At 73.5% G+C, this 57,207-nt stretch carries 51 protein-coding genes and 2 pseudogenes (1 of these 53 only partly in view); 22 read left to right on the forward strand and 31 right to left on the reverse strand.

Features of this window, described 5'->3' with window-relative positions; translation table 11 throughout:
* Window positions 1-73: 73 nt before the first annotated feature.
* The gene (locus I6A81_RS19245) at window positions 74-1,051 is read right to left on the reverse strand and encodes a threonine ammonia-lyase (RefSeq protein WP_407661329.1); all 978 of its coding nucleotides are present in this window, start codon (window positions 1,049-1,051) and stop codon (window positions 74-76) included.
* Window positions 1,052-1,297: 246 nt separating this feature from the next.
* Window positions 1,298-2,197 (reverse strand): TetR/AcrR family transcriptional regulator, encoded by a 900-nt coding sequence (locus tag I6A81_RS19250; RefSeq protein WP_203006643.1) that lies wholly within the window; start codon window positions 2,195-2,197, stop codon window positions 1,298-1,300.
* Between the two features lie 124 nt (window positions 2,198-2,321).
* Between I6A81_RS19250 and I6A81_RS45650 the strand changes: the two genes are divergently transcribed.
* Together I6A81_RS45650 and I6A81_RS19260 are read left to right on the forward strand one after the other, a co-directional pair.
* Window positions 2,322-3,530 carry a DUF418 domain-containing protein gene (locus tag I6A81_RS45650; RefSeq protein WP_203006644.1) on the forward strand — a complete coding sequence of 403 codons (1,209 nt, stop codon included), beginning with the start codon at window positions 2,322-2,324 and terminating at the stop codon, window positions 3,528-3,530.
* A gap of 225 nt (window positions 3,531-3,755) precedes the next feature.
* Window positions 3,756-4,172 carry a DUF5990 family protein gene (locus tag I6A81_RS19260; RefSeq protein ID WP_203006645.1) on the forward strand — a complete coding sequence of 139 codons (417 nt, stop codon included), beginning with the start codon at window positions 3,756-3,758 and terminating at the stop codon, window positions 4,170-4,172.
* A 104-nt stretch (window positions 4,173-4,276) separates the two neighbouring features.
* Here the strand turns inward: I6A81_RS19260 and I6A81_RS19265 are convergent, their stop codons facing one another.
* Window positions 4,277-5,476 (reverse strand): thiolase family protein, encoded by a 1,200-nt coding sequence (locus I6A81_RS19265; protein ID WP_203006646.1) that lies wholly within the window; start codon window positions 5,474-5,476, stop codon window positions 4,277-4,279.
* A 135-nt stretch (window positions 5,477-5,611) separates the two neighbouring features.
* Window positions 5,612-6,007, reverse strand: a complete 396-nt coding sequence (locus I6A81_RS19270) for a Zn-ribbon domain-containing OB-fold protein (protein ID WP_203006647.1) — start codon at window positions 6,005-6,007, stop codon at window positions 5,612-5,614.
* Window positions 6,008-6,353: 346 nt separating this feature from the next.
* Between I6A81_RS19270 and I6A81_RS19275 the strand changes: the two genes are divergently transcribed.
* A complete protein-coding gene (locus tag I6A81_RS19275) occupies window positions 6,354-6,968 on the forward strand; it encodes a class I SAM-dependent methyltransferase (RefSeq protein ID WP_203006648.1) in 615 nt (204 codons plus the stop codon).
* 171 nt (window positions 6,969-7,139) lie between these two features.
* Here the strand turns inward: I6A81_RS19275 and I6A81_RS19280 are convergent, their stop codons facing one another.
* Both I6A81_RS19280 and I6A81_RS19285 read right to left on the reverse strand, forming a co-directional pair.
* The gene (locus I6A81_RS19280) at window positions 7,140-8,516 is read right to left on the reverse strand and encodes a hypothetical protein (RefSeq protein WP_203006649.1); all 1,377 of its coding nucleotides are present in this window, start codon (window positions 8,514-8,516) and stop codon (window positions 7,140-7,142) included.
* Window positions 8,513-9,175, reverse strand: coding sequence for a SigE family RNA polymerase sigma factor (locus I6A81_RS19285; RefSeq protein ID WP_203006650.1), 663 nt, complete (start codon window positions 9,173-9,175; stop codon window positions 8,513-8,515). The genes I6A81_RS19280 and I6A81_RS19285 overlap by 4 nt, the downstream gene beginning before the upstream one ends.
* A 251-nt stretch (window positions 9,176-9,426) precedes the next feature.
* On the opposite strand from I6A81_RS19285, the gene I6A81_RS19290 reads away from it, so the two are divergent.
* Entirely contained in the window at window positions 9,427-9,798 is a 372-nt protein-coding gene (locus tag I6A81_RS19290) for a hypothetical protein (protein WP_203006651.1), read from the forward strand.
* 24 nt (window positions 9,799-9,822) lie between these two features.
* Here I6A81_RS19290 and I6A81_RS19295 read toward each other — a convergent pair whose 3' ends face one another.
* From I6A81_RS19295 to I6A81_RS19305, 3 genes are all read right to left on the reverse strand, one after another.
* Window positions 9,823-10,767, reverse strand: coding sequence for an alpha/beta hydrolase fold domain-containing protein (locus I6A81_RS19295; RefSeq protein ID WP_203006652.1), 945 nt, complete (start codon window positions 10,765-10,767; stop codon window positions 9,823-9,825).
* A 4-nt stretch (window positions 10,768-10,771) separates the two neighbouring features.
* Window positions 10,772-10,918: a DUF1059 domain-containing protein gene (locus tag I6A81_RS19300; protein ID WP_203006653.1), complete on the reverse strand. Its 147-nt coding sequence runs from the start codon at window positions 10,916-10,918 to the stop codon at window positions 10,772-10,774.
* A 534-nt stretch (window positions 10,919-11,452) separates the two neighbouring features.
* Window positions 11,453-12,169, reverse strand: a complete 717-nt coding sequence (locus tag I6A81_RS19305; protein ID WP_203006654.1) for a maleylpyruvate isomerase family mycothiol-dependent enzyme — start codon at window positions 12,167-12,169, stop codon at window positions 11,453-11,455.
* Between the two features lie 194 nt (window positions 12,170-12,363).
* Here I6A81_RS19305 and I6A81_RS19310 point away from each other — a divergent pair, with 194 nt between their 5' ends.
* Complete coding sequence (locus I6A81_RS19310; RefSeq protein ID WP_407661330.1) at window positions 12,364-12,744, forward strand: MarR family winged helix-turn-helix transcriptional regulator; 381 nt, start codon at window positions 12,364-12,366, stop codon at window positions 12,742-12,744.
* A gap of 6 nt (window positions 12,745-12,750) precedes the next feature.
* Here I6A81_RS19310 and mnhG read toward each other — a convergent pair whose 3' ends face one another.
* The 8 genes from mnhG to I6A81_RS19350 form a co-directional block, all read right to left on the reverse strand.
* Complete coding sequence (gene mnhG / locus I6A81_RS19315) at window positions 12,751-13,104, reverse strand: monovalent cation/H(+) antiporter subunit G (RefSeq protein WP_203006657.1); 354 nt, start codon at window positions 13,102-13,104, stop codon at window positions 12,751-12,753.
* Window positions 13,105-13,106: 2 nt separating this feature from the next.
* Entirely contained in the window at window positions 13,107-13,403 is a 297-nt protein-coding gene (locus tag I6A81_RS19320; protein WP_238430663.1) for a monovalent cation/H+ antiporter complex subunit F, read from the reverse strand.
* On the reverse strand, window positions 13,400-14,068 hold the full coding sequence (locus I6A81_RS19325; RefSeq protein ID WP_203006656.1) for a Na+/H+ antiporter subunit E: 669 nt from the start codon (window positions 14,066-14,068) through the stop codon (window positions 13,400-13,402). The genes I6A81_RS19320 and I6A81_RS19325 overlap by 4 nt, the downstream gene beginning before the upstream one ends.
* Window positions 14,065-15,744 (reverse strand): Na+/H+ antiporter subunit D, encoded by a 1,680-nt coding sequence (locus I6A81_RS19330; RefSeq protein WP_203010254.1) that lies wholly within the window; start codon window positions 15,742-15,744, stop codon window positions 14,065-14,067. Before I6A81_RS19330 ends, I6A81_RS19325 begins: the two co-directional genes overlap by 4 nt.
* Window positions 15,741-16,373: a Na(+)/H(+) antiporter subunit C gene (locus I6A81_RS19335; RefSeq protein WP_307874752.1), complete on the reverse strand. Its 633-nt coding sequence runs from the start codon at window positions 16,371-16,373 to the stop codon at window positions 15,741-15,743. Before I6A81_RS19335 ends, I6A81_RS19330 begins: the two co-directional genes overlap by 4 nt.
* Window positions 16,370-19,462, reverse strand: a complete 3,093-nt coding sequence (mbhE, locus tag I6A81_RS19340; RefSeq protein ID WP_203004909.1) for a hydrogen gas-evolving membrane-bound hydrogenase subunit E — start codon at window positions 19,460-19,462, stop codon at window positions 16,370-16,372. Before mbhE ends, I6A81_RS19335 begins: the two co-directional genes overlap by 4 nt.
* Before the next feature lie 218 nt (window positions 19,463-19,680).
* The gene (locus I6A81_RS19345; RefSeq protein WP_203004908.1) at window positions 19,681-21,600 is read right to left on the reverse strand and encodes an alkyl/aryl-sulfatase; all 1,920 of its coding nucleotides are present in this window, start codon (window positions 21,598-21,600) and stop codon (window positions 19,681-19,683) included.
* A gap of 347 nt (window positions 21,601-21,947) precedes the next feature.
* Window positions 21,948-22,130: a hypothetical protein gene (locus I6A81_RS19350; RefSeq protein WP_203004907.1), complete on the reverse strand. Its 183-nt coding sequence runs from the start codon at window positions 22,128-22,130 to the stop codon at window positions 21,948-21,950.
* A 483-nt stretch (window positions 22,131-22,613) separates the two neighbouring features.
* On the opposite strand from I6A81_RS19350, the gene I6A81_RS19355 reads away from it, so the two are divergent.
* Both I6A81_RS19355 and I6A81_RS19360 read left to right on the forward strand, forming a co-directional pair.
* Entirely contained in the window at window positions 22,614-22,841 is a 228-nt protein-coding gene (locus I6A81_RS19355) for a LemA family protein (protein WP_203004906.1), read from the forward strand.
* Window positions 22,841-24,736: a DUF2207 family protein gene (locus I6A81_RS19360; RefSeq protein ID WP_203004905.1), complete on the forward strand. Its 1,896-nt coding sequence runs from the start codon at window positions 22,841-22,843 to the stop codon at window positions 24,734-24,736. Before I6A81_RS19355 ends, I6A81_RS19360 begins: the two co-directional genes overlap by 1 nt.
* A gap of 201 nt (window positions 24,737-24,937) precedes the next feature.
* On the opposite strand, the gene I6A81_RS19365 is transcribed toward I6A81_RS19360, so the two are convergent.
* Window positions 24,938-25,375, reverse strand: coding sequence for an SRPBCC family protein (locus I6A81_RS19365; protein ID WP_203004904.1), 438 nt, complete (start codon window positions 25,373-25,375; stop codon window positions 24,938-24,940).
* An 82-nt stretch (window positions 25,376-25,457) separates the two neighbouring features.
* Between I6A81_RS19365 and I6A81_RS19370 the strand changes: the two genes are divergently transcribed.
* The 4 genes and pseudogenes from I6A81_RS19370 (at window position 25,458) to I6A81_RS19385 (ending at window position 29,280) form a co-directional block, all read left to right on the forward strand.
* Complete coding sequence (locus tag I6A81_RS19370; RefSeq protein ID WP_203004903.1) at window positions 25,458-26,069, forward strand: TetR/AcrR family transcriptional regulator; 612 nt, start codon at window positions 25,458-25,460, stop codon at window positions 26,067-26,069.
* Window positions 26,070-26,267: 198 nt separating this feature from the next.
* Window positions 26,268-27,791, forward strand: a pseudogene (locus tag I6A81_RS46230) (biotin/lipoyl-containing protein); the annotation flags it as partial.
* Between the two features lie 209 nt (window positions 27,792-28,000).
* A complete protein-coding gene (locus I6A81_RS19380) occupies window positions 28,001-28,546 on the forward strand; it encodes a MarR family winged helix-turn-helix transcriptional regulator (RefSeq protein ID WP_203004901.1) in 546 nt (181 codons plus the stop codon).
* Entirely contained in the window at window positions 28,543-29,280 is a 738-nt protein-coding gene (locus I6A81_RS19385) for a hypothetical protein (protein WP_203004900.1), read from the forward strand. The genes I6A81_RS19380 and I6A81_RS19385 overlap by 4 nt, the downstream gene beginning before the upstream one ends.
* Window positions 29,281-29,300: 20 nt before the next feature.
* Here I6A81_RS19385 and I6A81_RS19390 read toward each other — a convergent pair whose 3' ends face one another.
* The 6 genes from I6A81_RS19390 to I6A81_RS19415 all read right to left on the reverse strand — a co-directional run bounded on the left by I6A81_RS19390 (window position 29,301) and on the right by I6A81_RS19415 (window position 37,550).
* Window positions 29,301-30,350, reverse strand: coding sequence for an alpha/beta hydrolase (locus I6A81_RS19390; protein ID WP_203004899.1), 1,050 nt, complete (start codon window positions 30,348-30,350; stop codon window positions 29,301-29,303).
* Window positions 30,351-30,381: 31 nt separating this feature from the next.
* Window positions 30,382-31,164 (reverse strand): ABC transporter ATP-binding protein, encoded by a 783-nt coding sequence (locus tag I6A81_RS19395; protein WP_238429711.1) that lies wholly within the window; start codon window positions 31,162-31,164, stop codon window positions 30,382-30,384.
* Window positions 31,165-31,259: 95 nt separating this feature from the next.
* Window positions 31,260-32,258: an ABC transporter permease gene (locus I6A81_RS19400; RefSeq protein ID WP_307874753.1), complete on the reverse strand. Its 999-nt coding sequence runs from the start codon at window positions 32,256-32,258 to the stop codon at window positions 31,260-31,262.
* Between the two features lie 162 nt (window positions 32,259-32,420).
* Window positions 32,421-33,407, reverse strand: a complete 987-nt coding sequence (locus tag I6A81_RS19405) for an ABC transporter substrate-binding protein (protein ID WP_407661331.1) — start codon at window positions 33,405-33,407, stop codon at window positions 32,421-32,423.
* Window positions 33,408-33,600: 193 nt separating this feature from the next.
* Complete coding sequence (locus I6A81_RS19410) at window positions 33,601-34,794, reverse strand: agmatinase family protein (protein WP_203004896.1); 1,194 nt, start codon at window positions 34,792-34,794, stop codon at window positions 33,601-33,603.
* A 365-nt stretch (window positions 34,795-35,159) separates the two neighbouring features.
* The gene (locus tag I6A81_RS19415; RefSeq protein ID WP_203004911.1) at window positions 35,160-37,550 is read right to left on the reverse strand and encodes a PAS domain-containing protein; all 2,391 of its coding nucleotides are present in this window, start codon (window positions 37,548-37,550) and stop codon (window positions 35,160-35,162) included.
* A gap of 499 nt (window positions 37,551-38,049) precedes the next feature.
* Here I6A81_RS19415 and I6A81_RS19420 point away from each other — a divergent pair, with 499 nt between their 5' ends.
* Window positions 38,050-39,024 carry a DUF5995 family protein gene (locus I6A81_RS19420; RefSeq protein WP_203004895.1) on the forward strand — a complete coding sequence of 325 codons (975 nt, stop codon included), beginning with the start codon at window positions 38,050-38,052 and terminating at the stop codon, window positions 39,022-39,024.
* Window positions 39,025-39,326: 302 nt separating this feature from the next.
* Complete coding sequence (locus I6A81_RS19425) at window positions 39,327-40,331, forward strand: PaaI family thioesterase (protein WP_203004894.1); 1,005 nt, start codon at window positions 39,327-39,329, stop codon at window positions 40,329-40,331.
* 127 nt (window positions 40,332-40,458) lie between these two features.
* Here the strand turns inward: I6A81_RS19425 and I6A81_RS19430 are convergent, their stop codons facing one another.
* Window positions 40,459-41,580, reverse strand: a complete 1,122-nt coding sequence (locus I6A81_RS19430; RefSeq protein WP_307874754.1) for a MarR family winged helix-turn-helix transcriptional regulator — start codon at window positions 41,578-41,580, stop codon at window positions 40,459-40,461.
* A 457-nt stretch (window positions 41,581-42,037) separates the two neighbouring features.
* On the opposite strand from I6A81_RS19430, the gene I6A81_RS19435 reads away from it, so the two are divergent.
* From I6A81_RS19435 to I6A81_RS19450, 4 genes are all read left to right on the forward strand, one after another.
* Window positions 42,038-42,991: an ATP-binding cassette domain-containing protein gene (locus I6A81_RS19435; RefSeq protein ID WP_203007314.1), complete on the forward strand. Its 954-nt coding sequence runs from the start codon at window positions 42,038-42,040 to the stop codon at window positions 42,989-42,991.
* Between the two features lie 390 nt (window positions 42,992-43,381).
* Window positions 43,382-44,146, forward strand: a complete 765-nt coding sequence (locus I6A81_RS19440; RefSeq protein WP_203007313.1) for an ABC transporter permease — start codon at window positions 43,382-43,384, stop codon at window positions 44,144-44,146.
* A gap of 457 nt (window positions 44,147-44,603) precedes the next feature.
* Entirely contained in the window at window positions 44,604-45,674 is a 1,071-nt protein-coding gene (locus I6A81_RS19445) for a type IV toxin-antitoxin system AbiEi family antitoxin domain-containing protein (RefSeq protein ID WP_203007312.1), read from the forward strand.
* 619 nt (window positions 45,675-46,293) lie between these two features.
* Window positions 46,294-47,445, forward strand: a complete 1,152-nt coding sequence (locus I6A81_RS19450; protein WP_407661332.1) for an aromatic ring-hydroxylating oxygenase subunit alpha — start codon at window positions 46,294-46,296, stop codon at window positions 47,443-47,445.
* 26 nt (window positions 47,446-47,471) lie between these two features.
* Here I6A81_RS19450 and I6A81_RS19455 read toward each other — a convergent pair whose 3' ends face one another.
* The 4 genes from I6A81_RS19455 to I6A81_RS19470 all read right to left on the reverse strand — a co-directional run bounded on the left by I6A81_RS19455 (window position 47,472) and on the right by I6A81_RS19470 (window position 51,338).
* Window positions 47,472-48,020, reverse strand: coding sequence for a single stranded DNA-binding domain-containing protein (locus I6A81_RS19455; protein ID WP_203007311.1), 549 nt, complete (start codon window positions 48,018-48,020; stop codon window positions 47,472-47,474).
* Window positions 48,021-48,271: 251 nt separating this feature from the next.
* Window positions 48,272-49,666 (reverse strand): FAD-binding oxidoreductase, encoded by a 1,395-nt coding sequence (locus I6A81_RS19460; RefSeq protein ID WP_307874755.1) that lies wholly within the window; start codon window positions 49,664-49,666, stop codon window positions 48,272-48,274.
* A gap of 15 nt (window positions 49,667-49,681) precedes the next feature.
* The gene (locus I6A81_RS19465; RefSeq protein WP_203010255.1) at window positions 49,682-50,626 is read right to left on the reverse strand and encodes a cytochrome c biogenesis CcdA family protein; all 945 of its coding nucleotides are present in this window, start codon (window positions 50,624-50,626) and stop codon (window positions 49,682-49,684) included.
* Window positions 50,627-50,666: 40 nt separating this feature from the next.
* Entirely contained in the window at window positions 50,667-51,338 is a 672-nt protein-coding gene (locus I6A81_RS19470) for a TlpA family protein disulfide reductase (RefSeq protein ID WP_203007697.1), read from the reverse strand.
* Window positions 51,339-51,487: 149 nt separating this feature from the next.
* Here I6A81_RS19470 and speB point away from each other — a divergent pair, with 149 nt between their 5' ends.
* Window positions 51,488-52,534: an agmatinase gene (speB, locus tag I6A81_RS19475; RefSeq protein ID WP_407661333.1), complete on the forward strand. Its 1,047-nt coding sequence runs from the start codon at window positions 51,488-51,490 to the stop codon at window positions 52,532-52,534.
* 376 nt (window positions 52,535-52,910) lie between these two features.
* Here speB and I6A81_RS19480 read toward each other — a convergent pair whose 3' ends face one another.
* Window positions 52,911-53,540 carry a TetR/AcrR family transcriptional regulator gene (locus I6A81_RS19480; RefSeq protein WP_203007696.1) on the reverse strand — a complete coding sequence of 210 codons (630 nt, stop codon included), beginning with the start codon at window positions 53,538-53,540 and terminating at the stop codon, window positions 52,911-52,913.
* A gap of 216 nt (window positions 53,541-53,756) precedes the next feature.
* Between I6A81_RS19480 and I6A81_RS19485 the strand changes: the two genes are divergently transcribed.
* From I6A81_RS19485 to I6A81_RS46235, 3 genes and pseudogenes are all read left to right on the forward strand, one after another.
* Window positions 53,757-54,326 carry a hypothetical protein gene (locus tag I6A81_RS19485; RefSeq protein ID WP_203007695.1) on the forward strand — a complete coding sequence of 190 codons (570 nt, stop codon included), beginning with the start codon at window positions 53,757-53,759 and terminating at the stop codon, window positions 54,324-54,326.
* A gap of 78 nt (window positions 54,327-54,404) precedes the next feature.
* The gene (locus tag I6A81_RS19490; protein WP_203007694.1) at window positions 54,405-55,667 is read left to right on the forward strand and encodes an SMI1/KNR4 family protein; all 1,263 of its coding nucleotides are present in this window, start codon (window positions 54,405-54,407) and stop codon (window positions 55,665-55,667) included.
* A gap of 47 nt (window positions 55,668-55,714) precedes the next feature.
* Window positions 55,715-55,888, forward strand: a pseudogene (locus I6A81_RS46235) (polyketide cyclase); the annotation flags it as partial.
* 70 nt (window positions 55,889-55,958) lie between these two features.
* Here I6A81_RS46235 and I6A81_RS19495 read toward each other — a convergent pair.
* Entirely contained in the window at window positions 55,959-56,636 is a 678-nt protein-coding gene (locus I6A81_RS19495) for a TetR/AcrR family transcriptional regulator (RefSeq protein WP_203005838.1), read from the reverse strand.
* A gap of 118 nt (window positions 56,637-56,754) precedes the next feature.
* On the opposite strand from I6A81_RS19495, the gene I6A81_RS19500 reads away from it, so the two are divergent.
* Window positions 56,755-57,207 carry the 5' portion of an NAD-dependent epimerase/dehydratase family protein gene (locus I6A81_RS19500; RefSeq protein WP_307874756.1) on the forward strand. 483 nt of this gene lie beyond the right edge of the window, so only the first 453 of its 936 coding nucleotides appear in the window; the start codon lies at window positions 56,755-56,757; its stop codon lies beyond the right edge, outside the window.

A 57,207-nucleotide genomic window follows, 5' to 3' on the forward strand; every position in this document is an offset into this window, starting at 1 on the left:
CCGGACAGACCACCCGAACGAGCCACCCCCAAAATTTCCGCGCTTGCGCGGCCGGCCGAAGGGCCCGGAGGACTCAGGGGGCGAACAGGGCGCCCAGCTGGGCGGGGCTGATGTTGCCACCGCTACAGACGAGGGCGACCCGGCGGCCGGCGAAGCGGGCCGGGTCGGCGAGGACGGCGGCGAGCGGGGCGGCGCCGGCCGGCTCGACCAGGTTGCGAGTCTTCTCGATCATCAGACGGGTGGCGGCGTGGATCGCGTCGTCGGAAACCAGGACGAAGTCGTCGAGCAGGGCGCGCATCATCGCCTGCGGCAGCGCGAACGGGCTGCCCGTCGCGACCCCCTCGACGGCCGTTCCCATCGGCGCGTCGACGAGCGCGCCGGACTGCCAGGACCGGTGGGCGGCGGGCGCTGCGGCCGACTGCACGCCGATCACCTCGATGCCCGGGTCGACCGTCCTGGCCACCAGGCCCGCGGCGACGACGCCGGTTCCGGAGCCGACCGGGACGACGATCGCGTCCAGGTCGGGTTGAGTCTCCAGGATCTCCAGCGTGCAGGTGGCGACCCCGGCGATGAGCAGCGGCTCGTCGCCGGAGTCGACGAACCGCAGCCGTTCGTCGGCCGCGAGCGCGGCGGCGTGCCGCCGGGCGTCGTCGAAGGTCGCGCCGCGCGCCAGCACCTCGGCGCCGAGCGCGCGCATCGACTCGACCTTGACCGGGTTGGCGTTCTCCGGCACCACGATCACGGCCCGGGTGCCGAAGACCCGGGCGGCGTAGGCGACCGACTGGCCGTGGTTGCCAGTCGAGGCGGCGGCGAATCCGCGGGCGCGTTCCTCGTCGGGCAGGGCGGCGGCCAGGTTGACCCCGCCCCGCACCTTGAACGCCCCGACCGGCTGGTGGTTCTCGTGCTTGACCCACAGCGCGGCGCCGCGAACCCCGGCGGCCTCGGCGGCGGCGTCGAGCTGCGGATAGCGGAACAGCGGCGTCTCCCGCAGGTACGGCGCGATTCTCTGTCTCGCCCGCAGGACGTCCACGAACTCCGGTGGGGCGGGCAGTTCGACCGCCGGGCCGCCGGCCAGCTGGCCCACCTCGTCGGCGGGCTGGGTCAGGGACACCCTCCGTGCCTATCACAGCTCGCCACGCATCCACCGGCCGTTTTCGTACCAGCCCGCCGACCCGTGCCCACGAGCTGGCGCCCGCTCGTCCGGGGTTGCGTGAGCCCATCTTGGGGACGAGAGCTGGACCTGTTCGTCCCGCCACCACGAGCGTTACGTCGATCGACCGGGGAGAGGTCGAGATTTTCACACCTCGACAGGGTTCTCGTCCGTCACTGCCCGGCCGGCCGGAAGCAGGCCGTCCAGCAGGCGAGCCAGGCCGAAGTCGAACCATCGGTCCACGACCGCGTCGGCATCCCTGTCCGGCGGGTGGGAGGTGGCCAGCCAGGCGCGACCCTGCGTGCGGCCTGTGCGGGTGAGGCGGACATGGGTGGCCAGCCACCACTTCTCCCAGCCGGTAGCCCCGGCGCGTCGTTCGGTGTGCTCCGCCACGTGGAGAAGCGCCATGCCCTGCACATAGCCACTCAGCGCCAGGTAGGCGGCGAAGGCGTCCTCGGGGGCATAGCCGGCAGTGGTCAACACCGCCACCGCGCGGTCCACCATCGCCAGCACGGCGGGACCGGTCGGCGGCCGGGTCGTCGCCAGCACGGTCACCAGCCACGGGTGTCGGCGGTAGAGCGCCCACTCGTCGCGGGCGAGCCGTTCCAGCTGCTCCCGCGGGTTCGCCGGTTCCGGTGTGGTGGGGCTGTATGCCCGGCTGGCGGCCGGAGCGCGCTCGACCAGGGCGTGCTCGACCATCGCGCCGAGCAACTCGTCACGGCTGCGTGTCCGCCGGAAGACCTGGTCCGCGCTGAGCCCGGCGCGATGCGCCAACGCGCCCATCGACACCGCGCCGATCCCTTCGGCGTCGGCGAGGCGGACCGCGACGTCGATCAGCCGCTCCGGCGCCTGTCGGCTTCGATCCGGCGCCTTCCCGCCCGCCGGGGTGGGGCGGGATGACGCCGCGGGGGCCATCGCCGTGCGGCCGAGGTCGCGGCGGCGACGGTAGGCACGCGCCTGGCAGCGGCGCGAGCAGTAACGCCGGGGCCGGCCGAGGCCAGGACCCGGCAGCGGCTCCCCGCATTCGGCACACGAAGTACCAGGCATTCTCTCCCGCCGTCTTTCGTCCGGCCGTTTCGTCACCACGGTCGCCGTGATGAAAGCACTCCTCCCGGCATACCCGCCGAACCCAGTATCGAGGGTGTCGAACTGTGATCTTGGAGGTGTTTCGGTGCACCCGTATGTCGACTCGCCCAGCGGCGCGCGGAAGGTCCGCCCGGATCCGTCCGCGGGCCGGATCGCCGACGTGGACGCGCTGCGCGGGATGGCGCTGCTGGGGATCCTCGTGGTCAACGTCGCCTTCTTCGCCTCTGGCTACCCGTTTCACCTGGTAGTCGATCCTCAGCACGGCTCCTGGCCCGATCGGACCGTGTCCTGGCTCATCGAGGCCCTCGTCACGATGAAGGCGTACCTGCTGTTCTCCTTCCTGTTCGGCTACAGCTTCACGCTGCAGATCGGGTCCGCCCGCCGACGGGGGGTGGAGTTTGCCCCCAGGTTCCGGCGCCGCCTGGCCGGGCTGTTCATGATCGGAGTCCTGCACGCCGTGCTGCTGTTCCAGGGCGACATCCTGACGACGTACGCGCTGCTGGGCCTGGTTCTGCTCGCGCTGTCGCGGACCAGTACCCGCGTCGCGCTGGTCACCGCGGCCGCGGCGCTCGGCGCGGTGGCCTTCGCCGTGGCGATCGCCGCGGTGGCCGGTGCGCAGCTGGTGCCCGACCAGGCCGCGGCGCTGGCGGCGGGCGCGCGGTCCACCGAGGCGCTGCGCGGTGGCCCCGGCGAGGTCATCGCCGAGCACCTGCGTTCGCTGCCGGCGATGGTCTCGGCCCTCGTCGTGCAGGGACCGCTCGCCTTCTCGGCGTTTCTGGTCGGGCTGGCCGCCGGCGACAGGCAGGTGCTCGTCGACGCCGGCCGCCACGACCATGTGCTGCGGCGCGTGCAGTGGGTGGGCTTTCCCGTGGGGCTGGCGGGCAGTGTGGTGTTCGCCGCGGGCGGTGGCACGAGGAACTTCACCGGACTACTGGTGAGCATCCTCACGGCTCCGCTGCTCACCGCCGCCTACGCCGCTACCGCGCTGAGATTCTTTCGTACCCGTCGAGGCCGCCGTCTGGCGGCGGCGCTGGCGCCAGCCGGACGGATGTCCCTGACCAACTACCTCGGGCAGTCGGTCCTCTGCGTCGTGATCTTCACAGGTGTGGGTCTGCGGCTCGCCGGTACGGTCGGGGCCTCGGCCGTGGTGCTCATCGCGCTCGGAATCTATGCGGCGCAGGTCTTCGCCAGCGCCGTGTGGATGGCCCGGTTCCGATACGGCCCGGTCGAGTGGCTCCTGCGGATGTGGACGGAACGACGCCGTATCCCACTCCGGCCGGCTACCAACCGATGAGGTCCGGATCAACGACGCGCCGCGTCCCGGACAGCGGCTGGTCGTGACCGCCCGCACCCGGGCTTACCAGCGGGCGGTCTTCCCGGCCGGCGCCACGCCGCTGGAGAATGGGGAACGCTGGCGATGAACGTTGGACCGCGCCGGCCGCGCGGCAGCCGGCCCACGCCAGTGGCGGCCAAGGGGCAAGCCGACGGCTCGACGTTCGTATGCGAGGGAGACGCGCGCGTGAGCGAACCAGATTCCCCACCGGAGCTGGTGATCGTTGTTACCGTCCACGACGTCCAGGATCACGGTGGCACGCTCGAGTACGGGCTGCAGTCCAGCAAGGGTCAGCTCGACGCCGGTACGCCGACCGGCGACGGCGGGATTCGCTACGAGTGCCGGGCCAGGGCCCGCTCCAGGCCCGACGGCACCCTGACCTGCAGGGGCGAGTTCCTGCACGGTCCGACCAGCGGGCGGTTTCTCTACATCAGCTTTCGCGCTCCCGGTGGTGCTCAGTGGGTGCGGCGGACCAAGATAATGCTGCCGGACTCGATCTCCGGCGACGCGCGTCGGCTCAGCGCCCGGGTGCTCGACGTTGGCCGGTCGCGGGTGCTGTTCGAGCAGGACTGGCTCGCCGAGCCCGACGCCCAGAGCGCCTAGATCACGATCTCTTCCAGGCCGAGGCCTCCCGGCTGATCCGGCATGACGACGGCCCGCAGTCCGGGAAAAACTCGGATGGCGGGCCGTCGGATGTCGCGGCCTTTCTAGGCGGCGGCCTTCTCCAGGATGTGGACGCCGCAGGCGTTGCCGAGGCCGATGACGTGGGCGAGGCCGACCTTGGCGCCCTCGATCTGGCGGTCTCCGGCCTCGCCGCGCAGGTGGTGGGCGACCTCCCAGACGTTGGCGATGCCGGTCGCCGCGATCGGGTGGCCCTTGGACTCCAGGCCGCCGGAGACGTTGACCGGGGTCTTGCCGTCGCGCCAGGTGGCGCCGGAGTTGAAGAAGTCGACCGCGCCGCCCTCCTCGCACAGCATCAGGTTGTCGTAGTGCACGAGCTCCGCCGTCGCGAAGCAGTCGTGCAGCTCGACCAGGTCCAGGTCGGCCGGGCCGACGCCGGCCTTCTCGTAGGCCTGCGTCGCGGCCTGGCGGGTGAGGGTGTTGACGTTCGGCAGCACCTGGCAGGCATCCTCCCACGGGTCGGTGGTGAGGACGGAGGCGGAGATCTTCACCGCGCGGCGCTGCTGCTCGAGCGAGAGCGTCTTCAGCTTGGCGTCGGAGACGAGGACGGCGGCCGCCGCGCCGTCGCAGTTGGCCGAGCACATCGGCCGGGTGTTCGGGTAGGCGATCATGATGTCGTTCATGATCTGCTCGAGGGTGAACCGCTTCGAGTAGGCGGCGAGCGGGTTCAGCGTCGAGTGGGCGTGGTTCTTCTCGGAGATCTTCGCGAACAGCTCGAAGGTCGTCCCGCCGTACTTGTGCCCGTACTCCAACCCGATCTGGGCGAACACACCCGGCATCGTCTCGGTGCCGATCCGCCCGTCGATCGAGGCCACGGCGCCGAGCCGGCCGGACGGCGTCCAGGTCTTGGAGTCCGCGCCGCGGCTGCCGCCGGCGAGCAGGCCGGCGCCCGACAGCTTCTCCACGCCGACGGCGAGGCCGAAGTCCGCGTCGCCGGCGCGGATCGCCATGTGGCAGACGCGCAGGGCGGTCGCGCCGGTCGCGCAGGCGTTCGACACGTTGTAGACCGGGATGCCGGTCTGGCCGATCTGCTTCTGCAGGTTCTGGCCGGCGACCCGGCCCATCAGGCTGCCGAACGCGAGCAGGCCCATCTCGCGCATGGTGACGCCGGCGTCGGCGAGCGCCGCCATGGTCGCCTCGGCCGCGAGGTCGATGACGTCCTTGTCGGGGTGCTTGCCGAACTTGGTCATGTTGATGCCGAGGATCCAGACGTCGTCGCTGGCCATGTCCGCCGCTCCGCTTCTCGTGGTCGGGTGAGGTCGTCTCGGGTGCCGCAGGCGCCGGCCACCGGGCCGCGGGCGCTGTCACCGCGGCGCGCGGGCGCCCGGGGCCGCGTGCTGGTCACGCGGCCCGCGGCGGGTTCAGCGCTGGGGCTCGAAGCCGAAGTTGATCGCCTCGGTGCCGGCCTCGTCGGTGCCGACGGGCGCGACCGCCAGGCGCACCTTCATCCCGACGTGCACCGCCTCGGGCGTCGGGTCGACGTTGATCAGGTTGGCGCGCACGCTGGTGCCGGCGCAGTCGACGGTCGCCGACACGAACGGCACCGGGATGCCCGGGGCGGCCATCGAGACGATGGTGAACGCCCGGACCTCGCCCTCGGTGGCGACGTCCACCTTGCGGAACTCGGTAGCGAAGCAGGCCGCGCACGCGTTGCGGCGGTCGAAGAAGCGCGCCCCGCAGGCGGTGCACTCGTTGGCGACCAGGTGCGGGGTGTCGCCGAGAACCAGGTAGTCCACGAAAGGTATCGACTGCGGCACGGTCGGCGCTCCTAGGCGGTACGGCCCCGGGTCGGGGCGGACGGCACGGTCGGCCGGACGGTCAGACCTGGTGGTCGGACTGCCAGGCGGGCGCCGGCGCGGCCCGCCCGCGGCCCGCCCGGCGAGAAACCTGGTTCTAAATTCCGGCTTATCACCCGGCCCATCACAGGGCAACCGATCGCGCCCTCGAGGCACGGGTCCGCGACCGAATGCCCGCAAGCCTCCGTAGACGATATATCGCGATAAATCTCAGGGGTCCGGCGCGGCGGCCGGGCCGAGCGCCTCGGCGTTGAGCCATGCCGACGCCCGGCCGAGCACCAGACCACCGTTTTGGCAGGATGATCTCATGGCTGAGCCGGAGAACGGACGGTGGAACCACAACATCCACTACCACCCTCTGGTCCTGCGGGCGGTCCCCGCGGACGCGCGGCGGGCGCTCGACGTCGGCTGCGGCGAGGGCATGCTGGCCCGCGCGCTGCGCCGGACGGTCCCGCGGGTCACCGGCATCGACCTCGACGCGCCGAGCATCGACGAAGCCCGCCGCTATCTCGGCGACCTCGATCCCGGCGACATCGAGTACGTCGTCGGTGACTTCCTCACCCATCCGTTCGAGCCGGCGTCGTTCGACGTCGTCACCTCGGTGGCCGCCCTGCATCACGTCGATGCCGCCACGGGTCTCGCCCGGATGCGCGACCTGCTCAGCCCAGGTGGCCTGCTGGCCGTGATCGGCCTCGCCCGGACGACGCTGCCGAACGATCTGCCCCGCGAGCTCGCCGCGGCGGCTGTCAACCCGTGGTACCGAAGCCGGAAAGGCTGCTGGGAGCATTCGTCACCCGTCGTGTGGCCACCGCCGGTGACCTACCCCCAGATGCGCGCCCTCGCCACCGAACTCCTGCCCGGCAGCGAGTTCCGCCGCCGCCTTCTCTGGCGCTACACCCTCATCTGGCGCAAGCCCCAGTAGCGGCCAGCAGGTAGGCCGTCGGCCGCCTCAAGGTCGACGAAGCCCCCTGCCCCAGGCCCGGGAACATCGTGGCGAAGACCGTGCCGGCCGCGTCTGGTCACCGAACCTGGCGGTTCGCTTCCTCGGACCCTGGGTCCGCGGCCGGCGGCGGCCGATTCCTGACCTTGGTGGTTACCGCGCGCGGCAGTCCAGGTCCGCGGCGATGATGGCGACCCGGCCGCACCAGCTCTCTCTGGATACCTGCCAGCGGCCGTCGTTGCCGCGGACGACCGTGACCTCCAGCGGCACGGCGTCCTTGCCGAACGTCGGCACCGGCTTGGGGTCCTCGAACGTCAGGAACACGAAGGTGTTGACGGTGTCAGGGTCGGGGCGGAGCACCGAGGCGACGATGACCCGCTGGGCGGTGGCCATCGGGGGGAAGCGCTCGCCGGCCCGCCGGCGGACCTCGAGCAGCGCCGGGCCGTTCTGGACGGAGGCCGCCCACAGGTCGTCCGCCGTGCCGGCCGTGAACGCCGCGGTCAGCGCGGCCCGGACCGCGGCGTCGGTCTGTGCGTCGGGGACGGACGAGCGGGCGGGCGGGGTGTAGTTGGGGATCTCGGGCATGGTGTCGAAGACCAGCCCGTCGGCGATCCGGTGCGCCAGTGCCGGGTCGATCGGCTCCGGGCCGACCAGTTCGACGGACGGTATGGACCCGTCGGGCCGGAACCAGATCAGGGTCGTGACGTGTCGGCGGCCGGGGGTGGAGTGCTGGTAGTCGGGGTCGTCGCCGGCGGCCCTGGGACCGTAGTCCTGGCGCAGAAGGACCGCCGGCTGGCCGCCGACCGTGTCAGGGGTGAGCTGGATCTGGAGGTAGCGGGTCGCCTCGGCGTTGTGGGAGTTGACCGTGACGGTGATCTGGTCGACGGTCATCCCCCGCGGGGGCTGCCAGGTCATCGACACCCAGGCGGCGGCGGGCTGGCCGGGAGGTGTCGTCGGCAGGTCGGCGACGGAGGTGGGCCGTGGCCCGAGGGTCGGACACTCGGCGTCAGCGGGGCAGGCGGTGGCTCGAGCGGGCTGGTCGTCGTGGTTGATCGCGTAGGCGGCGTCGTCGGCGGCGGAGGTGAACATGGCGCTGAAGGTCGTCGGGCCGATCAGGCCGCCGACTGTCTCGGTCAGCAGAGGCATCACGTCCGCGGTCGCCGACGGCTCCTCGGGGAAGACCCAGTTGCCGCTGGGGCGGACGTAGGCGGCCAGGTCCTCCCGGTGGGTGAGCCCGTCGGGCAGCCAGGTGACGGTGAAACCGCCGAAGGCGTGCGGGGTCGCCGGCCGCGGGGAGGGGGTGCTGGCGGGAATGACCTCCTGGCCGGAGTCCCTGGTCAGGGCGGCGGGGACGCCGACACCGACGGCGGCGACGAGCGCCACCGCGGCGGCGACGAGGGTGCGTCGGCGGTGGCGGCGGGCGCGGGCCCGGACGGCGTCGGGGAATGCGGGGTCCAGCGGCCGGCGTGGCAGGCCGGCGCCGAGAGCGCGCAGCCGGTCGGCCAGGTCGGGGTCGGTCGGGGTGCTCACGGGGCCGTCTCCTTCCTCTCCTCGGACGCCGCGGTCGTGGCTGTGCGCGAGGGTGGGCCGGTGCCGTCGTGTTCGTTGGTGACGATGTCGGGTGTTCCCGCCGGTGGCGCCGAGACCGGTCGGCCGGTGGGCGGCGCGTGGCCGAGGGCGCGCAGATGATCGCTGTCGCGCAGCCGCGCCAGGCCGCGGGAGGCCTGGCTGCGGACCGAACCGATGGAGCAGCCGAGCGCGGCGGCGACCTCGGCCTCGGGCAGGTCCTCGACGTAGCGCAGGACGACGACCGCCCGCTGCCGCGGTGGCAGTGCGGCGAGCGCCGCGAGCAGGTCGGCGCGGTCGGACATCCGGTCGGCCGGGTCGGTCACCGGGGCGGCGATGTCGACGGTCCAGGCGCCGTCGACGAGCAGGGGCACCTCGGGGACACGGACCTGTAGACGCCTCCACCGGCTGGTCGCGGCGTTGACGAGCACCCGGCGGACGTAGCCCTCCCGGGCGCCGTCGGCGATCTTTCCCCAGTGCCGGTAGGTACGCTCGAACGCTCCCTGCAACAGGTCCTCACCGGCGGCCCAGTCACCTCCGACGAGCAGCGCCGCGCTCAGCAGCAGACGTTCGCCCGATCGGGCCACGAACTCCTCGAAAGCCCGTTCGTCGTCGGCACGCACCCTCGCCTCCCATCACTGGCCGGACATCCCCCTACCAGACGCCCCACGGTGGGCATCACGATGAGAGCAGGCGGCCGGACTCTCTGGCGCTAGTTGGAGGATCCATACAGCCGTTGACGGCAGCGATGATCTAGGCGTCATGTGGTTGAGTTCGTCGGGCTCTGGCCGATCCCCAGGGTCCTGAGGAGACGATCAGTGGCCGGTAACGCCGCGGATGTGGACCGGATTCGGTTGAGCTGGCCGTCAAGCCCGTGCCGACGGGCGACTACGTCACCGTCGAGTACGTCACCGTCGAGCCGTACGTGAACGACGTGCCCCTACTGGAGCTCGCTCGTCCCGTCGAGCAGCCATACGCGGACCTGGAAGGCCACCCTCGACTCGCCGGCGACTACGCGGGACTGCACGCTGGGCCGGACCTCGTCTGGCCCAGCCGGCACTTCCTCGACCAGCCTTGGCTCACCTGGTTCCCGGACAACGCCACGATCCTGCTCGGCTGCAAGGACTGCGGCATGCCAGGATGCTGGCCCCTTACCGCCCGCATCGACGTCGAGGACGACGTCGTCGTCTGGCACCACTTCCATACGGGCCACCCGAACACCCGGCTCTGCCAGTCTCGACCCTGAGAAAACAGCCGGCGGCCTGCCTGGTCAGATGGGCGCGCGCACGGCCGCGGCGAGGGTCGCGCGGGCGCGGCGGGCCTCCGGGATGGGGAAGAGCGGGTAGGCGTGCGGCAGGCCGGGGGCCTCGTGGTAGTCGATCTCGACGCCGGAGGCCGCCGCGCGCTCGGCGAGGCGGCGGCTGTCGGGCAGCAGCAGGTCGTGGGTGCCGCACAGCACCGTCAGCGGGGCGAGGCCTGCGAGCGTCCCGTTCAGCGGGCTCGCGAGCGGGTCGGCCGGGTCGAGGGCACCGGCCCAGCGCCGGCCGGCCTCCACGAGGCCCTCGACGGTGAGCAGCCGGTCCAGGCGGTCGAGCGCCGGCTGGTCGGGGTGGGTCATCGTCACGTCGGCCCACGGCGCGATCAGCGCGATCCGGTCGGGCTGGGAGTCGCCGCGGTCGCGCGCGACCTGCGCGGCGGCGAGCGCCAGCCCGCCGCCGGCCGAGTCGCCCATCAGCACGACCCGACCCGCGGGGGTCGCCCCCGCCCGTGCCCGGGTGACCAGTCTGGTCAGCAGGTCGGCGACGAGCGGGACGACGCGGGCGGCCGCGCCTCGGGGCACCAGCGGATACATCGGGACGACGAGGCGGGCGGGGACGAGACGAGCCAGCCGCGCCATCAGGTACCAGTGCCAGGGCAACGCCTCGCTGATGTAGCCGCCGCCGTGCAGGTAGAGCACCGTGACCTCGGCCGCCGGGTCGCCGACGGCAGCCCTGGCGACCAAAGGCTTCGGGGACAGCTCGTGCACGGGCCAGCCGGCGTGGTCGGTGACGCTGTGCCGGACGGCGCGGGGCAGCCAGCGCGGCGGCCGGGCAACGGTCGGGTGCGTCGCCTCGGCCGCGGTCCGGGCCCGGACCGCCTCGGCCGACCACTCCCGGCCGCCGCCGGCGACCGGGAGGGCGACCGACTCGACGAACCGCGCGGTCAGGCTCGGCACGCCGTCAGAAGGCCATGAACAGGATCGCGTCGCGGTCGTACTCCAGGTGGGGGTGCTTCTCGGCGAGGTGGGCCTGGGCCTTCTCGACCAGGTCGTCCTCGTCGTCACCCACGATCCGCGTGCCGCACGGGCAGTCCAACGTCGTCTTCATCGCCGTCTCCTTGATGCCACCCAAATCGGCCGTGGCCATCGTAATCGGGTGGGTCGAGACCAGGCGCGGAACCTGGCCGAAGGCGGGGCCACCGGCGCATAGGCGACGGCGCGTCGTCGGAACGACACGCGGGTGGCGCCCCGGCGCCCCGATCGGGTTCCGGTCGGGTGTCTGGTGCCGCGACCGCCGGCGTTCTCCCGCGACACATGATCGCCGACAGTGCCCTGAGGAAGCCGCGGACAGTGCCAGGTCACGACCCTTCCTTGGTTCCGAGGTCGGCGTTGACCGGCCGCGTGGGGCGATGAAGATCGCTGGTGGCTGGCCGGTCCTGGGATCGGTCCATGGGCTGTGGTGCCCGACGAGAAGGCTTTCGGCACCACGGCGCCTGGGATCATGGTCGAACACACCACAGGTCATGACCAGCCGCTCACCGGGGCCGCCCCGCTCACCGGTCATGAGGTTTCCGTCAGGGCAGAAACGGCGATCATGCCCAACGTCGAGACGCGGCGGACCTGGGCGGGGCACCAGGGCGCCCTAGGTTCGCGGAGTTCCGCTGCCGCCGGTCGCGCCGCCGAGGCCGTCGCGGGGCGCCGCCGCGGTGGGCGCCAGGTGCCCGAGCCCGCGCAGGAGCGGGACGCCGTCGCCCGTGAGGTGAGGCAGGGCGGCGGGGCGGCCGGTGGCCAGGAGCAGCAGGGCGGCGAGCGGGCCCTGGACGTCGGAGCCCTCGCCCGCCGACCACTCGCCGTCCGTCGCGCGCAGGCGCACGCCGCGCAGGCGGCGGCGCGCCCAGAACGGCCAGCCCATCGTCCACACGCGCTCGAGCGCGGCGGTCGCGGCGGCGGGCGGCATGGGCAGCGGCCGGCCGAGCGGGATGGCGACGTCCTGGCCGTGCACGAGGACGTCGAACAGGATGTTGCGGTAGTTCGTGACGGCGGGCAGGCGGCGCGAGTCCGCGAACCGGCGCAGTTCGGCGACGAGTTGCTCGCCGGTCATGGTGTCGGCGTGGCGCACGGCGAGGTCGTGGTTGAGGCGGTGGAAGCGGCCGCGAGCCCGCAGCCCGGCGACGGCCATCGCGACGGGCGACGGGGGCTGGGGCGCCAGGGCGACGTGGGCCGCGACGTCGCGCACCCGCCACCGGGCGCACAGCGACGGCGCGTCCCAGTCGCCGGGCGGCAGGCCGTCGAGCAGGTCCCCGAGCGCCCGCCGCTGCTCGGCGATCACCTTCCAGGACGTCTCGCTGTCCAGCTCCATGGGCACTCCCCGGTTAGTAAGAGACTCTGACGAGATTAGACAGAGCCTCTTACCAAGGCAAGATGGTGCCGATGAGCAGCGAAGAGACCGGCGCCGGCCAGGGCACGCCGACCAGTCCCCGCGGTCACGCCGGTGAACGGGCCGGGCCGGCGGAGGTCAACGTTGGAGTGCTGCTGTTCGTCGCGTACCGGGCGATGGAGAAGCGCGTCTTCGACACGCTCGCCGCGGCCGGCCACGACCTGACCCCGGCGCAGGCACGGGTGTTCCAGCGCATAGCGCCCGGCGGCTCCCGGCTGACGGACCTCGCCGAACAGGCACAGATCACCAAGCAGTCCGCCGGTTTCCTCGTCAACCAGCTCGAGCGCGCCGGCTACGTCGAGCGCGTGGCGGACCCGGCCGACGCGCGCGCCCGGCTCGTACGGGTCGCCGACCGTGGCGCCCGGCTGATTCCGCTCGCCGCCGGCGTCGTCGCCGAGGTCGAGGCCGAGTGGGCCGCCCACCTTGGCCAGGGGCGCATGGCGGCGCTGCGCGACGCCCTCACCGTCCTGCGCGAGATCGCCGACCCCTACGCGTGAGGACGGTCAGCCCGGCGGCGGCTCGTCGCGGACCCGCGGCGGCCCGTCCGTGAGCTCGTCGACGAGCAGCAGGTCGCGGCGCAGGCAGCCGGTGCGGTAGGCGGCCCGGCCGACCCGCTGGGCCACGACCGGGGCGGTGACCAGCTGCAGCAGGCCGACGAGCGCGAGCCCGGCGGCGTAGCGTCCCTCGACCTGCGCGGCGGCGCCGGCGAGGATCGCGAGCAGCCCGATCGTCTGCGGCTTGGTCGCGGCCTGCAGCCGGCTCGGCACGTCGGGAAACCGCAGCAGGCCCCAGGCTCCGAGGACGCAGAAAACCGCCCCGGCGAGCATCAGCACCGCGGTGGCCACGTCGGCGGCCACCCTCACCGGGGCGCCCCGGGACGCGGCGCGCCGCGGCGGGCGCCGCGCAGCTCGACGAGCCGGGCCGCCGCCACCGAGCCGAGGAAGCCCAGCAGCGCGATCGAGCCGAGCAGCGCGAGGTTCCAGCCCTCGTCGCGCATCGCGATGTCGACCGCCACACCGGCGGCGATCAGGATGACCAGGACCTCGAGCGCGACGACGCGGTCCAGCTCGGACGGGCCGCGCACCGCCCGGGCCAGGGTGAGCAGCCCCGCGAGGCCCAGCAGCCCCAGGGTGACGGCGTAGACGGCACGCATCATCGTCTCCTTTCCGGCCCGGCCGGGCCCTGACCGGCGGAGTCCTGACCGGCCGGGCCGCGGCCGACGGGTTCGTGGCCGAGGGCGCGGATGACCTGTCGTTGCAGGTCGTCCACGCGAGCCCGCACGGCGTCGACGTCCGCCTGGCCACCGGGGGTGAGCGCGTGGACGTAGAAGTAGCCGCGCTCGCGGTCGACGTGGATGACGGCCGCGCCGGGGCCGAGCGAGACCGCGTCGGCTATCAGGGCCGCGACCACCTCGGAGCTGGTGCGCAACGGCACCGCGACGATCGCTGCCGGGGTCGCCCGGCCGTGGCGGAACAACTGGCGGGCGATGGTGACGCTCGCCGGGAGCAGCTCGGCGAGCAGCCGCGCGGCCACCAGGCAGGCCCGCGCCGGCCGCGGCCGTCCGGGCCCGGCCGCGGCCTCGGGCGGCGGCGACGGGAAGGCGGCGAGCACCACGATCGCGACCACCAGCCCGCCCACGGCGGTGAGCACGGACAGGCGCGCCCACAGCAGCATCCAGACCAGCCACAGCCAGGCGAGCTGCCACGGGTGCCCGACCGCCCGGCGAAGCGCCGCGAGCAGCCGCCGGACCGCCCCACCGCGGGCGGCGGGGCGGGCGCGGCGCGCGGGCGCGGCGGGGCCGGCGGGGGGAGGCGCGGTCACCGGCCACCGCCTCGGACGGACGGTCCGCCCGCGGCCGGCGGCCCGCCGCCGCCCGGCAGGCCGTGGCCGCCCGGCAGGCCGTGGCCGCCCGGCAGGTCGTGGCCGCCCGGCAGCTCATGGCTGTCCGGCGGGTCGTGGCTGTGGACGGCCCGCTCGTAGGCCGCGGGCGACAGGAGATCGTCGGCGGCGCGCGCCGCGAGGGCGGCCAGCGGGCCGGCGAACAGGGGAATCGCGAGGCCGACGGCGACGAGCCCGGCCGTGGCCGCGATCATCGCGCGGCTGACGGCCTCGGTGCCGACGGTCAGCCGGTCGCCGGGGTCCGGGTCGGGGTGCGCCGGGCGGGGGCGGCGCCAGAACGCGGCCACCCAGACCCGGGCCATCACGTACAGCGTCAGCAGGCTGGCCACGAGCATGGCGGCGACGGCCGCGTACACCCCGGCGTGGTGAGCGCCCTCGACGGCGCCGGCGCCCGCCTGCAGCAGCGCCACCTTCGCGACGAAGCCGGACAGCGGCGGCACTCCGGCCAGGCCCAGCGCGGGCAGGGCGAACAGTGCGGCGACCAGCGGCACCGCGGTGGCGAGCCCGCCGGTGCGCCTCGGCACCGAGGTGCCCGAGTACCGGGTGATCAGCCCGCTGGTGAGGAACAGCGTCGCCTGCACCACGATGTGGTGGACCATGTAGAGGATCACGCCCGCGAGGCCGATGGCCGTGAACAGCGACAGGCCGAACAGCATGAACCCGATGTGGCTGACCAGCAGGAACGACAGCATCCGGTTCAGGTTCTCCTGGCCGAGCGCGCCCAGTGCCCCGAGCAGCAGCGTCACGACGGCGGCGACGAGCAGCAGCGGCCAGATCCCGTCGTGCGGGAACACGAGGGTGTGGGTGCGGACCAGCGCGTAGATCCCGACCTTCGTGAGCAACGCGGCGAGCACCGCGGTGATCGGCGCCGGTGCCGTCGGGTAGCTGTCCGGCAGCCAGAAGTGCAGCGGAACCACGGCCGCCTTGATCCCGAAGACGACCAGGGCGAGCAGGCTCAGCCCGTCGCGCAGGCCGGGCGGCAGGTGGGGAACGTCCGTGGCGAGCTCGGCAAGGCTGACCGTCCCCGTCGACGCGTACACGAGCGCGAGCATCGTGAGGAACAGCAGCGACGACGTCAGGCTGACGATCACGTAGGTCATGCCGGCGCGAATCCGGCTCGCGGTCGTGTCGATGGTGATCAGGACGTAGGACGAGACGAGCATGACCTCGAACGCGACGAACAGGTCGAACAGGTCGGCTGTCAGGTAGGCAAGCGCCACCCCGGCGACCAGCGTCAGGTAGCAGGCGTGGAAGACCGTGCTGTTGCCGTCTGGCCGCTCGTCGACGGCGCCCTGCCCGACGGCGTAGCCGAGCACCGCGAGCGTGACCGTCGCCGAGGTGAGCAGCAGCAGCGCCGACAGCCGGTCCGCGACCAGGGTGATCCCGATCGGCTCCGGCCAGCCGCCCAGGTGGGCGACGGCCGGGTTGCCGGCGTCCGCGGCGGCGAGCAGCAGGGCCGCGGCGACGACGACCGCCCCGACGACTCCCAGCGCCAGCACCCGCTGGGCGAGCTGGTGGCGGCGCAGCAGCAGCGTCAGCCCGGCGGCCAGCAGCGGCCCGGCCACGGGCAGCACGACCAGCACGCCCGGCGCCGTCATTCCCGGCCCCCGACCGTCCGGCCCCCGCCAGGCCCGCCAGGCCCGCCGGGGCCGTCATGGTCGTCGGCGCCGTCATGGTCGTCCGGGCCGTCGGGACGGCCGGGCTGGTCGGGCGCGGCGCGCGGGTGGTCGCGCGGGTGGGAAAGGTGGGGCAGGCGCGTCAGGTGGTGGGCGTACTGGGCCTCCAGGCGTTCCTCGAGCTGCTGGATGCGGTGGTCCTCGACGTCGTCGCGGACCTCGGCGCTGCCGAGCAGGGTCCAGGACCGGTAGGCGAGCGCCAGCAGGAAGGTCGTCAGCGCGAACGTGATGACGATGGAGGTGAGGGCCATCGCCTGGGGCAGCGGGTCGGACGTCTGCTCGGCCGGGTAGTTCCCCGACATCGCCGGGCGTCCGCTCTTCCCGCCGACCAGCAGCAGGAGCAGGTTGGTCGCGTGGCCGAGCAGCACGATGCCGATCAGCACCCGCATCAGCGCCCGCTGGAGCAGCAGGTAGGTCCCGGCCGTGTAGAGCCCGGCGACGGTGACCGTCGAGGTCAGGTTCAGCACGGTGTTGACGCGCCCCGGAGCCGCCGGCCCCGGGGCTGGCGGCCCGGCGACGAGCGCCGCGAGGGCCTGCGCGGTCGCCGTCACGGCGCCCCGCCCACGCCGACGCCACCGCCGCCATCGCCGTCCGCGTTGCCGCCGTCCGCGCCGGCGGTGTCGCCGGCCGCCTCGCCGCCGGGCTGGGTACGGGCCGCCACATCCGGTCCGAAGGCGGGGGTGCCGTCGCCCCAGCCCGGGGCGACGGCGGTGCCGCTTTCCTTGTCGACGCCGACACCGAGGGTGCGCAGCAGCTCGAGCACCACGCCGACGACCACCAGGTAGACGCCGGTGTCGAAGAACAGGCTGGTCACCAGCTCGACGTGGCCGAGCACCGGCACGTCGGTGGCGAGGACGTAGCTTCCCAGCACCGGCCCGCCGAACGGCACCGGCGCGAGCGCCGTGAGCGCGGCCACGGTCAGCCCGGCCCCGATCGCCCGGGGCGGGTGCGTGGGCACCGCCGGGCCGACCCGGTCCTGGCCGCCGGCCACGTAGCGCAGGACGAACGCCAGCCCCGCGACCAGCCCGCCGGAGAACCCGCCGCCGGTGCGGCCGTGCCCGGCGAACAGCAGGTAGATCGAGAAGACCAGCAGGACGGGGAACACCGCCCGGGCCGTCACCTCGACCAGGACGGAACGGGTCGGGGCCGCCCCGGGCCAGGGCCGGTGGGCCGCCGCCGGCCCGTCGCCGGGCCGAGCGCCGCCCGCCGGGCCGGTCAGCAGGAGCAGGCTCGCGACACCCAGCGAGGCGACGGCCAGGACCGTGATCTCCCCGAGGGTGTCGAGCGCGCGGAAGTCCACGATGATCCCGTTGACGACGTTGGCCGCGCCGGTCTGCGCCGGGGAACGGGCCAGGTACTCGTAGCTGGCGACTCCTGGGCCGCGGTGCGCGGCGGAGGTGGCGATCGCGAACGCGCCGACCAGGAGCCCGACCGCGACGGCGACCAGCACCCGCGGCCAGCGCAGCACCGCCGTCCGTTCCAGCGTGGCGAACCGTTTCGGCAGCCGGCGCAGTACGAAGACGAACGCGATCAGGGACAGCGTCTCGACCAGGAACTGGGCGAGCGCCAGGTCGGGAGCGCCCTCGACCACGAACAGCGCCCCGCAGCCGTATCCGACCGCGCCGAGCAGCAGCGCCGCGGACAGCCGCGTCCGCGCCCGGATCACCGCGACGGCGGAGGCCAGCACGACCACGGCCAGCGGCAGCTGGATCGCGTAGTCGAAGACCGGAATCCGGGTCGGCCACCGGATCCCGCTGGCCAGCGTCGCTCCCGGCACGACCACCGCCACGACCAGGATCGTGCTGAGGTACACCGGCAGCGACCCGACCTGCGTGCGCGCGGTGACCGCGAGCGCGAACCGGCCCACGCCGGTGACGACCCGCTCGTAGCCGCGCTGCGCGTCGAACACGTCGGCGAGCCGGGCCCACGCCGGCGCGGCCCGGCGCGCCGGGCCGGTGTCCCCGCCCCGCCCCGCGCCCGCCGAGTCCTTCCGTGCCGCCGAACCCTTCCGTGCCGTCGAGGCCGCCGCGCCCGGCGGCGCAGGGAAGGCGGGCCGGCCACGGGAACGCTCCAGGGCCCCGACCGCGGCGAAGATCACGAGGCCGGCCGCGAACGCGACGGCGGTCAGCAGCGGAGCGGCGCCGGGCCCGTGCCACAGCGCCAGGTGGTAGGCGCCCGCCACGCCGGGCGGGAAGGCGTCGGCGTATCCGGCGACGAGGCCGTCGACGGCCGGCGCGGCCAGCCCGAGCCCGAGGCCGGCGGCGGCGAGCACGGCGGCGGGGCCGGTGAACGCCGGGCTCGCCGGCCGCCAGCCGCTCGGCGCGAGACCGGGCTTGGTCGCGAACGCCCCCCACCAGAAGCGCAGCGTGTAGGCCGCCGTCAGCGAGGCGCCGGCCAGCAGGGCGACCAGCAGCGCCGTGTGCCCGGCGCCGCCGGCGCGCAGCAGCCCGTCGAGCGCGGTCTCCTTGCCGAGGAAGCCGATCGTCGGGGGCAGCCCCGCCATCGACGCCCCGGCGAGCAGCGCCGTGGCCGCGAGCCACGGGGCGCGCCGGCCGACGCCGGACAGCGCCCGCAGGTCGCGGCCGCCGGCCCGGTGGTCGAGCACCCCGACGACCATGAACAGCGCCGCCTTGAACAGGGCGTGCGCGAGGATCAGGGTCGCGCCGGCGAGCGCCAGCGTGCGCCCGCCGAGGCCGACCAGGGCGACGAGCATCCCCAGCTGGCTGACCGTGCCGAACGCCAGCAGCAGCTTCAGGTCGGTGGCCACGAGCGCCCGCAGGCCGCCGACCAGCATCGTCACCGCGCCGAGCACCGCGGCCGGCGTGTTCCAGACATCCGACCAGCCCGCCGCGACGGAGGCGGGCGCGAGGGTCGCGACCAGGAACACGCCGGCCTTCACCATCGCCGCGGCGTGCAGGTAGGCGCTGACCGGCGTCGGCGCGACCATCGCGGCCGGCAGCCAGGAGTGGAACGGCGCCTGCGCCGACTTGGTCGCCGCCCCGAGCAGGACCAGCGGCAGCGCGACGGCCACGATCCCGCCGGCCGGCGGCGGGTGGGCGACGATCCCGGAGATCCGGTAGGTCCCGGCCGCCTCGCCGAGCAGCACGAACCCGAACAGCATCGCCAGCCCGCCGACGGTGGTGACCAGCAGCGCCTGCACCGCCGAGCGCCGCGCCGCCGTGGCGAGCCCCGCCCCGCCGATCAGGACGAACGAGAAGACGGTCGTCAGCTCCCAGAAGACGTAGAGCGTCAGCAGGTCGTCGGCGAGCACCAGGCCGAGCATCGCCCCGGCGAACGCCAGCAGCGCGCTCGCCGACCGGCCGAACCCGCCGGCGTCGTGCGCGTGGTACCAGCGGGCGTAGACCAGGACGAGCGCGCCGACGCCGGTCACGAGCAGCGCCATCAGCAGCGCCAGCGGGCCGAGCCGGAACGCCGCCTCCAGCCGCAGCCCCGCGGCCCAGCGCACGACCGCCTCCGGCCGGGCGCCCGACGTGACGGCGTCGACCCGGGCCACCAGCAACCAGCAGAACGCGGCGGCCGGGACGAGGGCGGCGACCAGGTAGACACGGGCGCCGAGCCGGCGGGCGAGGATCGGCAGCAGCGCCGCGACCGCGAGGTGCGCCGCGATGGCGACGATCATCGACCGCCCGTGGCTACGGCGACCGGCGACCGGTCCGGCCGTCACCGCGGCCGTGCCCACCGTCGCCCGACATCCGCCCACCTGTCCCGGTCGTCCGCTGGCCTCGCCCACGCCCTCAGGGGGCCAGCTTCGCGCCCCGGAGCCACCACGGTCCGTGCCCACGTGATCTCGGGCGTTTCGCGACCGGCGGGACAGACACCACCGGAACGACGGACGGCTCAGGGTGTCGCGATCGGCCACCAGAACGCGCTGTCGGCGAGCAGGCCGAACAGCCGGTCCGCCGGGCCGGGGGCGCCGTGGACGGTGGCCCGGCCGGCGGCGCGCAGGTCCGCGAGCGTGGCCTCGCCGAGCAGCGCCGCGACGAGGTCGGACCTGGTCAGCCGCAGCACGCTCGCGCCGGCCGTCTCCTCGTCGCCGAGCGCGCGGTGGCGCAGCACGCCGTTGCGTACCTCGACGCGCCACCGGCCGGCCGGCTCGTCGATCTCGAGGTCGAGGGTGAACGGCTCCTCGGCGCCGGCGCGCGGGCCGTCGAGGCGAGTGCCGGCGTAGTCAAGCAGCGTGCCGACCGGCATGGCCCGCGCCGTGTCGGCGCTGGCCGTGCCGGTGGCCGGCAGGCCGGTGGGCACCCCGCGGCGCAGTTCGTCGGCGCCGGCGAGGTAGAAGTTCCGCCACGGCGCGTTCTCGGTCTGGTAGGCGAGCTGCTCGCAGGCCCGCGCGGCCAGCTCCCGGGCCGGCCGGTGGTCGGGGTGGCCGAACACGACGTGGTTGAGCACCTGCAGGACCCACCGGTAGTCGCCGCGGTCGAAGTACTCCTCGGCCTTCGCGACGACGGCGGCCGGTCCGCCCATCATCTCGGTGTAGCGGCGCCCGGCCGGTTCCGGCGGCAGCGGGTGCAGGTTCGCCGGGTTGCCGTCGAACCAGCCGAGGTAGCGCTGCCAGACCGCCTTCACGTTATGGCTGACCGAGCCGTAGTAGCCGCGGTTGTACCACTTCTCCGCCAGCCGCGGCGGCAGCTCGATCATCTCCGCGCACTCGAGCATCGTGTAGCCGGCGTTCGCCAGCCGCAGCGTCTGGTCGTGCAGGTACTTGTAGACGTCCGCCTGGTCGGTCAGGTACTCGGAGAGGGCGGCGGTGCCCCACCGGGGCCAGGAATGCGTCGAGAACAGGACATCCGAGTCGGCGGCGAACAGCGCGGCGGTCTCGTTGAGGTAGCGCGCCCAGGCTCGGGCGTCGCGCACCTGCGCGCCGCGCAGCGTGTAGAGCTGGTGCATGGTCGCGTTCGCCGTCTCCGCGACGAACAGCGCCCGCCGGTCCGGCAGGTGCATGTTCATCTCGGCCGGTGCCTCGGTGTCCGGTACCAGCTGGAACACCAGCCGCACCCCGTCGAGCTCGACCCGCTCACCGGTGGCCCTGATGATCCGGGTCGGCGGGATCAGGGTCGGCGCGCCGAGGGAGTTCGTCAGCCCCTGCCCGCCGGAGACCTGGCCCGCCGGCCCCTTCGGCAGCAGCGCGCCGTACATGTTGACCGCCCGGCGGCTCATCGCGGTCCCGGCGAAGACGTTCTCGGTGACGGCGTGTTCCAGGAACCCCTCGGGCGCCAGGATCTCCACCCGGCCGGCGGCGACGTCCGCCGGGTCGACGACGCCCGCGACGCCGCCGTAGTGGTCGGCGTGGCTGTGGCTGTGGATCACCGCGACGACCGGCCGGTCACCCCGGTGGCGTCGGTAGAGGTCCAGGGCGGCGCGGGCGACGCCGGCGGTCACGAGGGGATCGACGACGATCACCCCGGTGTCACCCTCGATGAACGTGACGATGGAGATGTCCATCCCGCGGACCTGGTAGATCCCCTCGGCCACCTCGAACAGGCCGGTGGTGGCCATCAGCCGGGCGTAGCGCCACAGGCTCGGGTTCACGGTCTCCGGGGCGGCCGCGCCGTCGCGGAGGAACTCGTATGGCCGGGAGTCCCACGAGGTGAAGCCCGACGGATCCTGGACGACCAGGCCGCGGACCTCCTCGATCAGCCCACGCCGGGCGTCGGCGAAGTCGGCCTCGTCCCCGAAGGGCAGCGCCCGCGCCGTCGCCTCGTTCACCGCCCGGGTCGGTTCGGACACCCTCGGCCGCTCGTCGACTCCGACCATCGCCACTCCCCTCCTCGCCCTCGCCCTCGCCCAGCTATTTACCCTCCGCTCACGATCAAGTACCGAAGGTCCATCGATCGGCGCCCGTCCCGCCGGCGCAAGCGGCCGCGCGCGGCGGTTTCCCCTGCGGGCAGGGGTGTCAGCCAGGCGACGCGCGATCCCGGAACTGGGGACGGGGGCAGGCCGTTGACCCAGGTGCGAGCTGCCCGACCCCCTGCTCCTGGGTCGCGCCGGGGTCCTCCCTCCCGGAGATCCGCTCGGCCCGCCGATCGCGTCTTCCCCCCACCGCGACGGCGGGCCGAGCGCCCCCGCTCGCTTGCCGGCCTCGGGTCTCGCTGGTCGCGGAACTATGGCTGCCGGGTCAGGCGGGCGTCACCCAGCACGAGTGGGTCGCGGGTGAGGGCCGGGACGGTGCGCTCGCACTCGAGACGCAGGACGCCGGTCACGTCGAGGTCGATCTCGACCGGCTTGCCGATCATTAGGGTGTAGGTGCCGAGCCTTCGGTTGTCACCTCGGCGCTGGACCGCCACACCTCACCCATGGCTCCTCGGCCGATCACCTTCTCCAGGCGGTACGAGCCGCCGAAACGTTCGCTCGTGGGACCTTGCCTTCGCGATGAGCGACCGGTTGCGCCACAGCCTCCACCAGATCGCGACGTTGCGACCTCTTCGATCTGTTGACTGACGGCCTGTCCGCGCGGGCGTCGATGACGAACCGTCACGATCACACGGAGGCCACGGCGATTCCACAACGGTCCCCTCAGCGGGGAAGGCACCGATCGCGAGAAGGAACGAACGACAGTTGTCCACCATCGCTAAAACATTTGTTTCACCGCGGTTCACCCGATGGACGGTGGGCGGTTCGGCGGAACGGCAGACGCGAGGTCGGTGAACGGGCTTTGTCGGCTAACCGTCAGCACGGGGATCGAAAGACGATTGAGGGTGGCGGCCGCCTCGGAGGAGGATCGGGTCGTCGATTCCACATAGAAAGATCTCCGAACAGAAAGATCTCCTATGAGCACCTCGGTCGTGCTGCCGGTCGTCGGTGGTGTCGTCGTCCTGGCGCTGGTCCGGCTGGCCGCGTGGGCGGTGCGCGCCCGTAACCACAACGCCGTCCAGTCGCTCAACGCGGCCGTCCAGTCCATTCCGACGAGCATCGTCGCAAGCCTGGGCCGCTTTCACCAGGAGCCGTACCTCGAGGCGACGGCGGCCGCGCGCGCGGACCTTCGCCTCCAGTTCTGATGGTCCTCGAGCTGGGCCTCGCGATCTGCGCGATCGCCGGCTGGTTCGCCCTGTTCGGCGCCTGCCTGCTGCGCACCAGGCCACGCCCCGTCACGCCCGTCGCGCCGACGCGGGACTTCGGCGGTGACGAGCCGCCGGCGGTCGTCAGCCTGCTCGCGCACGGCTGGAAGCACACCGACGCCGCCGCCCGCTCCACCCTGCTCGACCTCGCGGCCCGCCGCCTCGTCGAGCTGCGCCAGCCGGGCGGCGACCCGGCCCAGACCACGATTCACGTGCCCCGCCCCGGCAAGGACGACGACGCGGGCCTCACGGCCTACGAGCGCCGTGTCCTCGACCGGGTGCGGGGACTCGCCGCCGGCGGGGTGCTCCCCCTGACCGCGCTCACCTTTCGCGACCCCGAGCAGGCGAAGGCCTGGTCGCGGCGGCTGAAGGCCGAGGTCATCGCGGACGCGCGCACGCGCGGGCTCACCCGCCGCCGGTTCTCCTCGCGGACCAGGAGCGTGCTGACCGCCGCCGCCATCGTGGCGACACTCGCCGTACTCGTCGCGATGCTGCACCACGGCCACCGCACGCATCCGGGGCCGGGCCCGGCGCTCGCGGCGACCATCCCGACCTTCCTCGTCCTGGTCGCGCTCGCCAACCTGCCGCTGGGCGAGCGGGACACGCCGGCGGGCCGGGCCGCGGCGGCGCGCTGGCTGGGGCTGCGGGACTTCCTGCGCGGCGACGAGGCATTCGCCGCGCTCCCGCCCGCGGCGGTCGCCGTCTGGGACCGCTACCTGCCCTATGGCGGCGCCCTCGGCGTGACCCACGTCTGCGACGAGGCCGTCGACCTCGGGATGGGTGACCGCACCCTGGTGTGGTCGTCGTTCGGCGGCACCTGGCACCAGGTACGGGTGCGCTACCCGAGGCTGTGGGGCCGGTACGGCAAGGAGGCGCTGCCGCTGGCCGCCTCGGCGACCGGCTGCCTCGTCGCCGGCGTCGCCCTGCTGTACTACCGCGGCCGGGCCGTCGACGGCCTGGTCGGCGAGCTCCACGGCCTGTTCTGGCTCGCCAGCCTGCTCGGCGGTCTCTACCTGGCGGGGCGGGGCGCGTACCGGCTGCTCCGCGCGGCCGTGGACGTGTCGTCGCCGGTCACGGTGACCGGCGAGGTGCTGTGGGACGCGCCCTGGCGGATGAAGTCCGTCAACGAGGACGAAAGCGTGCCCTGGCTGTACTACCTGGCGGTCGACGACGGCCAGACGGACGGCTCCCCGTATCCCCGCACGACCGCGTGGGGCGTGCCGCGGGAACTGTGGGACCGGTACCAGGTCGGCGACGTCATACGCCTGACCGCCCGGCCGTGGACCCGGCGTGTCCTCGACGTCGCCGTCGTGGAGAAGGGGCGAGCCCGCCAGCTGCTCGAGCCGACGACCGACGACGCGACCGAACGTCTCATCGCCGAGGCGATGGGAGTCGCGACGCCCGGTTGGCGACCCGAGGCCGGGGCGGACGTGCCGCCGGCGGGCGAGCTGCTGACCGTCGACGAGGTCAGCCGCGCCGTGGGCAGGCAGGTCACGGTCGCCCAGTCGCCGATCGCGCCGAGATCGATGTCGATCCGGCTCTTCGAGGCCGACGGCCGCCGGGCGGCGCTGGTCGTCGTCGGCAGGGGCCTGGCCGGCCGCCTCGCGATGCGCCGCCACCGGGGCGGAGCGCCGCTGCCGGGCATCGGTGACGAGGCATACCAGGGCGACCGCTGGGCCATCGCGCGCAGCGGAGACCTCGTGGTGAGCGTGCGCGCCGAGGGCAGGGCCGAACTCCCGCACCCCGGCAACCTGCCCTGGCTGCTGTCGACCGCGGTGAGCCGCCTCCCCGACGACCAGCCTCGCCGCGATCCTTCCAGCTTCTCCGCGCCGTAGCGGCCGGCGGCGCCGCCGCCCGCCGGCCGAGCCGACGTGGACTGGTCGGAGCCGCCGTGGTTGGCCGCCCACGGCTGTGGTGGGTTCGGGCTTGCCGGGCCAGTCGGCCAGTAGCCGACATTCCGGCAAGCCGCGGTCGGTGGCGCGTGGAAGGGGCCGGCAAGCTGGGTCTGCCGCCGTGCGCGGTGCAGGCGGTGACGGTCAGGTGACCGGCTGGGACGTCGTCCGCTCGCAGCGCCGCCGCAGGCCCTGGGCCTCGGTGTCGACGTAGCGGCGGACGAGGCGCGCCATGAACAGCCCGACGATCGGCGCCAGCGGCCCGGACTGTCGCAGGCTCAGCGTCACGGTCACCGCGTCGCCTCCCGCGGCCGGCACGATGCGGTGGTCCGCGACGGTGGTCATCCCGGTGGCCTTGGAGATCCACGAGAAGCCCTGGCCCGGCTTCAGGTCGTTCACGGTCCACTCGGCCACTGGCAGCCTGGGCTGCTGGATCCGGACGACGGCGCCCTCGCGCAGCTCGCCGTCCGCGCGCGCGTTGGTCACGGTCGGAGTCCAGTCGGGCCAGCGTTCCACGTCCCGCATCACCGCCCACACCTCGTCGGGCGTGGCGTCAATGACCACGGATGTCTCGTAGTACATGGCGTGCCTCCAGAACGATCCGAGCAGGTGGACGCGGCGGCTGCCACAATCCGTACCACTTGGTACATGTACCATCTGGTACGTGGAGTCGCAAGGTCGTCCGCCGGACAGCCCAGGAAGCGAGCCGGGGCAGGCAGGCAGCGCCCGGGAGGCGCTGCTGCACGCCACGATCGCCTATCTGGCCGAGCACGGAATTGGCGACGTGAGCCTGCGCCAGCTCGCCGCCGCCCTCGGCACCAGCCACCGAATGATCATCTATCACTTCGGTTCTCGGGACGGCCTGCTGGTCGAGGTGGTGCGCGCCATGGAGGAACAACAACGCGCCGCGCTCGCCGACCTGCGGCGCGAACCGGCCACATCCGCCGCCGACCTGGGGCGGCGGATGTGGCAACGACTCAGCGACCCGGCACTCGCGCCGTTCGAACGTCTCTTCTTCGAGATCTACGGCCAGGCGCTGCAGGGCCGCCCCTACGCCCAGCCGCTGCTGGACGGCGTCGTCGACGACTGGCTCGACCCGCTCGCCGACATCCTGACGCAGGAAGGCCTGACACCGGATACCGCCCGAGCCCAGGCACGCCTCGCCCTCGCGACCACCCGCGGGCTCCTGCTGGACCTGCTCGCCACCGGCGACCTCGAAGGCGTGAACCAGGCCATGGAACAGAGCCTCGCGGCGTTCGAACGCGGGCGCGAGTAGCCGCGTGACGGCCCCTGGCCTCGGCCGTGGCCCGTCGCGTGAACGGGGCCGGCGCACCTGGGCGCACAATCGCGGCGGGAAGAGTTCAGCCGCTGGCACTGGTTCGGTCGCGGTAGGCTTGTCGCGTCCGGCTGTTGGCGACGGGGGATGGTAACGCGGCCCATGCAGACGCTCCCTGGCCGGCATCGGTAGGGCGAAATGTCGGAGGCGACGTCCCTCACCCAAGCCGAGACAACTGAACTCGCCCAGATGTTCGGGCACCTGACGTCGGCGAGTCAGTTGCTGCGTGCTGTCGGCTTCCCGGAGCAGGACATCCCCTCATGGCGGGTCTCGACCGCCGCCGAGTTCTGGGCCGAGGTTAGCCTGTGCCTCGAACACGGTAAGCTCCCCGACGGTCGCGCGCTCATCCTCAATGCCGCCCGCGCGCGGTATCCCGCTAATCCCGTGTTCGCGAGCGCGACCGACGGCGAGTCCGGGGCCCTGTCGGACGTGAGAGTGGCCGCCGCGATCGAGAAACGTCAGCCAAGGCGCGTCGTTCCCCTCGTGCGTGCGCTATCCATCGAGAGAGCCGCCGAGGTACTGGCCGACGCCCGCCCAGGCCGCGCCGCCGCCATCCTGTCTGTTGTCCACGAGCGGCCGGACGACCGCTGGTGGGCGGCGACCGTCATCGCCGAGATGCATCCCGAGGCGGCGGAGGCAATCGGCGGCGCGGCGGGGTCCGTCCTGTCCACATTCCTGGGCTGTGCGCTGACCGCATCGGAAACGATCGCTTCCTGGTGGGTCACCGAGCATTCTGGAACCATCGACCAGCTCTCGGAACGGCTTTCTGTCGACGAGCTGCCATCAAGGATCCAGTATTTTTCGCGCACCTATCCGAATGGTGCCGTCATCTGGCTCGGAGAGGATCTCCCGCTCGTCCACGGGGCGATACTTGAATTCTGGCGGGAGAATCTTCCGGCATACATCCCGGCGACTCCGGAGGTGCCCGCGGTTTCTGGCGAGGGCACGGAGGGTGTATACCAGATCTTCCGACCGTCTCCTGGGCCTGGCCCGAAGGCGAGTGCGGACGTTGTGGTCTGGTGGTCGCGTCAGTCCGGGGTGCATACCGTCGAACGGCCGGTCCAGGAGACCAGCGAGCGCCATGGTGGTCCGGCGGGCGACCTTGACCTTTCGACGACGGACCCCCAACGGTTGTATACATCGGTTACCATGCCCCGCCTGGGTGAAAGTGTCGCGGAGGGAACCGTGACCCGGTGGCTCAAACAGGAGGGGCAGCGGGTCGAGGCCGACGAGCCGCTTCTCGAGGTCAGCACCGACAAGGTTGACACCGAGGTCCCGTCACCGGCCACCGGCATACTCGTCTCGATCAAGGTAGCCGAGGACGAGACCGTCGACGTCGGCATCGAACTCGCGGTGATCGAGAGTTCCCTTCCGCTACATGCGGATAATTCAGGCCGCGGCACACGCAAGAAGCGACACTCAAAAGGCAAAAAACGTGTCGTTTCCGTTGTCATGCCCCGTCTGGGTGAAAGTGTCGCGGAGGGAACCGTGACCCGATGGCTCAAGCAGGAGGGGCAGCGGGTCGAGGTCGACGAGCCGCTTCTCGAGGTCAGCACCGACAAGGTTGACACCGAGGTCCCGTCACCGGCCACCGGCATACTCGTCTCGATCAAGGTAGCCGAGGACGAGACCGTCGACGTCGGCATCGAACTCGCGGTGATCGAGTACTAGACCAAAGGGACTGTCGCGGGCAGCCATCGCGGCGCCAGGCGCGGGACGGACGGGGCCAGCCATCATGTCGGCCAGGCCGTCGGATCGGCCCAGCTCACGGGCCCAGGTTGAGTTCTGAGACCCCGCGGGGCGCATGCGTGGGTTCGCGCGCCCTGGGCAGCGTGGGCCTCCGTCGCGTACACTCGTGAAGGTACTTCACAATGAAGAGTCTGCTCGAAGTCCGCGCGAAGGGCATGCCGATGACCGACCGGGACGGCCAGGATGCCGACGACCGGTTCGGCGCCGCGCTCGGGCAGGTGCTCGAGGTAGCGATACTGATCAACGAGGACATGACCAAGGGGCTCGCGCGGGACGGGCTGACCGAGCCACGCGCCCACCTGGTCTGGGAGCTGAGCCAGCGCGGCCCGAGCACCCAGCGCGTGCTCGCGGACGCGCTGCGGGTCAGTCCACGCAACATCACCGGGCTGATCGACGGCCTGGTGGCGACCGGGTTCGTCACCCGCGAGCCCCACCCGTCCGACCGGCGGGCGACGCTGGTCACCTTCACCGAGCAGGGCACGCGGGCCGCGGCCAAGATGGCCGCCGATCACCGCGAGTTCGCCGAGCTGCTGTTCGCGGGGATGTCCGACGCCCAGTTCGACGGTCTGGTCGCGGGACTGGACGTGGTTCTCGCCCGGCTGCGGGCCGCGGTCGCGGCGGCCTGGGGCGACTCGACGACGAGCGACGAGGAGGTGGAGCGGCCGTGAGGAAAACCCTTGGCGTCGTCGTCCGGCTGGCGGCGCGAGCGGTCCGGTTCGAGGTCGGGCTGTACTGGAGCCTGCTGCGCTGGGTCGCGCGGCGCCCGGCCGTCCCCACGGGCACGGTCGCCGTCCCCTATGTCGGGGGCGTCGCGGCGGTGCTGTGGCTGTTCATCTTCCTGTCCGCCGTCGAGCTGGTCGCGCTGCATCTCCTGCTGCCATGGGAGCCGGTCCGCCTCGTCCTGGACGTGCTGGGCCTGTGGGGCCTGGTGTGGGGGCTGGGGCTCGCGGCCGGTTTCCGGGTCTACCCGCACCTCGTCGGCGACGCCGGTCTGGTGGTCCGCCACGGCCGGCGCACGGTCGCCGTCATCGCCTGGGACGCCCTGGCGACGGCCGAGACCCGCCGCCGCGACCGTGGCGGCAGCCGCGCCCTGCAGCTGGAGGAGGGCCCCGACGGGACCGTCCTGCACGTCGTCATCGGCGGGCGCACCAACATCGACCTCGCCCTGCGCCACCCGCTGGAGCTCGCCCTCCCCCAGGGCAGGCGGACCGTCAGCACGCTGCGCCTGTGGGCCGACGACCCGGTCGCCCTGGTCACCCGGGCACAGGCCGCCGGCGCCGGCGGGGCCGCGCCCGTCCAGCCCTTCCGACCCGTCCGTCCGGTCAGGCCCACGCGGCCGGCCCGGCCCAGCAGGTCAGGCGGGCCGGTCCGCCGCGCCGACCGGCCGACCGACGCGGCCTGAGCGAACGGCGGATTCTCGCGTCAGCGCAGCGCGTCGGCGAGGAAGGCGAGGATGCCCGGGTAGCGCTCGGCGAGCGGGAAGGTGTCCGAGTGGCCCCTGCCATCGAGCAGGTTCAGGGACACGGTGGCACCGGCGGCGCGCAGCGCGTCGGCGAGCCCGGCCGACTGCTGGTAGGGCACGGTGCAGTCGACGCGGCCGTGCTCGACGAGGAAGCGCGGCAGCGCGCGGTCCCGGTCGAGGTAGGTCACGGGGTTCGCCGCCGCGACGAGGCCGGGCGCGGTGGTGATCTGGCGGCCGAGGAACAGCGACTCCGGCGAGCCGGCCGCGTCGTGGGACGCGTCGCCGGGCTTGCAGGCGGGGTTGGCGCGCACCTCGTCGTCCATGGTGAGGAAGGAGACCGGGCCGTACAGGTGGACGACGGCGCGCACGGCGCTCGGGACGTCGGTGTTGCCGAGCTCCGCGTCCTCCGGGAACGACCGGTCGGCCGACACTCCCAGCATGGTCGCGAGGTAGGCGCCGGCGGACTCGCCGAGAGCGGCGAACCGGTCGGGGTCCAAGCCGTAGCGGTCGGCGTTGGCACGCAGCCAGCGCACCGCGCCCTTCACGTCGACGACGGCGGCCGGGAACGTCGCCGCGGGCGCCATCCGGTAGTTCAGGCTCGCGACGGCGTACCCGCGCGCGACGAGCGCCCGCACGTGGACGGCCATGTCGCGCTTGTCGCCGTACTGGAACGCACCGCCATGGATGACGACCACCAGCGGTAGCCCGCCGGCGGGCGTGGAGGCCGGCCGGTACAGGTCGAGGCGCCGCGCCGACGACCCGGTCCCGTAGGCGAGGTCCAGATCCCGGCGCATCCCGGCCGGATCGTTCGCCGGGATGCCGGCGTCGCCGTTCGGGTCCCGCTCCCCCACCGCCACGCCGTCTCCCGTCGGGGCCGTCGCGGGCCCGGCGCCCGCGTCCTTGCCGGAGCAGCCGGCGACGGCGCCGGCCAGCGCGAGCCCGCCGGCCAGCAGCCGCGCCCGTCCGCTCCAGGCCCGCGACACCGTCCCGCCGCGACGACCACCTCTCATCGGCCGACCATATCCCCCGAAATAGGGGGATTCAGCCGGCGGTGGCGGCCAGCCGGGACGTGTGGGCGCGGTGGTGCAGACGGACGAGGTCCTCCACCTCGGCGCGCAGCTCCAGGAAGGCGGGGTCGCGACGGGTCCCGAGGTCGCGGCCGGCGGGCAGCCGGACGGGCAGGTCGGCGACGACCCGCCCGGGGTCGCTGGCGAGCACCACGACGCGCTGGCCGAGGAACACGGCCTCCTCGACGTCGTGGGTGACCATCAGAACGGTGGTGCCCGTGTCGGCCCAGACCTGGCGCAGGAACAGCTGCATGTCCTCCTTGGTCTGGACGTCGAGCGCGCCGAACGGCTCGTCGAGCAGCACCACCCGCGGTTCGCAGGCCAGCGCCCGGGCGATCGCGACCCGCTGGCGCTGGCCGCCGGACAGCTGGCCGGGCAGCCGGTCGCCGTATGCCTCGAGGCCGACCTCGTTCAGGTACCAGGCGACCCGGCGGCGCCGCTCGGCGCGCGGCATCGGCAGCAGTTCCAGGCCGAAGGCGATGTTGGCGGCGGCGGTGCGCCACGGGAACAGCGCGCCGCTCTGGCAGACCAGGCCGCGTTCGGGCCCTGGGCCCTCGACCGGGCGGCCGTCGAGGGTGACCTGGCCCTCGGTGGGCCGGATGAGCCCGGCGACCAGCCGCAGCAGCGTCGACTTGCCGGACCCGCTCGCGCCGACGATGCAGACGAACTCGCCGGGCGCGACGGCCAGGTCGACGCCGACGAGCGTCGGGATCGCGGGCGCGCCGGCCGGGCGGCGCCGGCCCGCGTGGAAGTCCATGCCGACGCCGCGCAGCAGCAGCGCCCCGCCGCCCTCGCCGGTGGGAGCCGGCACGGCGGGAGCGGTGGCGGGCGTCTTGGTCAGGTCGGGGCCGCTCACCGGGCCCACCTCCCCACCCGGTCGCGGGCGAGCCGCAGGAGCACGTCGATCGTGAGGCCGATGAGGCCGATGACGACGAGCACCGCGAAGATCTTGTCGGTCTGCAGGAACCGCTGGGCGCGGGTGATCCGGTAGCCGAGCCCGGAGGTGGCGGCGACGAGTTCGGCGACGACGACGAAGTTCCAGGCCGCGGCGGCGTTGACCCGGGCCGCGTCGATCATCCCGGGCAGCGCGTACGGCAGGATCACCTTGCGGGCGATCTCGTGCTGGCGCGCGCCGAGCGTCCCCGAGACCTCCAGCAGGTCGGGCGGGATCCGGCGGACGACGTCCGCCGTCATCAGCGTGTTGAAGAAGACCACGCCGATGACCAGCAAAGCGATCTTCGACGACTCGCCGAGGCCGAGCCAGATGATCAACAGGGGGATGAAGGCGCTGGCCGGCATGTAGCGCAGCAGGCCGATGACCGGTTCCAGCAGCGCCTGCGCCCAGCCCATCGACCCCATCGCGAACCCGAGCGGCACCGAGATCGCCACCGCGATGAGGAAGCCCAGGCCCACGCGGCGCACGCTCGACCAGGTGTCGGAGAACAGCTCCCCGGAGCGGGCCATGTCCACGCCCGCGGAGAACACCGCCGCCGGCGACGGCAGGAACGTGTCGTCGACGGCGCCCGAGGCGGACAGCGTCACCCACACGACCAGTGGGACGACGACCGACAGGACCCGCAGCACCCAGCGGGTCGGCGGCGAGACGTCCTCGCCGAGCTTCGGCAGCCGGCTGGGCCGGGCGGGGCGCCGCCGCGGCGGCGGTCCCCAGGCACGCCCGCCGGGACCGCCCCCCACGCCGGCACGACCGGCCGGACCGGCGGGCTGGGTGGGATCGGCCGAACCGGCGGGACTGACAGGACTAACGGGACTGGCGGCACTGGCGGCACTGGCGGGGCGGTCGTCCGCGACGGCCGGCGCCGGCGCCGTCAGCGGCAGGTCGGTACCGCTCACGGGACCCACCCCGCCGCGCGGTTCGCGTCACTCACGTCGGACTCGATTCTGTTTCCGCGACTGCGTTCCCGCGGCTCTGTTCCCGCGGCTCTGTCTCCGCGACGGCCGGGTGCCCGCGGAACCGGTTCTGCCCGGTTCCGCAGGCGCGGCGGTCAGGGATGGTTACTTGACGGCCTTGACGAACGTGTCGTCGAGCAGGCCGTCGAGCGCCGGGGCCTCGTCGATCAGGCCGGTGCTCACCAGGAACTCGGAGATCTTCTCGGCCTGGAAGTCGAGGTGGGCGTCGGTGGTGCCGGGGGCGAACGCCTCGAGGTTCTGCTCGAGTGTGAAGATCGTCGTGCCCTCGTCGTAGGTCGCGTAGTCCTCGACCGAGACGCCGGCCCGCTTGGCCATGATCTCGTAGGCCTCGTCCTTGTTGGCCGTGATCCACTCGATCGTGTCGAACCAGGCGTTCACCAAGCCCTGCACGCCCGCCGGGTTCTTTTCGACGAGTTCCTTCGACACGACCAGGTGGTCCGGGATGGCGCCAGGGAAGTCGGCCGAGGTCGCGATCGGCTTGCTGCCGGGCAGTTCGAGCGCGGTGGTGGTGAACGGCGCGAACACGCCGACCGCGTCGACCTGACCGGCGACGAACGCCGCCGCCGCCGCGTCGGTGAGCAGCGGCTGGAAGGTGATGTCCGACTCGGTCAGGCCGGCCTTCTGCAGCGCGAGCAGCAGCAGGTAGTGGTCCACGGTGCCCTGCTCGGCGGCGACCGTCTTGCCCTTGAGGTCGGCGACGCTGTTGATGCCCGGGGCCGCGATGATCTGGTCGTTGCCGGTGGAGTTGTCGTTCGTGAGCACGATGACCTCCTCGGCGCCGCCGGCGGCCGAGGCGATGGTGTCGTTGAGCGTCTGGGTGTTCGCGTCGACGTTGCCGGTCGCCAGCGCGTTGAGGCTGTCGGTGTAGCTGTCGAAGTACTTCAGGTCGACCTCGACGCCGTTGGCCTCGAAGAAGCCCTTCTCCTCGGCCACCTGCCAGGGGAACCAGCCCGGCCACGCGGAGAAGGACAGGGTGATCGGCGCCGCGGCGCCGGTGGAGCCGCCGGCGGCGGGCTCGCCCCCGTCGTCGTCGGAGCCGCCGCAGGCCGCGGCGACGAGCACGACCGACAGCGCCGCGGCGCCCACGCCGAGCGCCCGGCCGCGCCGGCGCCGCCGTGGGCCGACCGGCGCCGCGCCCGCGGCGGAGGTGGTGAGTGCCTGGTCGTGTCTGCCCTGCCCCAGCAGGGGACCCAGGACGAATCGAAGCACGGACGGAGATCCTTTCGGAGCGTGTGGGGGGTGCAGTCGTTTCTTCCGGGTGGGGTCAGGCGGACGCGGCGCGCTTAGGCAGGTGCCCGGCGCGCACCAGGCAGCCGAGGGTGTCGCAGATGACGCGGGTCGCGATCAGCGCGGTGATCTCGGCGTTGTCGTACGGCGGGGAGCACTCGACGACCTCGATGCCGGCGAGCGGCCTCGCGTCGGCGATCAGCTGGATGAACTTCAGGACCTCGCGGGGCAGGAAGCCGCCCGGCTCCGGCCAGCCGGTGCCGGGCACGAACGCGGCGTCGAGGCAGTCCACGTCGAACGACAGCCAGACGGCGTCGGTGCCGTTCCAGGCGACCTCGAGCGCCCGCTCGGCGGCGGCCTCGATGCCCATCTCGACGCAGTCGGTCACCGTCATGATCGTGGTGCCGCGCTCGCGGCCGACCTTCACGCCGGGCCGCGGTGCCTGCCAGCCGCCGATGCCGATCTGCACCAGGTTCTCCGCCGGCACGTTCGGCAGGTCCGTGGCGTGGAACCACGGGGTGGTGTGCATCCGCTCGTCGAGGTCGGTCTCCTGGGTGTCGACGTGCCGGTCGAAGTGGATGATCCCCAGCTTGCCGCCGCCCAGGTTCTCCGCGACACCCTTCGTCGTCGGGTAGCCGATCGAGTGGTCGCCGCCGAGGACCACCGGGAACGCGCCCGACGCGTAGACGTGCGACACGGCCTTGGTGATCTGGTCGAACGTCTTCTCGATGTTCGCCGGGATCGTGAACACGTCGCCGACGTCGGCGATCGTGATCGACTCCCGCAGGTCGACGCCGAGCTCGAAGCTGTACGGCCCGTAGAGCGCGGAGATCTTGCGGATGCCCTGCGGGCCGAACCGGGTGCCCGACCGGTAGGTGGTGCCGCCGTCGAACGGCGCGCCGAGCACGACGACGTCGTACTCGCCGCAGCGGCGCACGTCCTCCACGTAGGGGGCCTTGAGGAACGTGTTGATGCCGGCGAAGTGCGGCAGCTCGCCCCGCGAGAACGTCGGGATCCGCTTGTCGACGATCGAGTCGGCGCCCGGCAGGCCGTACTCCAGCCCGCGGGCGATCTCCTCCTCCCACTTCGTCGTCGGCAGCGCCTCCTCGGCCGCGACCGCGTAGGCGGCCTCCGGGCCGTAGTTGTCGTGGGACGCGTCGGTGGAGAAGCCGTCGGGCAGGTGGCGGCGCGGCCCGCCGGGCGGGTGGTGGTGGGAATGGTTGTGGCCCACGGAACTCCCTAAGGCGGAGCCCGGCTGGAGGCAGCCAGGCCTGGCTGGCCTCCCGGGCTTTTGTCCCGCCGTGGAGCGGCGCGACCCGCCGGCATGCCGACTGTCTCCCGCCCGGATGCCGGCCGGTCACCCCGCCTCGCCTCTCGGTCCAGGCCCGCTTGCGCGGCGGAACCCTAGGCGCGCCTCACCTGTGGTGAGTCGAGATCAGCAAAGCCCTCCGTTGTCACCGAACCCGAACATCACTGTTGCGAACTCGTGAACATCCCGGCCACCCGGTATCCGCGCGGCGCGGCGGGCCGTCGGTGCTCACCGGCCGGCGGCTACCGGCACCGAGCCCGCGCCGGGCCGCCCCCGGTACCCGCCACCTAGGCGAACGGCGGGCGGAGGTCGAAGATCGTGCGGCGGACCTCGTCGATCGTCTGGTCGAGGTCGGAGATCGCGGTGGACATGCGGACCGTGCCGGAATCGGGGACGAGCCGCGCGAGGGACTGCAGCCGCAGGCCGACCGAGAACAACCGCTGGATGACCAGGTCGTGCAGCTCGCAGGCGATCCGGTCCCGGTCCTCGAAGACGGCGAGGCGGGCCCGGTCCTCCTGCATCTGGGCGAGCTCGACGGCGGCGGCGACCACGTTGGCGACGGACTGGACGAAGTGCGCCTCGTCGCGGGTGAACCGGCGCCGGGTGCCGCTGTGCGCGGCCAGGACCCCGAACGCCCGGCTGCCGACGCCGATCGGCGCGCCGACGGTGGCGACCGCGCCGTCGCCGTGCAGCCAGCCCTCCGGCCGGATGTCCGGCCGGGTCGCCAGGTCGTCGATGACCAGCGGCTGGCAGGAGGACAGGACCCGCGAGACGTAGGTGCCGTCGACCGCCGAGACGGCGCCGGCGGCCCAGGCGCCGCCGCGCCGGCCGTAGCAGGTGCGCACGTGCGCGTACACCTCGCGTCCGCCGGGTCCACCGACGTCGGTGCCGCCGCCCGCCGCCTGCGCGACCGCGCCGCGGCCGGCGCCGAAGGCGGCCCGGTGGGCCCGCCCGCTGGCGGGCACCGTCTCGAGGCACTCGACGAGGTCGCACCGCTCGACGGCCAGCGTCGTGGCGACCAGCTCGACGGCCTCGTTCAGCAGCGCCGGCACGTCGAGGGTGGTGAGCGCGCGCTGGCCGAGGTAGGCCAGCGCCGCCTGCTGGCGCTCGGCGCGGCGCAGGTCGGTGATGTCGGAGAGCACGAGGGCGACGCGGGTCTCGCCGTGCTCGTGGATCGGGATCAGGGTGGCCCGCAGCGAGCGGACCGGGCCGAGCGGCTGGGGGGTGCCCTGGCCGGCGCCGGCCGAGCCCGTCGCCACGGCGACCGCGGCGGAGGCGGCCGCCGCCGCGTCGCCGGCGACACCCGGGATACCGCCCGGCAGGACGTCGAGGTCGCCGATCTGGGCCTGCCGGGTGCGCTGGGCGGTGCGGGCGAGGCCCCAGTCGCCGCCGAGCGTCGGGCCGCCGGTGACCGCGGGGCGCAGCTGGGCGGCGAGCGCCTCCAGCCCGTCGCCGACCTCGGTGCGGGTGCCGACCAGGCGGTCGACGACCCGGGAGGCCCGGCTGACGGTCATGTCCGGGTCATAGATGACGACGCCGACGGGCAGGTCGTCGAGCTTGCCACCGGTCGGGACGAGCTCCAGCAGGGCGCCCTGTTCCCCGGCCATCTCGGCGCCGAACCGGGACTCGGTGACGTCGATGATCGTGCCGACGTTGCCGACGACGTCGCCGGTCTCGTCGCGCAGGACCTTCGCGCGGATCTGGACCCGGCGGTAGGTCCCGTCGGCGGTGCGGTAGCGGGTCTCGTGGTGGCAGTGGTCCGCGCCGCCGACGACGACCGCCATGAACAGGGCGATGGTGTGCTCGAGTTCCTCGGGATGCACGTAGTCGATGAACCTGCTGCCGAGGCTCTCGGCGACGCCGAACCCGGTGAGCCGGGTCCACGCCGGGTTCAGGTAGGTCCAGGCGCCGCCCGCGTCGGTACGGAACACCACCTCGGCCAGGGTGTCGAGCAGGTCGAGCGCCTCCAGCCCCGGCGACGAGACCGTCGGCGCACGGCCAGCCGGGGAGTCCTCGGCGTCGCGGACCGGGCTCGGCGCGGAGGGAGCCACGCGCACGAGCGGGGCGGGCGCGGCACCGAGCGGGCGCGGCGCGGGTCTTGAGGCGGACGTGGTCTCGCCGGCCCCCGGCGCCGGGCGCGGCGGGAGCCCCTGGCCGGGTGGCGCGGCCCCAGGCGGCGATGTCCCCGGTTCTGGCGCGGTCCCCAGTTCTGGCGCGACGCCAAGCGGCGCCGGCCGTGGGCCCGCCGGGGCGGGGGCAGGGGGACCGCCGGTCGAGGCGCGGCCGTAGGGCTGGTGGCCGGGCGGGGTGTAGCCAAGCGGCGCCGGGCTGACGGCGGGGCCGACAGAGACGATGCCGGTCGCGCCGGTGCCGGTCGCGCCGGCGTCGCCGCGGCCAGGGACGTCGTGACCGGGAAGGTCGCGGCCGGGGAGGTCGCGGCCGGCGTCCCGGTTGCGGGCGTGGGCGACGGTGGCGCGCCAAGCGCCGAAGCCGGCGGCGGCTATCGGGCCGGTGCCGTCCTCGTCGGACTCGGCGGACTCGGCGGCCGGGCCCGCCGGCTGGCCGCCGTCTCGGGTCTCGCGGGGGGCGGGCCGCGCGCCGCCCGCGCTGGCCTGGCCGTCCGGCCGGCCCGTCCCCCCGTCCGCCCGAGCCGCCCCGGCTCGCGCCGCGTCCGCCATGCCCACGCTGTCTCCGCCTCCCCGCCTCCGGCGGTGTCCGCCGGAACGCCTCTCGCAGAACAGTGCGCACCTCGTTAGCGTTCAATACCGTACGCGCTCGCCACCGTTCTCGTCACGACTTGACCGGAACCTGGGGGCGCGCCCGCCGGAATCGCCTTCAGGTGTTCCTGTCCGGGTCTTATCCGCGCTGTGTCCCGGGTGCGCCGCCGGTCAACCCGCCAGACGCCGGGGTCGATGCAAAAGACATCACATTGCGCGGATGATGCACGCGATGGCGCAATTCCCTGCTGGAAGCCCTCGCCGCGCGCATGATGATCATCGGCGAACGGCGACCGAGCGGGTCACTCACCGCCGTCCCGGCCGCCGCCGCCCGCGGGAAATCGCCAAGGAAAGCAGGCGTGTCTCCTTGTCCCGGAGAACCGCCGACCTCCCCGTCCGCGTGGTCTCGACGTGGCCTTGGACCCCGTTCATACTGTCTGTCCGTCCTATGGTGACGCCCATGTCTTTTCCGACCAGGCGCGCACGCCATGTTCCCAGGCACCGGGCGCCCGCGCGCAGGCCCGGCGCGTCCGCGTCAGCCGCCTTCGCCCTGGGCGTGACCGTGGCCGCGACGGCGACCCTTGGAGCGGCTCCGGCGCACGCGGACCCGCCCGTGCAGCTCACCGGCATCACCGCCTACCAGCCTTCTCTGTCACCGTGGTACTCGCCCCAACAGGTCGACCACTGCCTGGCCGGCAACTTCGACTGCGCCCCGGTCACGATCGCGAAGATGGACGCCCAGTTGGCGTCCTATGCCAGCTCCTGCGACCACCGGGCCCCCTTCGCGCTGGCCTACCTGCGTACGACCGAGGAGTACCAGCGGGCGGTCACGACGCCCGGTTTCTTCCAGGACCCGGCGTTTCTCAACGTATGGGACGTCTTCTTCGCCTCGTACTACTTCAAGGCATCCGACGACTGGTCGGCCGGCAACACGGCCGCGGTGCCGCGCGCCTGGCAGATCGCGTTCACGGCGGCGGACAACAAATCCGTGTCGGGACTTGGCGACATCCTGCTCGGGATGAACGCCCACATCAACCGGGACCTGCCCTACGTGCTCGCCGGGCTGGGCCTGGTCGCCCCGGACGGGACGAGTAGGCACGCCGACCACCTCAAGGTCAACGAGTTCCTCGACCGGGTCGCCGAATCGATGCTCGAGGAGGCCGCGGTCCGCTTCGACCCGACGATCGACGACCTGGACAGCCCGTACGGCATCACCTACACCGCCTTCATGCAGATCATCGCCGTGTGGCGGGAGAGCGCGTGGCTGAACGCCAGGCTGCTGGCCACCGCCTCCTCGCCGGCCGCCCGCGCGCTGGTCGGGCGGACCATCGAGCAGACCTCGGCCACCATCGGGCTCACGCTGCGCACAGGCTCCCTCTACCTACCGTCGATGACCACCGCGCGCGACGACTACTGCGCCGCCCACCACGGCTGAGCGCCCGCCCGGCGGCCGGCGCGACCGCCGGGCGGTCAGGCCGCCACCGGGGAGGATGCGCCGCGGCCGGACGGTGACGTCGCGGCCGTCTCGCGCCTCGCGCCCGGCCGCCTCCAGGGCACCTGGACGGTCCCCCAGGCCCGTCCGCCCACGTCCCGCGCCCGCGCCGGTGAGTCGTTGGGCACACCCGCGCCTGCCTGGGCCGCGACCGGGAGAAGATCGAGCGCGGCGCGGTCGCGCCGTGGACGGCGCGCGCGGCGAGCTGGGCGCGTGGGTGTGCTGTGGGTGGGAGGAGAGCCGCGGTGGGGGCAGGGGCCCGGGAGTTCCCGGAGACCAGGCTGCGGGTGGGTCCGCTCACCCTGGACGAGGGCATGCGGGCGCCGATGCGCGTCGGGCCGTGGATCTGCGGTCCGGACGGCGAGCAGGCCGTGGGGGCGCTCGGCGTGATCGTCGACGACGCGGTCGGCGTCGAGGTGCACCGTCACCGCCCGGCGGGCACGCACTCGGTCACCACCGAGCTGTCGCTGGACGTGGTGGTCCCGCCGCCGTGGACGGGGCCGGAGCTGGTGGCCACCGCCCGGCTGGCCGGCGCCGGGCCCGAGGACGGGGTGTCACGCGGGGAGGTCCGCGCGGGCGACGGGCGCCTCGTCGCGGTCGCCACCGGCCGCAGCCGGTTCGTCCCGGCGGTCGGCATCCACGCCGGCGTGGCCGAGATCGAGGCGGATCCGCCGGAGCGCGTCCCGCCCGCCGACCACCGAAGCATCCTCGAGGCGCTGGGCATCGCGGACCTGGCGGTCGCGCTCGAGTTCGACCCCGAGCTCGCCGGGGCCGCGCTGCTCGCCCACGAGCCCGCCGACGCGCTGATCCCCTCGCCGCGGCCCACCGGGGGCCTGGCGCCCGTGCCGGCGGGAATCGCCGCGTCGGCGTCGGCGCTCCCGGCGCGGGGCGGGCGGGCGACCACCTACGAGAGCCCGGCGCGGCCCGCGTCGAGCGCGCGGCTGACGGTGCCTCCCGACCCGGCGCTCGGCAACGGCAGCGGGACGATGCACGGCGGGCTGCTGCTGGCCTGCTCGGAGCTGGCCGCGACGGCGCTCGCCGGCGGCCTGCGGGCGACGCCGGCGGCGGACTACACCGCGTCGGTCCGGATGAACCTGCTGCGCCCGGCGCTGCTCGACGAGCCCGTCCAGTTCACCGCGACCGTCGTGAACCGGGGCCGCTCGCTCAGCGTCTACCACGTCATCTCGCACGGCCGCGCGGGCCGGCCCTACACCGTCGCCACGGTCACCCGCGCCCGCAAGCCCGCCTGAGCTCCGAGCGAACCCCGCGCCCCGGGCAGGGCCGGGCGCCGGGCAGGGCCGGGCGCCGGGCAGGGCCGGGCGCCGGGCAGGGCCGGGCGCCGGGCAGGGCCGGGCGGCCTGGCGGGCGCCGGCCGCCTCAGCCGGCCCGCGCGCGCGGCGACGGCCCCAGCGTGGCGATCTCCAGGTTGGTCACGCCGCCGGTGAGCGCGAGCTCGTAGCCGCCGCGGCCACGGCCGGACGCCTGGAACCGGCCGCCGCTGCCCTGGGAGCCGAGGTCCTCGCCGTCGATGACGACCCGCGAGGCGCCGCCGCGCAGCCGCGGGCGCACCGGCACCCCGGCGGGCCGTTCCAGGCGCAGGCGCTCCGCCCCGCCGGTCAGCGCGATCCGGGCCGGCTCGCGGGGCGTGCCCAGGCGCAGCCGCAGGTCCTGGACGCCGCCGGTCAGCGAGAACGAGCGCAGCGGCAGGCCCGGGACGTCGACGAGCAGCTGGTCGGCGCCGCCGCGGACGTCGACCGTCCAGTCGACCCGCGGGCTGAGGGTGAGCGTCGAGTCCCCGCCGTGGCCGCGCCACGGCGCCCGCTGCCTGCGGCCGAACCGGATCCGCACGTCGGTCTCGTCGGCCTGGGTGACGACCTCGATGGTCGGGACCGTGCTGAAGCTGGCCCGGTAGAGCCGGTCGGTGGGCAGGTCCGGCCCGCCGTCGAGGATCGTCAGGCGCCGTAGGCCGCCCGCCAGGTGCAGCCGCGCGTGGCGGGTCACGCCCAGCGGCGCCTCCAGCGTGACCGGCGCGGCCGTGGCGCCGGCGCCCCCGCGCAGCAGGTCCGTCTGGTCACGCAGCATCTGCCCGGTGGCGGTGAGGAAGCGGGCGATCACGCGCTGCTCGGCGGGGGTGAACGTCGCCTGGATGCCGGCCGCCGCCGCGCTCATCGGGCCGAACAACGTGTCGAGCGCGGTGAGGCGCTCGACGACCGCCGTGACGACGACCCGGCGGCGGTCGTCGGGGTCGGGGACGCGGACGACGTAGCCGCGCCGTTCCAGGCCGTCGAGCACCCGGGTGATCGCGCCGGTGGTGAGCTGGGTCGCGACGGCGAGCTGGCCGGCGAGCCGGGGCCTGGCCCGCAGGATCACGAGGACGGCGAGCTCGGTCGGCGTGAGGCGGGCCCGCACCCCGGCCGCCGACTGGTAGAGCTGCGCGGCCGACACCAGCTCCCGCAGCAGTCCTTCCAGGTTGACACCCTCGGAATCCTTCTCGGTCACCTCGACCTCCTCGGCCTCCTCGCTTCGGCGGACGGACTGGCCGCCGTCACCCGTGGCGCCCTCCCGCCGGACATCCGGGACAGACGCCGTGAATACACCTTGACACATCCGCCCGCACTATCTCAGTATCGCAATGTCTTACTCACTCAGACAAGTTTCACGCAGAAGAAGCGGCGCGCGAACCGCCGACGGAACCGACAGGACGCCAAGGCCGACGCGCCGAAAACCAGTCGAGAACTGTCGGTGACGGCGGGCACGATGGCTCCGGTGGCCCCGCCGGTCCCGGGAGCTCGTCGCGCCGGCCCTCGTAGCACGCCTGGCCGTGGCGCCGTGCCCTGTCGTCGCGCCATGCCGCCATGACGTCTGGCTATGCCGCCGTGACGTCGCGTTGCGCCGCCGGGCCGCGCGCGCCCAGCGGCCGCGCCGCCCGACCCGATCCGACCCGAATGGACGTCACATGATCACCACCCACGCGCTGCGGCGGGAGTTCCGCCGGTCCAGGCGCGCCGAGCCCGTCGTCGCGGTCGACGGCATCGACCTGAACATCGCGCGCGGCGAGGTCTTCGGCCTGCTCGGCCCGAACGGCGCCGGGAAGTCGACCACCATGCGGATGCTCACGACGCTGCTGCCGCCCACCTCCGGCACGGCGACCGTCGCCGGCCACGACCTGCGGCGCGAGCGCGCGGCGGTGCGCCGCCGGATCGGGTTCGTCGCCCAGGGCGGCGGCACCGACTCGGCGGAGACCGCCAGGGCCGAGCTGGTGATGCAGGGCCGGGTGTTCGGCATGTCCAAGGCGGCCGCGCTGGCGCAGGCGAACGAGCTGCTCGACCGGTTCAGCCTGACGGAGGCAGCGGGGCGGCGGCTGGGCACCTGGTCGGGCGGGATGCGCCGCCGCCTCGACATCGCGATCGGCCTGGTCAACCGGCCGGAGCTGGTGCTGCTCGACGAGCCGACGACGGGGCTGGACCCGGCGAGCCGCGCCGAGGTGTGGGCGGAGATCCGCGCCGTGCGCGAGGCGGGCACCACCATCCTGCTCACCACGCACTACCTGGAGGAGGCCGACGAGCTCTGCGACCGGGTGGCGATCGTCGACAAGGGCCGGATCGCGCGGACCGGCACCCCCGACGAGCTCAAGGCCCAGGTCGCCGGCGACGGCATCGTCGTCACCCTGCCCCCGGGCGCGCCGGGACTGGTCGCCCCGGCGGTGCGCGAGCAGGCCTGGTGCCGGGGCGCCGACGCGGTCGACGACCGCACGCTGCGCGTCTACGTCGACGACGGCTCGCGGGCGGTGACCGACCTGCTGCGGCTGCTCGACAGCCTGTCGACGCCGGTCGTCACGCTCACGCTGACCCGGCCCAGCCTCGACGACGTCTTCCTCACCGCCACCGGCCACCCGCTCGCCGCCGTCTGAGCGCCGCTCCCCCGCCATCCGCACACCCCGAAAGGCGCCCTCGCGCCTGGTCGTCCTCGCGCCGAAAGCCGCGCTGGCCGCGAGAAGGGGGTCCGGCGCGGATCTCGTAGAGCCTGGACCGGCACACCGCCCCTTGATCGTCATTTGCTCGTGGACATGGTCGCCGCGACGCGGCGTTGGCCGCGGCTTCCCCAAGCATCTGGCGATCATGACAAGGCCCGGACCGGGCCTCGCTACAAGATCTGCAGCAGATCCCGAGAAGGCGCCTCCTCCTCGAACGGCGCCTCGCCTCGGCACCTCAACCTCGACACCTCAACCTCGACACCGGGGTCTCGCCCTCGACAGGCACCTCGCCCCGAAAGGCACCTCGCCCCCGAAAGGCACCGTCCGATGCGCTTCTTCTCCGACGTCCGGCTCACCTACGCCCGCGCGTTCCGCGCGGTGCTGCGCGAGCCCTCCTGGATCATCATCGGGCTCATCCAGCCGTTGTTCTACCTGTACCTGTTCGGCCCGCTGCTCGACAACGGCGGCGTGACCCGCGACCTGCCGGCGGGCACCAGCAGCTGGGACTTCTTCGTCCCCGGCCTGCTCGTCCAGCTGGTGCTGTTCAACAGCGCGTTCAACGGGTTCGCCCTGCTGTCCGAGATGCGCGCCGGCGTGCTCGAGCGGCTCTCGGTCACCCCGATCAGCCGGCTCGCGCTGCTGCTCGGCCGAGCGGGCCGCGACGCGACCCTGGTCGTCATCCAGGGGGCGATCCTCGTGGGGCTCGCGATCCCGCTCGGGCTGCACCTGCACAGCGGGTTCGCCGTCGCCGCCCTGCTGCTGCTCGCGCTGGCGGTGGCGCTGTCCTGCCTGGGTTACGGGCTCGCGCTGGTGCTGCGCAGCGAGGACGCGCTCGCCCCGGTGCTGCAGGGCGTCACCCTGCCGGTCATGCTGCTGTCCGGGATCTTCCTGCCGTTGACCTTCGCGCCCGCGTGGCTCGACAACACCGCCGAGGCGATACCGCTGCGCCACACCACCGACGCGGTCCGCGCGCTGATGCTCGGCTCCGGCAGCTACTGGATCGGGATCGTCGTCACCGTCGCGCTGGCCGTCGTCCTCGTCACCTTCGGCGCCCGCCGCTTCAACAACACCGAGGACCTGCGCATCACCTGAGGCCCGGTCCCCCGCTCACGCGCCACGCCCAGAAGAAACCCGGAATGAGCGAGCCAGCGGCCGGCGGGCGGTTCCCTTTCGACCCCGGGACCTACCTGGCGATGGTGCCGGCCTACGAGCGGACGCGGGACGAGGCCGCGGCGACGGCCGCCGAGCCAGCGGGCGCGGCGGGTACTCGATCTGGGGCGGGGACGCGTGAGACAAGCCGGCGGGTGCTCACCGCCCACCCGGCGGCGACGCTGGTCGCGCTCGACGAGAGCGCGGGGGTGCTCGTGGCATGCCCCGTGGTCGCGGCTTGGCCCGGTCCCGCGACCACCCGGTATGACTGGACCGGCTGTTCGGCTGCTTGTGGACAGCGGAGGCCTGTCCACAGGCGGGCGGGGCACGGTCGACGTTCGTCGTGGGCAAGGGCGATCGTCGCGCTGTGCGTCCACGGTCATCCCCCGTTTCCATTCCAATGCTGGAAGCTACGAGGGTCGCCCGCGCCCAGGGCGGCGTTCTCACCTACCGGCAGGCGCTCGACGCGGGACTCACCCGGGCGCAGATCCGGATCTTCGTCAGGAGAGGCTGGTGGTACAGCCCGGCGCGCGATGCCTATGTCCTGCGCGCCGCCGTTCAGGATGATGGCGACGATCCCGTGTCAGCGCTGTGGGCAGGTGCGCGGGCCGCGCTGCTGAGCCGGCCGGGCGCGGCCATCTGTGGCCTGACCGCCGCCCGGCTGCTGGGTTTCGGCTCCGCGGCGGACGCGGCGGACCAGGCACCGATCGAGCTCCTGGTCGCCAACCGCGGCGCGAAGCGCGCGGTGCGCGGGGTGACCCAGGTGCCGCGGCGCGGCGAGCTGGACTCCCGCGACGTCGTCGAGGTCGCGGGACTCGCCCTGACCGCGCCGACGCGGACGCTGGCCGACGTCGCGCTGGCCGCGGCATGCCGGGAGGACGCCGTGAGCCTGATGGACGCGGCGCTGCGCCGCGGGCTGGTCGCCGATCTGGCGGCGGCCCGGTCGGCGACGGCCCGCCGGCCGGGGCGGCGCCGCGTCGAGCCCTGGTGGGCCCTGGCCGACGGCCGGGCCGAGTCCGTGCTCGAGACCCGGGCACGCCTCCTGCTGGTCGACCATGGCCTGCGTCCCGAGGAACTGCAGTGGGAGGTCCATGACCAGCGTGGCCTGTTCGTGGCGCGGGTCGACCTGGCCTATCCCAGTCGACAGGTCGCCGTGGAAGCCGACGGAGTGAAGATCCACGGAGGTCCACCAGCCACCCCGCCCTCTACCCGCGACTCGCGGGATCGGTCTCGATCCGCGACGCCCCGCTACCGCGTCGACCCCCTGTTTCAGGACCGCCGCCGCCAGAACGGCCTCACGCGACTCGGCTGGCGGGTCGTCCGGGTCACATGGGCCGACCTCCGCGACCGCCCCTCCCAAGTGATCCAGGAGGTGCGAGAAACCCTGGTGGCGCCCATACCCCGGGTGGCCGCCACACCAGTCATCCCGGGTGGTCGCGGTCACGCCACGTTTCACGACCACCAGGGATGATCGGAAGCTCGGACCCCCACGGCCCTCAGCCTGAGCCCAGATCCAGGCCCAGGAAAGCTCCAGGGCAAGGCCAGTGGCCCGCCGGCGGCCCACCGTGGCCCCGACTGGTCGTCGCCGGTACGCGCCGGCGACGAAAAATGTTGAGGCTATCGACATCCAGGTGAACTTCTGCCATCATGGAGCCACTACCGGCTGTGCCTGACGTGGATCCCCCCGTACCGCGTCGACACAGCCGGTCTTTTTGTGCGTAGGCCCCGCCGGGCGCCGCTCCCGCGCGTGATGCCTGTCGCGTTTCCGACTGCCGGCAAGCCGACCGCCTGGCCAACTGGCCGCCAGCGACGCCGCCGCGGGCGCGATCCAGCCCGCCAGAACCCCGTCGGAGCAGGGCACACAGGGCCAACCGACCGGCTCCGAGCAGGACTGCCGACTCTTCGGACAGAGCAGGAGGTGTCGGCCGGAACACGGCCAATGCCGGGCAAGAGGGGCTGGTGACAGGGCGTTAAGGTAGACGTACGGGGGCAAAGGTGCCGCCGCGAACATCCAGAGACAACGGTGCAGGCGGACCAGATCGCTCACCGTTGCGCAAGACGTCATCATCGCCGCGTCAGGGAGGCCTCCAATCGACCGCCACGAGCTCATCGACATCACGCGGCGCGCGCTCAAGATCTCGATGGACAAGACGACCGATATGGTGCCCGCCGAGCGGATCCTGCCGGCATCGATCTACACCGGCCAGGAGCTGTTCGAGCGCGAGCGGGAGTACGTCCGCCGGGCCCCGCAGCTGGTCGGCTACCGTTCCGAGCTGCCGGCGCCGGGGAGCTACACCACCAAGACGGTGATGGACGTCCCGGTCCTGCTCACCCGCGACGACGACGGCGCGGTGCGCGCGTTCCAGAACATCTGCCTGCACCGGCAGGCGAAGATCGCCGAGGGCTGCGGGGTCGCCGAGACCTTCACCTGCCCGTACCACGCCTGGTCGTACGACAACTGCGGCACGCTGATCGGCAAGCCCGGCCGGGACGGCTTCCCGGTGACGATGGCTCCGGGTGCCGGTCTGACCGAGCTGCCCGCGGCTGAGCACGCCGGCTTCCTGTGGGTCGGCCTCGACCCTGCCGGCGGCCCGCTCGACATCGAGGGTCACCTCGGCGCGCTCGGCCCGGAGCTGGCCTCCTGGGGGATCGGCGACTGGGCCCCGGTCGGCGAGAAGGTGCTCGACGCGGAGCTCAACTGGAAGCTCGCGCTCGACACGTTCGGTGAGAACTACCACTTCGCCTCGGTACACAAGAACACCTTCGCGCTGCTGACCCGCAGCAACTGCGCGCTGTTCGACTCCTACGGCCCGCACCACCGGCTGATCTTCCCGATGCTCAGCATCACCGAGCTCGCGAACCAGCCGGAGAGCGAGTGGGAGCCGATGCACAACTTCGTGGTGATCTACTCGATCTTCCCGAACATCGTGATGTCGGTGACGTTCGCCAACGGCGAGATCTTCCGGATCTACCCGGGTGACCGGCCGGGCCACTCGATCACGAACCACCACAACGCGACGCCGATGGACATGTCGGACGAGGCGATCCGCAAGGGCGCCGACGACATCTTCGAGTACGCGCACGCCAGCGTCCGCGACGAGGACTACCCGATGGCCACCCACGTCCAGGCCAACATGGAGTCCGGCGCCCGCGAGAAGGTCGTCTTCGGCCGCAACGAGCCGGGCCTGCACCACCGTCACGCCAGCCTGGAGCAGGTACTCGGCGTCTCCCTCGACGCCTGAGCCCCCGCTTTACCCGTCGCCTCCGGTCAGTTGTCACTGGCCGGAGGCGCGGCGTTGGTGGGCCGTTCGGGCGCCACCTGGTGGGGCATGGCCAGCTGGGACGTGGCCGGGTCGGGTATGGCCGCGGCGTGGCGCTCGGCGCGGTGCCGGGCCGCGCCGAGCAGCCGGCGCAGCAGGACGGCGTGGCCGTGGCTACCGATCACCGCCGCCCGGTAGTACCGGCCGAGCCGGCCGGGGAAGTCGGCCTTGGTCACGGCCCGGATCCGGGTCACCCCCGGCGCGGGCTCCTCCAGCCGGAACGTCAGCGTGTAGTCGGAGAACCGGTGCCGCCCGGCGAGGCCCAGTTCGGCGCCTGGCTTCGCGGTGACGACCCGGAAGCCGATGATCGTCGACCCCTCGGTCAGCGGCCGCGGCCCCGACGGCCCTGGATCGACGCAGCCGACGACCCGCGCGTACTTCTCCACGACCGACCCGGTGAACGACCGGTCCAGCGTGTCGGCCAGGGCCTGCCAGGTCTCCCCCGGCCTGGCCGCGACCAGCAGCGCATGCTCGTCGACAAACACTAACTCCGCCAATGTCACCCTCCGTAGCCGTGCCGCGTGCCTGTTACGCCACACGACACGCATTGTGGCCCCACTCTCCGGTAGGAGCGACCGATGTGGCCGCGGGTGGGACACCGATGGGTAGCACGCCGTCGCGCGCGGGCGCGGCGGCACCGCGCGCGCTGGCGGGCGGGCCGTCGGGTTCGCGGCGGCGCGGGCCCGCGCGCCGGCCAGGCCGTCAGACCGTCAGGCGGGCCTCGGCACCGGCACCGGCCGCCGGGCCGTCAGCGGGCCTCGGTGGGCGCGGCGAAGACGGCGCCGGGGTTGAGGATGCCCAGCGGGTCGAGCGCCCGCTTCACGCGCAGCGACAGGTCAAGGACGTCGGGGCCGATCTGGTCGACGAGCCAGGGGCGCTTGAGGCGCCCGACGCCGTGCTCGCCGGTGATCGTGCCGTCGAGGCGGATCGCCAGGTCCATCACCTCGCCGAACGCCACCTCGGCGCGGCGGGCCTGCCCGGCGTCGGCCGGGCCCACGACGATCAGCGGGTGGGTGTTGCCGTCGCCGGCGTGCGCGATCACCGCGATCGTGACGTCGCGGGCGGCGGCGATCGCCTCGACGCCGGCGATCAGCTCCGGCAGCCTCGGCAGCGGCACGCCGACGTCCTCCAGGAGCACGGTGCCGAGCCGCTCGATCGCGGTGATCGCGGCGCGGCGCGCGACGACGAACGCCTCGCCCTCGGCCGGGTCGTCGGTGGCGAGCACCTCGCGGGCCCCGGCGGCCTCGCAGGCTCCGACCATCGCGCGCAGCTCGGCCTCGCCGGCCGCCAGCGGGCTGTCGGTGCGGGCGATCAGCAGCGCCCCCGCGGACCGGTCCAGCCCCATCGTCAGCAGGTCCTCGACCGCGTTGATCGAGGCCTGGTCCATGAGCTCCAGCATCGCCGGGCGCATCGCGGACGTGATCGCCAGGATCGCGGCGGTCGCCGCCGCGGTCGTCGGGAAGGTCGCGACCAGGGTGCTCGTCGGCGGCTGCGCGGGCAGCAGCCGCAGCGTCGCCTCGGTGACGATCCCGAGGGTGCCCTCGCTGCCGACGAACAGCTTGGTCAGCGACAGCCCGGCGACGTCCTTGAGGCGCGGCCCGCCGAGCCGTACCGCCGTCCCGTCCGCGAGCACCACCTCGAGGCCGAGCACGTAGTCCGTCGTCACGCCGTACTTCACGCAGCACAGCCCGCCGGCGTTGGTGGCCACGTTGCCGCCGATCGAGCAGATCTCGAACGACGACGGGTCCGGCGGGTACCACAGCCCGTGGACGGCGGCCGCGGCCTTCACCTCGGCGTTGAGCGCCCCCGGCTGGGCGACGGCGATCCTGGTCAGTGGGTCGACGTCCACGGCGCGCATCCGCTCGGTGGACAGCACGATTCCGCCGTCGACCTCGGTCGCCCCGCCGGACAGGCCGGTCCCCGCGCCCCGGGGCACGACCGGCACCCGGTGCCGCGCCGCCCAGCGGACGGCGGCCTGGACGTGCTCGGTCGACTCGGCCCGCACCGCGGCCAGCGGCATCCCGGCGCCCGGGTCGACGGCCCGGTCCCAGCGGTACTTGCCCAGCAGGTCGGGATCGGTGGCCACGACGCCGTCCGGCAGCGCGTCGACCAGTTCGGCGAGCTCGGCTCCCGTCAGTCCCACGCCGGTGATCCTGCCTCATTCCCCGCGCCGGCGGCGGGCGCGCGCCGGGCCCGCCAGCCGGGTCGTCGCCGCGGCGGCGACCAGCGCGGCGAGGACCAGGATGGCGGCCAGGGCGGCGAGCAGGCCACCGGCGCCGGCGGCGCGCACGCCGTCGGCGAGCGCGCCCTGCAGCCGGACGGCGGCGTCGACGACCGGGTCGGCGGCGCCCGCGCCGCCGCGCACCCGGATCTCGTAGACCCCGTAGTAGGTGACATAACAGCCGGCGGCGACGAGCAGCGCGCCGCCGGCCCGGCCGGCGTACGCCTGGGCGCGGCGCAGCCGGCGCAGGGCGCCGTCGCGGGCGAACGCGGCCAGGGCGGTGACGACGCCGACGACGAGCCCCATCCCGGCGGCGTAGGCGCCGAACACGCCGATCCCGGCGAGCAGGCTGGCCGAGGAGAACGCGGAGGTCGTCACGGCGAGAAACGGCCCGGCGGCGCAGGACAGCGAGGCCAGCGCGTACGACGCCCCGTACAGCGCGGTCGAGGCGATGGTGCCGTCGACCCGCGCGGCGCGGGGTTTCGGCAGGGGTGCGGTCACCTCCCGGCCGGCCGCCATCGCGCCGCCCAGCCCGATCAGCCCGGCCCCGACGACGATGGTCACCCAGGGCAGCCACCGCCCGACCGACAACGCCAGCGGCGTCACGAGCAGCCCGAACAGCCCGAAGACCGTGACGAACCCGCCCGTCATCGCGGCCGTCATCCCGACCGCCCGCAGCGGCGCGCGCCACCGGCCGCCCACGCCCGCCGCGTCGTCCTCCCCCGGGTGGCCCGCGCCGGCGTGGCCCGCCCGGTCCCCGGCGGACCGGGGCCGGTCGACGACGACCAGGGAGACGTAGCCGGGCAGCAGCGCGAAGCCGCACGGGTTGACCGCGGCGACCATGCCGGCGGTCAGCGCCAGCGCGTACGGCGTCCCGGCCATCTCCCGTGCCTTTCCGCGCGCGTGGCGGTGCCGGCGGCCGTCAGGCCGTGGGCAGCAGCCTGGTCAGGTAGGTGGTCAGCTCCCCTTCGGACAGCCGGCCCTGCAGGGTCCTGACCTTCCCGTCGGCCGTGACGAACGACAGCGCGGGCTGCTCGTCGACGCCGAACGAGGCCCACAGGGCGCCGTCGGCGTCGACCGCGTGCGGGAAGTGGCCGAGGCCGGTGTCGGCGACGAACGCGCGCATCTCGTCGACCTTCCCGAGGCCCGCGACGCCGACGAACTGGATCTGCTCGCCGAACCGCTCGTAGGCCCGCGCGATCTCCGGTGCCTCGCCCTGGCAGACCGGGCACCAGGGCGCCCAGAACCACAGCACCGCCGGCTTGCCGGCGAGCGAGTCGCCCGCGAACGTCCCGCCGTCGACCGTGCCCACCTCGAAGCGCAGCTCGGTCGGCACGGCGCGCCCGTTCCCGGTGCCGTCGGTGACGACGTCCGTCGACCCGGCGCCGCAGCCGGTGAGGATCAGCAGTCCGGCGGCGGCCAGCGCGACCGCCGCCGTCCACCCCCGTGCCGTCCGCCGAGACCGCCGCACGGCCGCGCCCGGCGGGTCCGCCACCCGGCCGCCACGGCCCGTCCAGGGCGACGACGGTCCCGTGGCCGGCTCCGCCGCCGCTCGACCGCCGGGGCGTAGCGGGCCGCGGGCCAGGGTGCTCACCGGTTCATCGTCGCGCGAACCGGCCAGCGCGCACACCCACGCCCGCCTGTCGCCCATCCGACGCGGCCCGCCGGGGTCTGGTCAGCCGCCGCTGAGGTGGACGGGGAAGAGAGACTGCGCGTACCGGAGGACGGGGCGGCATGACCGACATGAGGGAAGGCGGCAGCATGGCAGGCGGACCGGTCGGACCCGTCGACGCGACCCGGGTGCCGCGTTACGGAGGCCCGGCGACGTTCGCCCGGCTGCCCAGGGCCGACGAGGTGACCCGGTTCGACGTGGCCGTGCTGGGGGTGCCGTTCGACACCGGGGTGAGCTACCGGCCGGGGGCCCGTTTCGGCCCCGCGCACGTACGGGAGAGCTCCCGACTGCTGCGGCCCTACAACCCCGAGGTCGACGCGGAGCCGTTCGGGGCGCAGCAGGTGGTCGACGCCGGCGACGTGGCCGCCAACCCGTTCGACATCGCCGAGGCGCTCGAGGCGGTCGAGCGGCACGCCCGCGACGTGCTCGACACGGGCGCGCGGCTGCTGACCGTCGGCGGGGACCACACGATCGCGCTGCCGCTGCTGCGGGCGGTCGCGGCGAGGCACGGCCCGGTCGCCGTCGTGCACTTCGACGCGCATCTGGACACCTGGGACACCTACTTCGGCGCCGCCTACACCCACGGCACCCCGTTTCGCCGCGCCTCCGAGGAGGGCCTGCTCGACCTGGAGGCGAGCATGCACCTGGGGATCCGCGGCCCGCTGTACGACCGGGGCGACCTGACCGACGACCGGCGGCTGGGATTCACGGTCGTGACCTCGCCGCAGATCGAGCTGGAGGGACTCGCCGGGGCCGTCGAGCGGCTGCGCCGGCGGGTCGGTGACCGGCCGGTGTACGTGTCGGTCGACATCGACGTGCTCGACCCGGCGTTCGCGCCCGGCACCGGCACCCCGGAGGCGGGTGGGCTGACCAGCCGGGAGCTGCTGGTGCTGCTGCGCGAGTTCGGCGGGCTGAACCTGGTCTCGGCGGACATCGTCGAGGTCGCCCCGGCCTACGACCACGCCCAGATCACCGGCATCGCCGCCGCTCATGTCGGCTACGAGCTGCTGTCCGCGATGGCCCGCCGGCCCGCCCCGCCCGCGCTCCCGGGCGTGGCGGCGCCGGCGCGGGCCCCCGCGGCGGACGAGCCGGTGGCCGACGTGGGCCTGCCATCGTGACACCGGCCCGTGGCGCCGCCGGCCACGGCATGGCGGGCGGGCGGCCGGCCTGACGGTCAGGCCCCGCTGACCTTCTAGACCCTTTGACCTTCTAGACCCTTTGACCGGCGAGACCCGATGACCGGTGGGAGCCGATGACCGTCGAGACCGGGACGCGGCCATGGGTGCGCGCATCAGACGCGCATCAGATAGGAGCGTCCACGCCGGGGCACCTCGCAAGCCGCGCCGACGCCGGAATCATGTGATGATCACTCGGCGCGGATCCGGCAAGCGTCGCCGATGGGTCCCGGGGAAACGGCGATCTTCCCGAGGTGTCTCACGAACGATCGTCCGCGGTCGCCATGTGTTGTTTCGCGGTCCGATGCTGTGCGGGCGCTCAGTGCAGGACGGTGAGCAGGCCCTCGACGCCGCGGTGGAACGCGGCGCCGACGCTGTCGACGCCGTCGAGGTGGGCGCCGGTCATGGCGCCGTCGCGCATCATGACGAAGTGCCGTGCGGCGTGCTGTGGATTGGGGCGCCGCGGTGAGGTCTCGAAGACCTGGGTGAACAGCTCGGCGAGCGTGGTCACATACCAGGCCCGGTGATCAAGGACCACCCTGCGCACCGGGTCGTTGGGGTCGGGGTACTCGGCGGCGGCCTTGAGGAAGGCACACCCGCGGAACTCCGGTCTGGCCAGGTCGTCGGCGACGGCGGTACCGATCGCGCGCAGCGCGTCGGCTGACGACGGCGCGGTCTCGATGGCCGCCCGCACGCCGGCGCGGGTGTGGGCGTCGACGCCGCGCAGGTAGGCAACCACGAGGTCTTCCTTCGAGGGGAAGTGCCGGTAGAACGTCGCTCGCGTGGCCGGGGCCTCGGCGAGGATCCGCTCGACCCCGACCGCCCGGATTCCGTCGCTGTAGAACAGCCTGCTGGCCGTGGCCAGCAGACGTTCCCGGGCCTCGGACCGCCCGTGCCCTCCCGAGCCGCCGTTCGGGCTGCCGGGCGCGGAGCGGGTCGGTGTCGCCATGAGGCGAGAGTAACAGAAAGAACGGTCGGTCTTGCAGCCGTCGGCCACGTGTGCCAGGCTCTGCGCTGCAGCAAGAGAGAGAACGGTCTTTCTACTTGGAGGCATCATGCCGAGCCCGGACGCGACCGGCCGGACGTCGTGCCGACGGCGAGTTCGGTTGCTCGCTCCACGCCAGCAGACACCAGATTCAACGGCCTTCTTGGGAAAGGAACGGTCATGACCACGGCTACGGCCCCTGTCGCCGCCACCGTCGCGCCGACGCTTCGTCGGCTCTACCTCGTTCGCTTCGGGTTCGCTCTGATCTGGGCTCTCGCGCTTTTCTCGACCGCGTCGGACATCGGGCCGGTGAGCGCGACCCTGCTCGTGATCTACCCGCTGTTCGACGCGGGCGCCGCCGTCGTCGACGCCCGCTCCTCCCGAGCGAGCCGGTCCGCCCTGGGCCTGCGCGTCAACATCGCCATCAGCGCGATCGCCGCCGTCGGACTGGTCTTCGCGGTCGCCTCCGGCATTCCGGCGGTCCTGCGGGTATGGGGAGTCTGGGCCGTCGCGGCGGGCCTGGCGCAGCTCATCGTCGCTCAGCGGCGACGCAAGGCCGGCGGCCAGTGGCCGATGATCGCCAGCGGCACCATCTCCACGCTCGCCGGGGCCTCGTTCTTCCTGCAGGCCGCCTCTTCCTCCTCGCTGAGCAATCTGGCCGGCTACGCCCTGCTCGGCGGCGTCTTCTTCCTCGTCTCCGCGCTGCGCCTCGGACGCGACGCCAGCCGGAGCACCGGCGGGAGGAACTGACATGACCGGCCACACCACCAGCGCCGACAGCGTGTTCGACGTCATCGTCAACTGGTCGATCGTCGACTGATCACCAGTTTGTATCTGGCGTTCAACGGCCACGACGATCCCCTCAGGGCCGTGAGGTTTAGCCTCCCTGGTCGTCGGCATCTCAATCCAGAGTCGAGGTTCGGTGTGCTTGGTCATCTCAGCTGGCGGGAACTGCTGCGGCGTTGGAGCCGAGACGCCGTGCGCCATGCGGAGGACATCGGCCTGGCGCTCACCGCCGAGATGCGGTCCACCGGGTGGATCGGCGGACCGCCGGCAGGGGCAGGGGCGCTAGACGAGGCAGAGCGGCGTATCGGGCGTGTGTTGCCCACGTCCTACCGACGCTTCCTCGAACTCACCGATGGCTGGCCAGTGACGTCGATGGAGTTCGGAGCCCTCCGCCCGTCGCGCACGATCGGATGGGTAGCGGACCTCAAACCGGAGCTGGTCTCGATCTGGCGTGAGCCCCGCGGGGAGTGGCCGTCGGACGCGAACGACGGTCCGCCGCTGCTGGAGCGCTCGCTGCTGCTCAGTTCCGGATCCGACAACTTCCTGCTCGACCCCGGCCGCATCGACCCGACCGGCGAATGGGCCTCCTGCGGATTCACTAACTGGTACCCGGGGGCCGGGAAACACCAACCATCCTTCCGCGCCGGGATGGAGGAACACTACGCCGCCTTCGTGCGTTTCCAGGCTCCCGAGAGCGAAACGCATGCCGAAGTAGCCCAGCAGGTCGACAGCGCGTACCGCGCCAGCCTGCGCGGTGACCGCGGCCAGGAAGACGTTTTCGAGTCGGCGAGGTCATTCGGAAGCCTACGAGCCGACGTCCTGGCGGCCCAGGTCCACGAGCTGACCGGACGATACCGCGCGGCTCTCGCGTTCGGCCGGTTCGACCTCGACAGCCTTGGTCCTGACTCGACGGTGCTCGACGACCTTCTCCCCTTGTTCGTCGCAGCCTGCCTGAACCGGCGCGACAAGCATCAGCGGGCCCTTGACCGTGCGTGGCGCGGGGCACCCGCACAGTACGGCGAGCGGCTACGCCAGCTCGCCGCCCAATACCAGGACACGGGCGGTCTGGACGCCGACTTCTCCTACGCCCCGGGCTTCGCCTCAGGCGTGGATCGCGCCCGGACGTTCATCCGGGCAGGCCACCATGACGAGGCGTTCGCGGAGATCCTCGCCGCACTCCCGCTGTGGAAACCACTCTCGTCGCTGCACCTGGCACCGATGGGTCTGCTCTGGGACCGAGAAATCGGGCCCATCGTGACCCACGAACGACGACAGCGCCTGCTGAGCTCACCACGAACCTCGTGAACCGCCACAACCCGTCCCCGCCGTCGTCAGCTCCTCCTTGGGCACTCTGGGACCTGAGACCGCTCGGTCCGTCCAAGACCGAGGTCCCGCTCACCTACGACTGGTCAGCGATGCCACGGTTCATCCGGGAGTACCTCCAGTTCCCGCCGTTCGGCCCTGAACATCTCGCCAACTCGCTGCGCCATCTCGCCGAGCTCGCGGCACCGACCTTCCGGGCCTGACCCCCCGGCGGCTGGTGCGGCGGCTGTCGCCTCGCGATCGCAAGGCGACAGCCGCCGCGCCAGGTGGCGATCATTGATCCGGAGACGCGGCGGAGGAGCTGTCCCGGGGCGGGTGGACGTGTCTCAGGGCATGGGTCATCCGGTCGACGATGAGCGCCTCGCCGTCGACCAGCCCCGGCGCGAGGTGGCTGTTGATCTCGAGGGAGACCAGGCCGTGCAGGGTGCCGAACAGGCCCAGGAGGCGGTGCTGGTCGCCGGTGGGCAGGGCGGCGAACTCCGCCAGCCGGTCGCCGCGCCCCTCCGTCTCACCGACCGCGAGGAGGAACGGCCGATAGACCGCCTGTTCGGCGGTGACGGTGGGACCTTCCGGCGGCGCCGCGTAGCCGGGTAGCTGGTCGGTCCAGATCAGGTTGAACCGGCGGGGGTGGGCGACGGCCCAGGCCCGGTATGCCCGGACGCAGGCGAGGAGCCGGTCGACGGGCTCGGCGCCCGCGCTGTCGTCGAACGCCTGGCCAACGGCGCCCGCGAGCGCGTGGAAGCTCTCCGTGATCAGCGCGGTGAACAGGTCGTCGAGGCTGGCGAAGTATGTGTAGAGCGAGGCCGGGTTCATGCCTACCTCGCGGGCGACACCCCGCCACGACACGTTGCCCGGACCGCCTTCGTCGAGCTGGCGGCAGGCGACCGCGATGATCTCCGCGACGAGCTCCCGCCGCTGCCGGTCCCGCCGGGACTCCGTGGACGCGCGCACGCCGCCCAGGCTATCCGAACGACCTTGATTGCCCGAACACCCTTGACCTACCAAACAGTGTTTGGCTACCGTTCTCCGAACAGTGTTCGAACTTCGAATAGTGATTGGAGAACGTGGGGTGGCAGACCTTCTCGACACGCCCGTCGTCCTGGGCGCGGGACCCGTCGGCCGGTCGGTCGCGGCCGCGCTGGTGGCCCGCGGGACCCGCCCGCGCGTCGTCACCAGGTCAGGAACCACGATCGACGGGACCGAACCGTGGCGGGCCGATGTGGCCGACCCAGACGCCACCCGTGCCGCGCTCGGCCGCGCCACCGCGGTGTTCCAGTGCGCCCAGCCGCCCTACCACCGGTGGCCGAGGAACTTCCCGGCCATCCAGCGATCCGTCGTGCGCGCCTGCGAGGCGAACGGCGCGGTACTGGTGGCGATCGAGAACCTCTACGGGTACGGGCCCGTCTCCGTGCCCATGACCGAGGACCTCCCGATGAGGCCGACCACCCGCAAGGGCGCGGTGCGCGCCGCCCTGTGGGCCGAGCTGCTCGACGCGCACCAGTCCGGTCGGGTACGCGCCGCG

The sequence above is a fragment of the Frankia nepalensis genome (assembly GCF_016786325.1).
Taxonomy (GTDB): Bacteria; Actinomycetota; Actinomycetes; order Frankiales; family Frankiaceae; genus Pseudofrankia; species Pseudofrankia nepalensis.

Coding starts and splice junctions, on each gene's coding strand:
- mbhE (WP_203004909.1), bottom strand. CDS start 19,462: ATGATCGTCGCCATCGCGGCGCACCTCGCGGTCGCGGCGCTGCTGCCG.
- I6A81_RS19420 (WP_203004895.1), top strand. CDS start 38,050: ATGTCTTTTCCGACCAGGCGCGCACGCCATGTTCCCAGGCACCGGGCG.
- I6A81_RS19320 (WP_238430663.1), bottom strand. CDS start 13,403: ATGATGCGTGCCGTCTACGCCGTCACCCTGGGGCTGCTGGGCCTCGCG.
- I6A81_RS19330 (WP_203010254.1), bottom strand. CDS start 15,744: ATGACGGCGCCGGGCGTGCTGGTCGTGCTGCCCGTGGCCGGGCCGCTG.
- I6A81_RS19305 (WP_203006654.1), bottom strand. CDS start 12,169: ATGGAGCTGGACAGCGAGACGTCCTGGAAGGTGATCGCCGAGCAGCGG.
- I6A81_RS19300 (WP_203006653.1), bottom strand. CDS start 10,918: ATGAAGACGACGTTGGACTGCCCGTGCGGCACGCGGATCGTGGGTGAC.
- I6A81_RS19395 (WP_238429711.1), bottom strand. CDS start 31,164: ATGGACTTCCACGCGGGCCGGCGCCGCCCGGCCGGCGCGCCCGCGATC.
- I6A81_RS19390 (WP_203004899.1), bottom strand. CDS start 30,350: ATGAGAGGTGGTCGTCGCGGCGGGACGGTGTCGCGGGCCTGGAGCGGA.
- I6A81_RS19355 (WP_203004906.1), top strand. CDS start 22,614: ATGAGCACCTCGGTCGTGCTGCCGGTCGTCGGTGGTGTCGTCGTCCTG.
- I6A81_RS19250 (WP_203006643.1), bottom strand. CDS start 2,197: ATGCCTGGTACTTCGTGTGCCGAATGCGGGGAGCCGCTGCCGGGTCCT.
- I6A81_RS19435 (WP_203007314.1), top strand. CDS start 42,038: ATGATCACCACCCACGCGCTGCGGCGGGAGTTCCGCCGGTCCAGGCGC.
- I6A81_RS19275 (WP_203006648.1), top strand. CDS start 6,354: ATGGCTGAGCCGGAGAACGGACGGTGGAACCACAACATCCACTACCAC.
- I6A81_RS19365 (WP_203004904.1), bottom strand. CDS start 25,375: ATGTACTACGAGACATCCGTGGTCATTGACGCCACGCCCGACGAGGTG.
- I6A81_RS19345 (WP_203004908.1), bottom strand. CDS start 21,600: ATGGTCGGAGTCGACGAGCGGCCGAGGGTGTCCGAACCGACCCGGGCG.
- I6A81_RS19415 (WP_203004911.1), bottom strand. CDS start 37,550: ATGGCGGACGCGGCGCGAGCCGGGGCGGCTCGGGCGGACGGGGGGACG.
- I6A81_RS19265 (WP_203006646.1), bottom strand. CDS start 5,476: ATGGCCAGCGACGACGTCTGGATCCTCGGCATCAACATGACCAAGTTC.
- I6A81_RS19310 (WP_407661330.1), top strand. CDS start 12,364: ATGGAGAAGCGCGTCTTCGACACGCTCGCCGCGGCCGGCCACGACCTG.
- I6A81_RS19465 (WP_203010255.1), bottom strand. CDS start 50,626: ATGGCCGGGACGCCGTACGCGCTGGCGCTGACCGCCGGCATGGTCGCC.
- I6A81_RS19360 (WP_203004905.1), top strand. CDS start 22,841: ATGGTCCTCGAGCTGGGCCTCGCGATCTGCGCGATCGCCGGCTGGTTC.
- I6A81_RS19380 (WP_203004901.1), top strand. CDS start 28,001: ATGAAGAGTCTGCTCGAAGTCCGCGCGAAGGGCATGCCGATGACCGAC.
- speB (WP_407661333.1), top strand. CDS start 51,488: ATGAGGGAAGGCGGCAGCATGGCAGGCGGACCGGTCGGACCCGTCGAC.
- I6A81_RS19445 (WP_203007312.1), top strand. CDS start 44,604: ATGCTGGAAGCTACGAGGGTCGCCCGCGCCCAGGGCGGCGTTCTCACC.
- I6A81_RS19485 (WP_203007695.1), top strand. CDS start 53,757: ATGACCACGGCTACGGCCCCTGTCGCCGCCACCGTCGCGCCGACGCTT.
- I6A81_RS19480 (WP_203007696.1), bottom strand. CDS start 53,540: ATGGCGACACCGACCCGCTCCGCGCCCGGCAGCCCGAACGGCGGCTCG.
- I6A81_RS19440 (WP_203007313.1), top strand. CDS start 43,382: ATGCGCTTCTTCTCCGACGTCCGGCTCACCTACGCCCGCGCGTTCCGC.